This is a genomic window from Cupriavidus sp. 2KB_3, from assembly GCF_052115685.1.
In the GTDB taxonomy this organism is placed as follows: Bacteria; Pseudomonadota; Gammaproteobacteria; order Burkholderiales; family Burkholderiaceae; genus Cupriavidus; species Cupriavidus campinensis.
Genome location: NZ_JBFRHD010000005.1, coordinates 225,106 through 282,776, shown reverse-complemented (window position 1 = coordinate 282,776; position 57,671 = coordinate 225,106). Strand labels below are relative to the sequence as shown.

Genomic DNA, 57,671 nt, shown 5'->3' with positions numbered 1-57,671 from the left:
TGCATGATCACGGCGAGTTCGTACTGGAACGTCGGGTCATACGAGATGCAGTTCGGGATCACGGCATGGAACACGTGCGAATGGCCGTCCTCGTGCTGCAGGCCCTCGCCGTTCAGCGTGGTCCGGCCCGAGGTGCCGCCCAGCAGGAAGCCGCGCGAGCGCATGTCGGCAGCGGCCCAGCACAGGTCGCCGATACGCTGGATGCCGAACATCGAGTAGTAGATGTAGAACGGGATCATCTGCACGCCGTGCGTCGAGTACGACGTGGCGGCGGCAATCCAGTCGCACATGGCGCCGGCTTCGTTGATGCCTTCCTGCAGCACCTGGCCAGTCTGCGATTCCTTGTAGAACATCAGCTGGTCGTGATCCTGCGGCACGTACTTCTGGCCTTCCTGGTTCCAGATGCCGACCTGGCGGAACAGGCCTTCCATGCCGAACGTGCGCGACTCGTCGGGCACGATGGGCACCACGTGCTTGCCGATCTTCTTGTCCTTGAGCAGCGTGTTCAGGATCCGCACGAAGGCCATGGTCGTGGAGACCTCGCGGCCTTCGCCCGTGGCCTTGAGCAGCGCGTCGAACGCGGCCAGCTCGGGCACCGGCAGCGCTTCCGCCTTCAGGCGGCGGCTGGGCAGGTAGCCGCCCAGCTCCATGCGGCGCGCGCGCATGTATTCCAGTTCCTTCGAGCCATCCTCGAAGGTCAGGTACGGCACTTCCTCGATCTTGTCGTCCGACACCGGGATGTTGAACTGGTCGCGGAACTTGCGGATCGCGTCCACCGGCATCTTCTTCTGCTGGTGGGCCACGTTCATGGCCTGGCCGGCATCGCCCATGCCATAGCCCTTGATGGTCTTGGCCAGGATCAGCGTCGGCTGGCCCTTGTGCTCGCTGGCGGCCTTGTAGGCGGCGTAGATCTTGTGCGGGTCATGGCCGCCACGGTTCAGGCGCCAGATGTCGTCGTCGGACCAGTCGGCCACCATGGCCTTCAGCTCCGGCGTGTTGAAGAAGAACTCGCGCACGTAGGCGCCGTCCTTGGCCTTGAAGGTCTGGTACTCGCCGTCCACGCACTCCATCATGCGTTTCATCAGCAGGCCCTTGGTGTCGCGTGCCAGCAGCTGGTCCCAGCGGCTGCCCCAGACCACCTTGATCACGTTCCAGCCCGAACCGCGGAATTCCGATTCCAGTTCCTGGATGATCTTGCCGTTGCCGCGCACCGGGCCGTCCAGGCGCTGCAGGTTGCAGTTGATCACGAAAACGAGGTTGTCCAGCTTCTCGCGGCCGGCCATGCCGATCGCGCCGAGCGATTCCGGCTCGTCGGTCTCGCCGTCGCCCAGGAAGGCCCAGACCTTGCGGTCGCCGGCCTTGGCCAGGCCGCGGCTGTCCAGGTACTTCATGAAGCGCGCCTGGTAGATCGCCATGATCGGGCCCAGGCCCATCGACACGGTGGGGAACTGCCAGAAGTCCGGCATCAGCCACGGGTGGGGGTACGACGAAATGCCCTTGCCGTCCACTTCCTGGCGGAAGTTGTCGAGCTGCTCGGTGGTCAGGCGGCCCAGCAGGAACGCGCGCGAGTACACACCCGGCGCCGAGTGGCCCTGCACGAAGACGAGATCGCCGCCGCTCTGCTCGGACGGGGCGCGCCAGAAGTGGTTGTAGCCCACGTCATAGAGCGTGGCGGCCGACGCGAACGACGAGATATGGCCGCCCACGTTGGTGTGCTTGTTGGCGCGCAGCACCATGGCCATCGCGTTCCAGCGCGTGTACGAGCGGATGCGGTGCTCGATATCCTGGTCGCCTGGAATGCGGGCCTGCTGCTCCACCGGAATGGTGTTGATGTACTGCGTCTCGGCGTGGAACGGCTGGGTCACGCCATTCACGCGTGCGTATTCGATCTGCTTCTCGATCAGGAAAGCGGCGCGATCTGCACCTTCGGCCGCCAGCACGCCCTGCAGGGCATCCAGCCATTCATGCGTTTCCTGGGGATCGGCGTCGTTGGCGCTGCTCGCGCCGAGAATCTGCTCTGGTACGGCTGACATGAGACTGTCTCCTGGTGAATTCCTGGCGAGCGCACGAGACCCGCCCGCATTGTCTGGTCGAAGCGATTCTATGGAAGCACAGCAGAGGCTGACAAGCGAAATTTTCAGATTACGGATTCGTTTCTTATAATGTGAAATATTGCGGCGGTGCACCAGAGACTGCACGCCGCAGGCCTGCGGCGCCCGGGCGTCGAGCGGACGCCGCTTCCTCGCGAGCCCTGCCCGGGACACGATCCGCGCAAACTTGAGCAGGTGCCGCATAGGCGCTTTCCCCAAGCGACGCACCGCAATAATCGCTATACACTGGCCGGTCAGCCGTCAATCCCTTATGCAGTTCCTCCAACGACTCCTCTCCGGCCTGCGCACGGCCATGCTTCCCCCCAATCCCTCCGGGGCCGCGACCCCGGCCACGGTGGAAGCGTCTGCCGCCGCGCACCACGCCGCGCACCACGCCGCCCAGCACGCGGCCCACGCCGGACGCGACGGCGATCCCCATGACGACGTAGCGCACGACGGCGCCGACGCCCATGAGGCCGACGGCCCGTTCGCCGCCGCGCCGCGCCGGCTCTGGTGGCTGCGCTGGCGCAACCTTGTGGCGACGAGCTGGTTCATGTTCATCCCGCTCGTGGCCATTGTGCTCTTCACCGTGGCGATGGGCGTCATCCTGTGGTCGCTGCATGAGACGGAACGCCAGCAACAGCGCGACGCGCTGTACCGCGACGCCGCCTGGGCGCAGCAGCGCGTGCGGCTCTCGCTGCTGAGCAACCAGGACCAACTGGCCTCGCTGGCGCGCGACATCGCCGCAGCGCAGTTGGACCAGGGAGCCTATCGCACGGCCGCGCAGGAGATCTTGCGAGAGAACCCGGAAATCGTCTTTGTGAACTGGCTCGATGCCACGCGGCGCGGTCGCTGGTCGCTGCCGTCCACCTCGGAGTTCGCCGGCCGGTTGCGCGAGACCGTCGACCATCCGCTGGAGCCGGAAGTCCTCGATACCTTCGACGCCGCCCGCGAGACCCAGCGCGTGGTCTATTCCCGCCCGCTGATGAACGAGCGCGGCGACAGCTTCATGCTGATGGAAGTGCCGATCGTGCGGGACAACGAGTTCCTCGGCACCCTGGGCGCGCTCTATTCGATCAACGGCATCCTGACCCACCTGCTGCCGCCCGAACTGACGGAGCGCTACCGCTTCTCGCTGATCGACAAGAACAACCAGACGCGCGCGAGCACGTCGCTGCGGCCCGTGCCGGGCAATGCGCTGTCCTACGAAGTGCTGCTTGATCCACCTGGGCACTCGCTTTCGCTGCGCGCGGATGCCTACCCGCCGCCGTCGAACCTGCCTAACAACATGCTGCTGTGGCTGGTGGTGGGCCTGTCCTGCTTCCTGCTCTGGAGCCTGTGGAGCATGTGGCGGCACACCAGCCGCCGCTCCGAGGCGCAGCGCGCCCTGCTGGCCGAGACCTCGTTCCGCCGGGCGATGGAAAACTCGATGCTGATCGGCCTGCGCGCGCTCGACCTGAACGGCCGCATCACCTATGTAAACCCCGCCTTCTGCCGCATGACGGGCTGGACCGAGGGCGCCCTGGTCGGCCGCGTGCCGCCGTTCCCCTACTGGCCGCCCAACGACCAGCAGGAGATGCAGAAGCAGATCGACCTGACGCTGCAGGGCAAGTCCCCCGCCACCGGCTACGAGATGCGCGTGATGCGCCGCGACGGCAGCAGCTTCTTTGCACGGATGTACGTCTCGCCGCTGGTGGACAGCCGGGGCCGCCATACGGGCTGGATGAGTTCGATGACGGACATCACCGAGCCCAAGCGTGCCCGCGAGGAACTGGCCGCCGCGCACGACCGCTTCACGACCGTGCTGGAAAGCCTGGACGCCGCCGTGTCCGTACTGGCCACCGACAAGGCCGAGCTGCTGTTCGCCAACCGCTACTACCGGCAGCTGTTCGGCTGGGAGGCCGAGGGGCACCTGAAGCTGGCCGGCGATGACTTCGACCGCGAGCAGATGTCGAGCGACAACACCGACTATGTCGATGCCTACGCCGGCCTGCCGGCCTCGGAGTTGATGCCGTACGCGTCCGACGCGCGCGAGGTCTTCGTGCCGGACATGCAGAAGTGGTTCGAAGTGCGCCGCCGCTATATCCAGTGGGTGGACGGCCACCTGGCGCAGATGCAGATCGCCACCGACATCACGGTGCGCAAGGCCGCCGAGGAAATGGCGCGCCAGCACGAGGAACGGCTCCAGTTCACCAGCCGGCTGACCACGATGGGCGAGATGGCGTCGTCGCTGGCGCACGAGTTGAACCAGCCGCTGGCGGCCATCAACAATTACTGCATGGGTGCCGTGGCGCGGCTCCATTCGGGGCGCAGCACGCCGGAAGACCTGATTCCGGTGCTCGAGAAGACGTCGGCGCAGGCCGTGCGGGCGGGCACCATCATCAGCCGCATCCGCGGGTTCGTGAAGCGCAGCCAGCCGCAGCGGCGCGAGGCGTCCCTCCATGACATCGTGGCTGACGCCGTGGGCCTCGCCGACCTGGAAGCCACGCGCCGCCGCGTGACCATCCTCACCCGCCTGCCCGCCCCGCCGCTGCTGCTATATGTGGATCCGGTGCTGATCGAGCAGGTGCTGGTGAACCTGCTCAAGAATGCCGTGGAGGCCATGGCCGGGCTGCCCGCCATGCGCGCCGCCGGCGTGGTGCGCCTGCATGCGCGCATCGAGCCGGTGGAGTTCGGCCAGTGCGTCTGCATCGACGTGATCGACCAGGGCCCGGGCGTGGACGAAGCCACCAAGGAACGGCTGTTCGAGCCATTCTTCAGCACCAAGTCCGACGGCATGGGCATGGGCCTGAACATCTGCCGCTCGATCATTGAATCCCACCAGGGCCGGCTCTGGGTGGAAAACAATGTGGACGGGATCGGCTGTACGTTTAAAATCACGTTGCCGCTGCAGCCTGCGCTCCCCGAGCAATAGCCCGGGCACCCCGGTGAGACAGACGCGATGAGACCCTCCGCCGCGGGGCTTGGGTGGGTCGCCGCAGATCTGCCACTCGACCGGGTAGTGTTGCGCACGCCGCCAGGCGGTTACACTTAGTTGCAAACGACTTGGTCGTTAACGAATTTGCCCCAGGAGACTTCATGACCGTAACGCCCAGCCCCACTCCGCATCGTGGCGAGACCGTGTTCATCGTTGATGACGATGAAGCCATGCGCGACTCGCTGACCTGGCTGCTGGAGGGCAATGGCTACCAGGTGCGCAGCTTCAACAGCGCCGAGCAGTTCCTGTCCGCTTACGATGCCGGCCAGGTATCGTGCCTGATCCTGGACGTGCGCATGCCCGGCATGAGCGGCCCGGAACTGCAGGAACGCATGCTGGCCGAGCACATCGACATTCCCATCGTGTTCATCACCGGCCACGGCGACGTGCCGATGGCGGTATCCACGATGAAGCGCGGCGCGATCGACTTCATCGAGAAGCCGTTCGACGAATCCGCGCTGCGCGCGCTGGTGGAGCGCATGCTCCAGAAGGCCCGCACCGACCATTCCGCCGCCCGCGAGCAGCGCGCCGCCAAGGACCTGCTGGGCAAGCTGACCACGCGCGAGCAGCAGGTGCTGGAGCGCATCGTGGCCGGCCGGCTGAACAAGCAGATCGCCGACGACCTGGGCATTTCCATCAAGACGGTGGAGGCGCACCGCGCCAACATCATGGAAAAGCTCAACGTGAACACCGTGGCGGATCTGCTGCGACTGGCGTTGTCGCGCAACAGCTGATCGGCTGGGTGTGAAAATGGAAAGACGGCGCCCTGGCGCCGTTTTTTTATTGACCTTCGATCAGGAGGTCGCCGGGTAAAGTAATGCAAAAATCACAATTTCGGCACGTGATGCCCACCGCAAATCCTCCCGGACCCGCAGCCTGCATCCGGTCAACTGCCCGCCGATCGGCGCCAAACCCTTATAATCCGGCTTTGTCCGCGACGCCGCCACGCGCGCGCCGCCCGGCCCCGACTTCCCAGCCTTTCCCGCAGATTCCCATGCCCGCCCAACTGATCGACGGCAACGCCCTTGCCAAACAAATCCGTACCGAAGCCGCCCAGCGCGCCGCCCGCCTGACCGAAAAGGGTCATCAGCCCGGCCTCGCCGTGGTGCTCGTGGGCGAGGACCCCGCCAGCCAGGTCTATGTGCGCAACAAGGTCAAGGCTTGCGAAGACAACGGTTTCCACTCGTCGCTGGACCGCTATCCGGCCGATCTGTCCGAGGCCGACCTGCTGGCCCGCATTGACGCCCTGAACAACGACCCCAAGATCCACGGCATCCTGGTGCAGCTGCCGCTGCCGAAGCACATCGACAGCCACAAGGTGCTCGAAGCCATCGCCCCGGAAAAGGACGTGGATGGCTTCCACGTGGCCAACGCCGGCGCGCTGATGACCGGCGCCCCGCTGTTCCGCCCGTGCACGCCCTATGGGTGCATGAAGATGCTGGAATCGATCCAGTACCCGCTGCGCGGCGCGCGTGCCGTGGTGGTGGGCGCCTCGAACATCGTCGGCAAGCCAATGGCCATGCTGCTGCTCCAGGCCGGCGCAACCGTGACAATCTGCAACAGCAAGACGCGTGACCTGGCCGCCCATACGCGCGAGGCCGACGTGATCGTGGCTGCCGTAGGCCGCCGCAACATCATTACCGCCGATATGGTCAAGCCGGGCGCCGTGGTCATCGACGTCGGCATGAACCGTGACGATGCCGGCAAGCTGTGCGGCGACGTGGACTTCGCCGGCGTGCGCGAGGTGGCCGGCCACATCACACCGGTGCCGGGCGGCGTAGGGCCGATGACGATCACGATGCTGCTGATCAACACCCTCGAAGCCGCCGAGCGCGAAGCCGGCCTGTAGTCCGCCGGCCGCCGGGGCCTAATCGGCCCCCAATCGGCCCGATAGGAAAGTCGAACTGGAAATTTCCGCGCAGACGCCTCATCTTGCACGTGTGAACGTATAGAGACCGAGGCTCGCCAACCGAGAACCGCCATGACCGTGAACAACGACCGCGCTACCAATCCCCTGCTCGACTTTACCGACCTGCCCCGCTTTGCCGAGATTCGCCCCGAGCACATCAGCCCGGCGCTGGACGTGCTGCTGGCCGACGCACGGGCCGGCGTGGCCCGCGCCGAAGACCCGGCCACCCCGGCCACCTGGACCAGCGCAGTGGAAGCCCTCGAGGCCGCCACCGAGCCGCTCGGCCGCGCCTGGGGCGTGGTGGGCCACCTGAGCGCCGTGGCGGACACGCCCGAGCTGCGCAAGGTCCACACCGACAACCTGCCGCGCATGACCGAGTTCTGGTCGTCGCTGGGCCAGAACCTCGCACTGTTCGAAAAGTACAAGGCCGTGGCCACCGGCCCCGAGTTCGCGGGCCTGACGCCGGCGCGCAAGCAGCTGCTCGAAAACGAACTGCGCGGCTTCCGCCTCGGCGGCGCCGAGCTGCCCGAGGACCGCAAGCCCCGCTTCGCCGAGATCCAGGAGCAGCAGGCCCAGCTTTCCAAGGCCTTCTCGGACCACGTGCTCGACGCCACCAACGCCTACGCCCTCTATATAGAAGACGAGTCGCGCCTGGCCGGCATTCCCGCCGATGCGAAGGAAGCCGCCGCGATCGCCGCGCAGAAGGATGAAAAGGCCGGCTGGAAGTTCACCCTGCACTTCCCGTCCTACTACCCGGTGCTGCAATACGCCGATGACCGCGCGCTGCGCCAGACCATGTACGAAGCGAGCGTGACGCGCGCCTCCGAACTGGGTGCGCAGTACGGCAGCGGCCAGGCCGACTGGGACAACACCGCCAACATGCGCGAGCAGCTGACGCTGCGCCGCGAGGAAGCGCAGATGCTTGGCTACAACAACTACGGCGAGGTCTCGCTCGTGCCGAAGATGGCCGAGTCGCCGGCCGATGTGCTCAAGTTCCTCGACGAACTGGCCGTCAAGGCACGCCCCTACGCCGAGCGCGACTGGGCCGAGCTGCGCCAGTTCTCCGCAGCCGAGCTGGGGCTGGCCGAGCTGAAGCCGTGGGACGTGGCCTACGCCTCCGAGAAGCTGCGCCAGCAGCGCTATTCGTTCTCGGACGACGAAGTGAAGCAGTATTTCCAGGAGCCGAAGGTGCTCGAAGGGCTGTTCGGCGTGGTCGAGAAGCTGTTCTCGGTCAGCATCCGCCCCGACGAGGCCCAGACCTGGCACAAGGACGTGCGCTTCTTCCGCGTGGTGTCGCCGCAGGGCGCGCTGCTCGCCCAGTTCTACATCGACCTCTACGCACGCGAAGGCAAGCGTGGCGGCGCCTGGATGGACGACGCGCGCGGCCGCAAGGAGCGCGACAACGGCACCGTGCAAACCCCGGTGGCCTACCTGACCTGCAATTTCACGGCGCCCGTGGGCGGCAAGCCGGCGCTGTTCACGCACGACGAGGTCATCACGCTGTTCCACGAGTTCGGCCACGGCCTGCACCACATGCTGACGCAGGTGGGCGACCTCGGCGTGTCCGGCATCAACGGCGTGGAGTGGGATGCGGTGGAACTGCCGTCGCAGTTCATGGAGAACTTCTGCTGGGAATACGAGGTGCTGTCGAAGATGACCGCCCACGTTGAGACCGGCGCCCCGCTGCCGCGCGCGCTGTTCGACAAGATGCTGGCGGCCAAGAACTTCCAGAACGGCATGATGACGCTGCGCCAGATCGTCTACTCGTCGTTCGACATGCACCTGCACACCGACTATGACCCGCAGGGCCAGACCTCGGTACTGGAGCTGTCGCGCAAGATCAACGACAGCAAGCACGTGGTGCCGCAGTCGCTGCTGTCGCGCTGGCCGAACACGTTCAGCCACATCTTCGCGGGCGGCTACGCGGCCGGCTACTACAGCTACAAGTGGGCCGAGGTGCTGTCCGCCGACGTCTACGCCGCGTTCGAGGAAGCCGGGCAGCTGTCCGGCAGCGTGCTCGATTCGGCAACTGGTGAGCGGTATCGGCGCGAGATCCTGTCGGTGGGCGGCAGCCGCCCGGCGATGGAATCGTTCGTGGCCTTCCGTGGCCGCGCGCCGCAAATTGACGCGCTGCTGCGCCACGGAGGCATGGCGGCGTAATCGTCACATCTCCTTCCCGCTTCGCTGACCAGGCGCCCGGCCATGGACCTTCCTTTCCCGATTCGTCAGGAATGTCCGCCGGGCGCTTGCGTCTGCAACCGGGAGGTCTTGCTGGATGACCCCCTGGCCGACCACCGCATCCTGCGGTTGACGCAACAGGAAGAAAAGAAGCTCGTGGCACGGCTGGAGCAGGTGGCCACGCTAGAGGAACTGCGGCGCATGGAAGCCCGGATGGCCGAATTGCTGGGCATCGAGGTGACCATCACGCCGAGCACGAACGAAGTCCGCACGACGCGCGGCTTCCGCATCGAACTGGCCGACCGCCCGGGCCTGTGCCGCAAGACCCGCCAGAATATTCCCGCCGCCATCCGCCGCAGCATGGACGCCCATCCGGAAATCGCCTACGCCATCCTCGACCAGGGCGACCTGCTGGGTGGCTGAGTCCTCTCCCTCTAATAAGAACACTCCACACCGAACAACGATGAGAATCGCCAGCTGGAACGTCAATTCCCTCAAGGTGCGCCTGCCACAGGTGCTGCAATGGCTCGCCGCGCAGGACGCCGCCGGCACGCCCATCGACGCGCTCTGCCTCCAGGAACTCAAGCTGCCCGACGACAAGTACCCGCTGGCCGAACTCGAGGCGGCCGGCTTCCATAGCGTCTACACGGGCCAGAAGACCTACAACGGCGTGGCGATCGTCGCCCGCGACGGCACCATGCCGGTGGCCGCAGACGTGGTGCGCAACATCCCCGGCTACGAGGACGCCCAGCAGCGCGTGGTGGCCGCCACCTACGGCGATGTGCGCCTGATCAGCGCCTACTTCCCGAACGGCCAGGCGCTCGATTCGGACAAGTTCGTCTACAAGCTCGACTGGCTCCAGGCCATCACCCGCTGGCTGCGCGAGGAAATGACGCGCTACCCCAAGCTGGCGCTGCTCGGCGATTTCAACATCGCCCCGGAAGACCGCGACGTGCACGATCCTGCCAAGTGGGAGGGCCAGAACCTGGTCTCGCCCCAGGAACGCGACGCCTTCAAGGCGCTGATCGCGATGGGCCTCGTCGATTCGTTCCGCCTGTTCGAACAGCCGGAGAAGATGTTCTCCTGGTGGGACTACCGGATGATGGGCTTCCGCCGCAACGCGGGCCTGCGCATCGACCATATCCTGCTGTCTCCCGCGCTGGCAACGGCCTGCACGACGTGTGGCATCGACAAGGAGCCGCGCCGCTGGGAGCAGCCGTCGGACCACACACCGGTCGTGGCCACGCTGAAACTCGACTGAACGGCGCGGCTGCGGCATCATCGCCGGATGACCGCGCCCCCGCTTTCCCCACAATCCCCCCATTCCCCTAAACCGGCGGCGGATGCCGGGAACCGCCTGCTCCGACTGTTCCCGTGGCGCCGCCGCGTGACGCCGGCCACGCTGCGCGCCGATCTCATCGCCGGGCTGCTTGGCAGCGTGCTGGTGCTGCCGCAGGGCGTGGCGTTTGCCACGCTGGCCGGCCTGCCGCCGCAATACGGCATCTATACGGCTGTGGTGCCGTGCATCGTGGCGGCGCTGTTCGGGTCGAGCTGGCATGTGATGTCCGGGCCGACCAATGCCAACTCGCTGGCGCTGTTCGCCATGCTGAGTCCGGTGGCGTTCGTGGGCAGTCCCGCCTATATCGCGCTGGCGCTGGCCGTGACGATCCTCGTGGGCGTGTTGCAGCTGGCGGTGGGCGCGCTGCGGCTGGGGTCGCTGGCCAACTTCATCTCGCCATCGGTGCTGCTCGGCTTCACCTGCGGCGCAGCCACGCTGATCGGGCTCTATGCGCTCAAGGACCTGTTCGGGCTGGCGGTGCCCACCGGCACCAGCGCGTTCGGCGTGGTCCGCTTCCTGTTCGAGAATGCCGGCACGATCAACTGGAGCGCTGTCATCGTCGGCGCGGTCACGCTGGCGGTCACGCTGGTGGTGCGGCGCATCTCGCGCCGGCTGCCGTTCATGCTGATCGGCCTGGTGGGCGGCTTCGGCGTGGCGCTGGCGCTCAATCACTGGGAAGGCGCGCAGCATGTGAACGTGATCGGGCCGATTCCGTCGGCCCTGCCGCCTTTCCAGGTACCGGACATCAACTGGCGCACCGTGCCGGACCTGCTCGGCATTGCCGCCGCGCTGACCATCGTCGCGCTCGGGCAGTCGATCTCGATCGCCAAGGCCGTGGCGGCACGCTCGGGCCAGCATGTGGATGCCAACCGCGAGTTCATCGGCCAGGGGCTGTCCAATATCGCGGGCGGGCTGTTCTCGGGCTATATCTCATGCGGCTCGCTGAACCGCTCGATGCCGAACTTCGAGGCCGGCGCGCAGACGCCGCTGGCCAGCGTGTTCTCGGCGGTGCTGCTGGTGGTACTGGTCATGGTCAGCGCCCCGCTACTGGCGCAGATTCCGTTGGCGGCCATCGCGGCGATGCTGCTGCTCGTGGCCTGGGGCCTGCTCGACCTGGCACGGCTGCGGCGCATCGCCAGCCTCTCGCGCACGGAATTCGCCATCGCGGTGGGCACCTTCGCCGCCACGCTGGTGATCCGGCTGGAGATGGCTGTGCTGCTCGGCACCATCCTGTCGCTGGTGGCTTACCTGTATCGCACCTCGCGCCCCGCCGTGCGCAGCCTCGTGCCCGACGCCGACGACCCCGGCCGCCGCTTCACCCCGCTCGACGAACTCCGCCGCCCGCAGCCCGAATGCCCGCAGTTGAAGCTGCTGCGCATGGAGGGCGCGATCTACTTCGGCGCGGTGCAGTACGTGACGGACCGGCTGCATTGGCTGCGCACGGTCAGTCCCGGCCAGACGCGCCTGCTGGCAATGACCAAGAGCATGAACTTCATCGACCTGGCGGGCGCCGAGATGTGGGAGACGGAACTCGCCGAGCGGCGCGCGGCCGGCGGCGACCTCTACTTCCATCGCCCGCGCACGCAGGTGCTGGAGACCTGGGAGCAGACCGGCTTCACCGACCAGCTCGGGCGCGACCATATCTTCCAGACCAAGCGGCAGGCGCTGCACACGATCGTCCGGCAGCTGTCGCCGGAAATCTGCGCGCAATGCCGCGTGCGCATCTTCGAGGAATGCGCACAGCAGCCCGGTGGCGCGGAAGCGCCCGCCCCGGTACCAGCGGATGCCGAAGCGGCTGGCGCACCGGAGACCGGTATGCATGAAACCGCCAAGAGCGAGGCCCTGAACCGGTAGAAAAACCGCGGAAAACTAAGGGATCTAAGCCAGAATGTGCGCCGGCCGGCCGGTAGGGAAACCGTGCCGAAACCGGCGGCGGAGGGTTGCTGCCGTCGCCTTACACGGACGCCGTTGCCGGCGCCATCAGACTGGCGCCACGTGGGCGCGCTTCACCACGACCGGCTGGGGCACGCCCTGCTCGATCAGTACCACGGCGGCGCGCTCGATAGTCTCGCGACCCGCACGGAACGCCTCTTCCAGCGACAGCACCTGGTCGGCACTGAAGCCTTCCCACAGCGCCTCGCGTGTCACCACGCATGTCACTTGCTCACCATCGACAATCGCGTGGAACAGCAGGCCCTCATTATTGATGTCGTAGCGATCTTGCTCTTGGAATTTGATTTCCATCATCACAGCCCTCCATATGCAAGTGGAGAAGCATCCTAACATGGCTCGACGCCTATCGTCTGCGATCCCCTGCACTGTGCCATGTGAATGCGATTCGTCTCACTGACCAGCGCGACGGGATGCAAGTTCCGTCGGCATGGCGCCGAGCGCGACAGGGTCGCACGGCGACATGACAATGCCGTGAGCGCCACTGGCACGGGGCGATGCATGGAATATTTGACAACGCCGAAAACGGTGATAAAATCTCGGTCTTCGTTGGGGCGTTAGCTCAGTTGGTAGAGCAGCGGACTCTTAATCCGTAGGTCGAGTGTTCGAGTCACTCACGCCCCACCAGCGAATTCAAAAAGCCCGGAATCAGCAATGATTCCGGGCTTTTCTTATTCCTGGCGTGCCTGCATCAATCCGCTCCAGCCGCCCGTTCGAACAGCCTGCGCGCCAGCCGGCGGTGATCGCCAAGCACCACGGGCAGGTCGGCCGTCAGCAGTTCGCCGTCGCGTACCACCACGCGGCCATTGATGATGCTCGTGGCCACGTTGCCCGGCGTGCAGAAGACCAGCGCCGCCACCGGATCATGCCCAGCGCCCGCGTAGCCCACGCCCGACATGTCGAAGGCGACGATATCGGCCGACATGCCCGGCGCCAGCACGCCGATGTCGTCACGGTTCAGCACCCGCGCGCCGCCGAGCGTGGCAATCTCCAGCGCCTCGCGCGCACTCATCGCCGCCGGGCCGAAGCCCACGCGCTGGAGCAGCATGGCCTGGCGCGCCTCGCCCAGCATATGGGCGCCATCGTTCGATGCACTGCCGTCCACGCCCAGCCCAACCGGCACACCGACATCCCGCATCCGCCGGATCGGCGCGATACCGGACGCCAGCCGCATATTCGAGCACGGGCAATGGGCCACGCCCGTGCCGGTGCGCGCGAACAGCGCCACGCCCTCGTCGTCCAGCTTCACGCAGTGCGCGTGCCAGACATCGTGCCCGACCCAGCCCAGCTCCTCGGCGTACTGCGCCGGCGTGAGGCCGAACTTCTCGCGCGAATAGGCGATGTCGTTGTCGTTCTCGGCCAGGTGGGTGTGCAGGGAGACGCCGTAGTGGCGCGCCATGACCGCCGACTCGCGCATCAGGTCGCGCGAGACCGAAAACGGCGAGCACGGCGCCAGCACCATGCGCAGCATGGCGTGGCGGGAATCGTCGTGGTACTGCTCCACCAGCCGCTGGCTGTCGCGCAGGATGGCGGCCTCCGACTCCACCACCACGTCCGGCGGCAGGCCGCCCTGGCTGCGCCCGACGCTCATCGAGCCGCGCGCCGCGTGGAAGCGCATGCCCATCTGCTGCGCCGCCTCGATCGAATCATCCAGCCGCGCGCCGTTCGGATACAAGTAGAGGTGATCGCTCGTCGTGGTGCAGCCGGACAGCATCAGCTCGGCCATCGCCGTCTGTGTGGACACCCGGATCATCTCGGGCGTCAGGTGCGACCACAGCATGTAGAGGTTGGTCAGCCACGAGAACAGCTCGGCATCCTGCGCGGCCGGCACGGCGCGCGTCAGGCTCTGGTACATGTGATGGTGCGTATTCACCAGCCCCGGCATGACCACGTGGCCACGCATGTCGATGACCTCGGCACGGCCTTCGTCGGCCATGCGCCGCCAGGCTTCCGGCAGCTCGGCGGTGGGGCCGACCCATTCGATGGCGGCACCGTTGGCGACCAGCGCGCCGTCCGCGATTTCGCGGCGCTGCGCGTCCATGGTCACAAGGACATCGGCATGCTGGAGGATCAGGGTCATGGCGAAGGTGTATCGAAGTTGCGGACACCCCGGAGTCTACTGGCGCCATCCATCGCGCCAAAGCGTCAAATTTCGACGTAGCTGTCCACAATTTGTGGACACCACGCCGCAATCACCGGGCCAGTCAGCGGAACAGCCCGTCCAGCGCCGTGCCGATGGCCTGCGCCATCAACTCGCCCGCCGCGCTCATCGGCCCGCGCGCCCGCGCCACCAGCCGCAGGGTCTGGCGCTGCAGGCCGCCGTCGCGCAGCGGCACGAAGACCAGCGTGCCGCGCGCGCGGTCTTCCATCACATCGAGCGGATTGAGCAGCGCCACGCCGGCGCCGGCCGCCGCCAGGCGCTGGATCAGCACCACGGAGGTCGATTCCACCGCGGGCGCAACATCGATGGATTGGCGGGCAAAGGCGTCGTCCACGAGGGCGCGGATCGAAAGCGTCGGCGCGGGAAGGATCAGTGGGTAGCCGGCCACCTCGGCGAGCAGCGCCGACGGCTGCGCGGCCAGCGGATGCCCCGGCGCAACCACCGCGCCAATCGACCAGTCCCGGCTTGCGGCCACGCGGAAGGCAGCCACCTCGGGCAGGTCGTAGCCGAGCCCGAGGTCCGCATCGCCCTGCTCCACCGCGGCGACAATGCCGTCCACCGGCAGGTCAGCCACGCGTATGGCTATGCCCGGATGCTGCTGGCGGAAGTCGTGGACGAGCGAGGGCATCAGCGCGCCAGCCAGCCCGGAGGTGGTGGCCACGGCAACCATGCCGCGCCGCGCACCCTTGATCTCGGCAATGCGCGCCTGGAGGGCATCGTGCTCCCGTAGCGTCTGGCGCACATGGGCGAGCACCATCTCGCCCAGCGGGGTCAGGTGCAGCCGTTTGTGGATGCGCTCGAACAGCGGTGCGCCCAACTCGGCCTCCAGATCGAGGATCTGGCGATTGATGGCCGTCGGCGCCACGTGCAGATGCTCGGCCGCACGGCGGATGGAGCCACGCCGGACCACCTCGTCGAAATACCGCAGAACGCGCGCGTGCATGGAGATGCCCGGAAGCCGAAGTGCACGCATTGTAATCCGCTGGCATTGCGGTGCAAAAAAATGCGCCGAGGGGCTTGCGTCGTATTCGGTACCTTGCTACAATCTTTTTCTTCGTTGGGGCGTTAGCTCAGTTGGTAGAGCAGCGGACTCTTAATCCGTAGGTCGAGTGTTCGAGTCACTCACGCCCCACCAGCGAATTCAGAAAAGCCCGGAATCCACAAGGTTCCGGGCTTTTTACTTTGCAGCACCCGGATCGCTTTGCCTCAGCGGCATTGCGCCGCACTTTCCCGCCCGCCCACCGGGTTCTCACCGATTTCCCTACAGAACCCTTTCAGGGTTGAATGCCTGTCGACGCACATCACGGAACGAAGTTCCGTATTGCGGAACCAAGACAATATCGGAGGCATCTCTTGAAAGCAGTTCTGAAAGCGGGCGCGGCCGTCGCCCTGGCCATGCTGGGCCTGGCGCAAGCGGGCATCGCCCACGCGCAGGCGTATCCCAACAAGCCGATTCGCCTGATCGTACCGTTCGCGGCGGGCGGCACCACCGACATCGTCGGACGCGCCGTGTCCGACGCGCTGGGCCGCGAGCTGGGCCAGCCCGTGGTGGTGGAGAACCGTGGCGGTGGCGGCGGCGCGATCGGTGCCGACGCGCTGGCCAAGTCCGCGCCGGACGGCTACACGCTCGGCATCGCCACCGTGAGCACGATGGCGACCAACCCGGCCACCAACGCCAAGAATCCGTACGATCCGATCAAGGACTTCGCGCCGATCACCAACCTGGTGAACGTGCCGAACGTGCTGACGGTGAACCCCAAGGTGCCGGCGAAGAATCTCAAGGAATTCGTCGCGCTGCTGAAGGCGAACCCGGGCAAGTACAGCTACGCCTCGGCCGGCAAGGGCAGCATTTCGCACCTGGATGGCGAGTTGTTCAAGTACCTCACCAAGGCCGACATGGTCCACATTCCGTACCGTGGATCGGGCCCCGCCCTGAACGACACGCTGGCCGGCCAGGTCAACGCCCAGTTCGACAACCTGCCGTCGTCCATGCCGTTCATCCAGTCCGGCCGCCTGCGCGCGCTGGCCGTGGCCGCGCCCAAGCGCGTGGAGGGCCTGCCCGACGTGCCGACCTTCGCCGAAGAAGGCATGAAGGACATGAACAACATGGCCTGGTACGGGCTGGTGGCACCGGCCGGCACGCCGCCGGCCATCGTCGCCAAGATCCACGATGCAGCGATTAAGGCACTTCAGGATCCCGCCGTGAAGAAGCGCCTGCATGACAGCGGCGCCTACCCGGACGGCAACACCTCGCAACAGTACGCCGCCCAGATCAAGCGCGAACTGGACCTCCGCAAGAAGATCGCGGTAGACCAGAACATCACGCTGGAGTAATACCTGCCTGTTCTGCCGCCACCGTGGTGTGGCGGCAGCATCGCCCGAGCGCAGTTTCTACAAAATTGCTGGCTGCTGCACGCGCACCCCGGTACAGTAGTAACAAAGCTATTTTTCTCATCTGCCGTATCTGCACGGAATCTGACGAAATCGGATGAATTCCCGGATATGGCGCATTACCTGCGAGGATTGAAGATGCTGAAGAAGACCGTACCGACCCTGATCATTGCTGCGCTGGCTGGCCTGGGCACCATGCAACTGGCGCACGCGCAGAAGAACTACACGGACGGTGGCGACATCCACAGCGGCAGCCATACCAAGAAGGCCAGCCCGCACGCCAACGCGGCCAAGTCCGGCAAGTTCGACCCGTACACTGACGGCGCGAAGAAGTCCACCCAGACCGATCTCGCTCCGAAGAAGGCCGATCCGTACACCGACGGCGCCAAGGTCGGCAAGGCTGACCCCTACACCGATGGCGCGAAGTCTGGCAAGCCCGACGTCTTTACCGACGGCGCCAAGAAGCAGTAAGCGACCCAGGTCGCCGTTTGACGAAAACAGCCCGCGCATGTCGCGGGCTGTTTTGTTTTTGGCCCCACTTTTCCCCCGCCACGGGCTGCGCACGGCACCTCGTGCAAAAGGCTGATTAGGACTTACCCGATCTGTCACACCAATGTATAGACATTACTGGTAGTGTCTCGCCTACCGGATGACCCGCCCATGAACAGAGGCAGGCACCGGTGCCGCCCGGGCCGGCCAATGCACCGGCCCATGCACCGACGATGCAAGCAGGCGGCAAACCCAGTTTGGGAGACCTGAGCCAATGCAGCCGAAAGCACTCGAAATCAATGAGCCGATCGTGCTCGCGCTTGTCGACGCCGTTACCGCGTGGCAAGCCGCCCTCGAACAGACCTTGTCTGTCTCGGGGCTGACCTATCCGAAATGGCTGTTGCTGCGCGCCATCCACACCGGCACCTTCCGCCGCGGATTGCCGTTGTCGGCCGCCGTATTCATGGACGTGGCCCAGACCGAACGGTTGCTTGCCGAATTGCGCGAGGAAAGCTGGCTGGCGTTCGAGGCCAATGGCGCCCCGCGCATCGCAGCCAGCGCCGCCGCGCGGCTGGACCGTGCCGGCCAGGGCGTGAAGGCCCTGCACTCGGTCTCGGTGGGCCAGTTCAATGCCGAGGAGCGCGTGGCGCTGACCGGTTTGCTGCATCGCATGACCGGTACGCTGCAGGACCATGCCGAGCGGCATCGCCGCAATGCAGCGTGGGAGCGCTCCGAAAGCTCCGTGGTCGTGCCGCCCGAGGTGAGCCGCGCGGCGCGACGCGCCGTGGCCGCTTGAATCGCCTGAGCCCCAACTGATCCCCCGGGCGCCTCGCCCGCCTCACCTGCCCGCTGACGTGGTTTTGTCACCCGGGCAGGTCAAAACTTTCCTACAGTATGAGCATGCACCGGCACACGCCGAGGAGATGCCATGCCTCCGGAAAACGAAGAAAAAGTCGCGCAGTTGCTGGATGACCTCGTCGCGCTCGCGCGCGAGCGGCTCCCCGCCGCCACGTTCGAGGTGCTGGAGCCCCTGCTGCGCCACTACTACGACCTGGCCGATGCCGAGGACCTGCTCGCGCGCAACGTGGCGGACCTCTACGGCGCGATCATGGCCCACTGGCAGACCGCCCAGAAGTTCGTGCCCGGCACCGCGCGCGTACGGGTCTACAACCCGAAGCTCGAGGAACACGGCTGGCACTCGGACCATACGATCATCGAGATCGTCAATGACGACATGCCGTTCCTCGTCGATTCGATCACGATGGAGATCAACCGGCTCGGCCTGACGCTCCACTCCACCATCCACCCGGTCTTCAATATCTGCCGCGATGCCAAGGGGACGATCCTGCGGGTGGGCCTGGGCGGGCGGAACGACGCCGACCCGGCCGGCAACACCACCTGCAGGCTCGAATCGTTCATGCATTTCGAGGTGGATCGCACCGGCGAAGGTGCCCGGCTGGAGACGCTGCGCACCGGCATCGCCCGCATCCTCGGCGATGTGCGCGCCGCCGTGGAAGACTGGCCGCGCATGCAGCAGGTGGCCCAGGACACTGTCGCCAGTATGGGCCGCGCGCCGGACGCCGCGAGCCCGGAATCTGTGGAGGCGCGCGCCTTCCTCGAATGGATGCTGGACGATCATTTCACCTTCCTCGGCCAGCGCGACTACGAGCTGGTGCCGCGCGACGGCCACTACTTCCTGCGCGGCGTGCCGGGCTCGGGCGCGGGCATCCTGCGCGAGGCGCTGCGCGAGCCGGGCGAGGACGACCTTACCCCGCTGCCCGCCGCCGCCGCGAGCGTCATCGAAGGGGCCTCGCCGATCTTCCTGACCAAGGCCAACTCGCGCGCGACTGTGCATCGGCCCGGCTACCTCGACTATGTGGGCGTGAAGCTGCTCGACGCCAACGGCAAGCTGTTCGGCGAACGGCGCTTCGTGGGGCTGTATACGTCCTCGGCCTATATGGTCAGCACCAGCGAGATCCCACTGGCGCGGCGCAAGTGCGCCAATATCCTGGCGCGTGCCGGCTTCCTGACCAAGGGCCACCTGTACAAGTCGCTGGTCACCATCCTCGAGCAGTATCCGCGCGACGACCTGTTCCAGGCCGACGAGGACGAGTTGTTCGAGATCGCCATCGGCATCCTGCGGCTGCAGGAGCACCAGCGCATCCGGCTGTTCGTGCGGCGCGACCGCTTCGACCGCTTTATCTCGTGCCTGGTCTTCGTGCCGCGCGACAAGTACAACACCGACCTGCGCCAGCGCATCCAGAAGCTGCTGATGGAGGCGTTCCATGGCACCGGCTGCGAGTTCACGCCGCTGCTGTCGGAATCCCCGCTGGCGCGCATCCAGCTGACCGTGCGCGGCGAGCCGGGCGCCATGCCCGAGGTGGACACCCGCGAGCTGGAAGAACGCATCGTGCAGGCCACGCGCCGCTGGCAGGACGACCTGGCCACCGCGCTCCACGTCAGCCGGGGCGAGGAACAAGGCATCGTGCTGCTGCGCCGCTACTGCGACGCCTTCCCCGCCGGCTACCGCGAGGACTACGCCGCCCGCACCGCCGTGCGCGACATCGAGCTGATGGAGTACGCGCGCCAGCACCCGAGCGGCCTCGCCATGAACCTGTACCGGCCCATCGAGGCCGCGCCAGGCGCGTTCCGCTTCAAGGTCTTCCGCGCCGGCGAGCCCATCGCGCTGTCCCTGAGCCTGCCGATGCTCGAACACCTGGGTGTGCGCGTGGACGAGGAGCGCCCCTACCTGATCGAACCCGATGCCGGTGCGCCGGTGTGGATCCACGACTTCGGCCTGGAGATTGCCGCCGACGCCGATGGCCGGCCCCTGGACGTGGAGATCGAGCGCGTGAAGCCCCTGTTCGAGGACGCCTTCGCGCGGGCCTGGAACGGCGAGATCGAGAACGACGATTTCAACCGCCTCGTGCTGCGCGCCGGGCTGGCCGCGCGCGACGTGACCATCCTGCGCGCTTACGCCAAGTACCTGCGGCAGGTGGGCTCCACCTTCAGCAATGCCTATATCGAGCGCGCGCTGACCAGCAATCCGAATATCGCCGCGCTGCTGGTGGCGCTGTTCGTGGCGCGCTTCGACCCCGCCGTCGCCACGCCGGGTGACGAAACGCGCACCCAACGCCTGCTGGCCGAGATCGAAGCCGCGCTCGACAAGGTGCCCAATCTCGACGAGGACCGCATCCTGCGCCTGTTCCTGAACGTGATTGCGGCCACGGTACGGACCAACTACTTCCATCGCGACGCGGATGGCCAGCCGCGCCCCTACGTCTCGTTCAAGTTCAATCCGGCGCTGGTGCAGGGCCTGCCCGAGCCACGGCCGATGTTCGAGATCTGGGTCTACTCGCCGCGCGTGGAGGGCGTGCACCTGCGCGGCGGCCGCGTGGCCCGGGGCGGGCTGCGCTGGTCTGACCGGCGCGAGGACTTCCGCACCGAGGTGCTGGGCCTGATGAAGGCGCAGATGGTGAAGAACGTGGTGATCGTGCCGGTGGGCTCGAAAGGCGGCTTCGTGGTCAAACGCCCACCGCCCGCCACCGACCGCGACGCCTATCTGGCCGAAGGCGTGGCCTGCTACCAGACCTTCCTGCGCGGGCTGCTCGACCTGACTGACAACCTCGTCTCCGGCGAGATCGTGCCACCGCCCGAGGTGGTGCGCCACGACGAATCGGACCCCTACCTCGTGGTGGCCGCGGACAAAGGCACCGCCACGTTCTCGGACTACGCCAACGCCATCTCGGGCGAGTATCGGTTCTGGCTGGACGACGCCTTCGCATCGGGCGGCTCGGTCGGCTACGACCACAAGAAGATGGCGATCACCGCGCGCGGCGCGTGGGAGAGCGTGAAGCGCCATTTCCGCGAGATGGGCGTCAATATCCAGACCACGCCGTTCACGGTGGTCGGCATTGGCGACATGTCCGGTGACGTGTTCGGCAACGGCATGCTGCTTTCTCCGCACATCAAGCTGCTGGCCGCGTTCGACCATCGGCACATCTTCCTCGACCCCGACCCCGACTGCGCCAGGAGCCTGGCCGAGCGCGCGCGCCTGTTCGCCCTGCCCCGCTCAAGCTGGGCCGACTACGACACCGCGCTGATCTCGGCCGGCGGCGGCATCTATCCGCGCACCGCCAAGACCATCGCACTCACGCCGCAGGTGCAGGCGGCGCTGGGCATCACGGCCAGCACGCTGTCGCCGGCGGACCTGATCCACGCGCTGCTGATGGCGCCCGTGGACCTGCTCTACAACGGCGGCATCGGTACCTACGTCAAGGCCACGTCCGAGACCCATCAGCAGGCCGGCGACCGCACCAACGACGCGGTGCGCGTGAATGGCGCCGAACTGCGCTGCAAGGTGGTGGGGGAAGGCGGCAACCTCGGCTTCACCCAGCTTGGGCGCATTGAGTTCGCGCGCAACGGGGGCCGGATCAATACCGATGCCATCGACAATTCGGCCGGCGTCGATTGCTCCGATCACGAGGTCAATATCAAGATTCTGCTAGGCATCGTGATGGCCGACGGCGAGATGACCGTCAAGCAGCGCAACACGCTGCTGGCCGAGATGACCGACGAGGTGGGCCTGCTGGTGCTGCAGGACAACTACTACCAGACCCAGGCGCTCTCCGTAGCAGGCCGTCAGGCAACGGAATTGCTAGACGCCGAGGCGCGGCTGATCCGCTGGCTGGAGCGCGCGGGCCGGCTCAACCGTCCGCTCGAATTCCTGCCGCCCGAGGACGAGATCGCCGAGCGCAAGGCACTCGGCGCTGGGCTGACCTCGCCCGAACGCGCGGTGCTGCTGGCCTATAGCAAGATGTGGCTGTACGACGAGCTGCTGGTCTCAGACCTGCCCGAGGACGCCCTCGTCGCGACGCTGCTGGCCGACTACTTCCCCGAGCCGCTGCGCGTGCGCCATGCCGAGCCAATGCAGCGCCATCCGCTGCGGCGCGAAATCCTGGCCACGCACCTGACCAACATCCTCGTGAACCGCGTGGGGCCGACCTTCGTCCATCACCTGATGGAAGAGACCGACGGGCGTCCGGCCGACATCGTGCGCGCCTGCCTGCTGGCGCGCGACGTGTTCGGGCTGTCCGGGCTCTGGGCACGCATCGACGCCTTCGACAACCGTGTGGATGACGCCATCCAGGCACAGATGTTCGGCGCGCTGGCGCGGCTGCTCGAGCGCGCCACGCTCTGGTTCGTGCGCTACCTGCGTGGCGGCGGCACGGTGGAGCCGGGCGCGACGCGTTTCGTCGAAGCCGCGCGCTGGCTCACGCCGCAGCTGCCCAAGCTGCTGCCGCCCGAGGGCGCCGAGGCCATGGCCGAGCGGGCCATGACGCTGATCGAAGCCGGTGTGGATGACGACCTCGCCCTGCGTGTGGCGGCCAGCGATGCCGCCGCGGCCGCGCTCGACGTGGCCGAGGTGGCGGCCGCCTGCCAGCGCAGCCTGGATACCGTGGCGGCGGTCTACTTCGCCCTCGATTCGGAACTCAATTTCGGCTGGCTGCGCGAACGCGCGTTTTCGCTGCCGGCAGACACGCACTGGGACCTGCTCGCCCGCACGACCACGCTGGAAGACCTGGGCCGGCTCAAGCGCGCCCTGACCACCAGCGTGCTGGGCCAGTCGCGCGAGGTGGACGACGCACCGACGCTGATCGAGGACTGGCGCAAGAGCCGCCAGGTAGCGCTGGACCGCTTCGCGCAGATGCTGACCGACCAGCGCGCGTCAGGCGCCACGGGGGCCTCGGCGTTGTCGATGCTGTCCGTTGCGGTGAAGGAAATCGGCTTGCTGGAGCGCGCCTGAGGGGGCGGGCCGCGCTATGCGGGGCGGCTGGCGGCTGACGCAGCTGAAGGTCAGCGCTCGTCGGCGTCGATGACATCGTCATCGTCGTCCATGTCGCGCAGTGCGGGCAGGTCGTCGTCATCGGCGCCGTCAAGGTCGTCGCTGCCGTCGCCACGCGCACGGAATTCCAGGCCCAGGCGGAGGAAGAGGTCGAACGCATCGGCCAGCAGGTGCTTCTGACGTGGCAGCAGGCTTGCGTACGGCATGTCGTAGATCGACTGGTGCGTGCCGCGCGCACCCTTCAGGCCGCGGTCGCGCGCGATGTCGGACAGCAATGCGGCGAAGCCGGACAGGTCCTGCGCGGCCAGCGCGGCATTGAGCACGCGGGCAATCACTTGTGGGGATGCACCTGACCATCCAATGAGTTCGGCATTGGAGGCGGCGTCGTGGGATAAGTCGCTAATGTCCATCTCCGTCTTAACGGTCCCACAGTCGCCGGCTTGAGGCGTCTTGCTTTTCGCCATGCGCGTCGACCCCTTTGCGTCGATCAGCTCCGTCGGGCCTTCGGCGGCGCGGCGTCCGCGCCGGAGGCTTCGCGCCGGAGTTGCTTGTAGTCGATGCTCCCGTCCGCACGGTGCGAGGCCATCAGGCGGTTGCGCGCGCCGCAGAGCGGGCAGCGGAAGATGGGGCCCTGCCCCTCGTTCTTGATCACCACCTCGGTGGGCATCCATCGCGCACCACAGGGTTGGTTCTGACATACAAACATCACGGACTCCAAAAGACGCTGCAAATCGTAACACGTGTGTCTGTCGCGTCACACCTTGCAGGGCCGCCATTTGGCCCCTACCTTGGCGGGATAGCGGGCGCCACGGGCGGCGTTATGTTGAGAATAGGTTGGGATCGATCGGGCCACGTGGCGGGCCGTGACTTACCCGATCTGCTGCATCAGCCGTTGTTCTGGATCCAGTGCCGCGCCCACGCGCCAGCCGCCATGCGTGCCTCGGCAGCAGTCGGATACGTGGCCGGCGGGCCGCCCGCCTCCTGCACCACCGCGCCGGCTTCCCAGATATCGCACCATGCCTTGTACCGGGCCGGGGCGAGCGCCTGCCAGAACAGGTGCACCACGAAGCCGCGGTATTCGAACATGTCAGCGCCGCTCTCCGGCGCTGCGGACGGTGCCCGGGCGGCAACCTCGACGGGCGAGGCGGCCGGAGATACTTCCGGAGATACTTCCGGCGACAAATCTGCCGGCACATCGACCCGGGCGCGCGCCATGGCGCGCATTGCGCACAGGCTCGCGGCCATCGCGCCGACCAGCACGCCAGCGCCAAACCAGCAGGCCCTGATTTCACGTTGCCCCATCGCGCCCTCCCGCAGCGATGCTCTCCTTTGGCGAGACGCGCAGGAGGAGCGGGGGTTCCCTGATTTCAGGTTATACCAAAGCGACCTGCACGGTGCATTCAAACGCTGCGGCGGCAGACCATAATGAAAAACGCCGCGCCGAGAAAATCGGGCGGCGTTGTTTCGTCGAGGATTGCGCGCGGAGCGCGCCGTTCATTCGAGGAGCTTCACCACCGTGGTCAGCAGCCAGCCCACCGCCATGCAGGCACCGACCCAGCCGGTACCAATCAGGAAAATATCACGCCAACTCATGACTCACCCTGCGTTTCAAATCATCGTCCAAGGCTAGGCGACGATGCTGCGAGAGGGAACGCAGGAAATGTAAAGAAGTTTTGCGGCGCATCAAGCGCCGGGCGACCAGACCCGCGTATTGCAGAAAAAACCCGCCAAAGAAAAACCCGCTTGGCTTTGACACCAAGCGGGTTCCTTGTCTGGTCGGGGCGAGAGGATTTGAACCTCCGACCACCTGCACCCCATGCAGGTACGCTACCAGGCTGCGCTACGCCCCGAAGCAAAAGATTATATCAGCAACAATTCATCGGTGGCTAGTCATTGGCACGGCGCATTGCAAAATTATCCATGCCGCGCGATCTCCTTCAATTGCGCCAGCAGGTTTTGCACTGCCACCAGCTCGCCACGCAAGCTATTGAGATCGACCGACAGCACCGGCGCCGTGGCAACCGGCGCCATCGGCTCGGCCTCGCTCTCCTCCAGCGCCGCGCCGAGGCCATGATGGCGACCATCGTCGAGGCGGTTGCGCGCCCCGTTGATGGTGAATCCCTGCTCGTACAGCAACTCGCGAATACGCCGGATCAGCAGCACTTCGTGATGCTGGTAGTAACGCCGATTGCCGCGCCGCTTCACCGGCTTGAGTTGGGTGAACTCCTGCTCCCAGTACCGCAGCACGTGCGGCTTGACGGCGCAAAGCTCGCTCACTTCGCCAATCGTGAAGTAGCGTTTTGCGGGAATCGGCGGCAGCGCAACGCGCTCGCTGGATTTTTCCGACATGCGATGGGAAGTCAGGCGTCAGGCCGAAAGGCGCGACTCGGTTGGCGCGACATGCGCGCGAGCATTGCAGGATACAGACTGCAAGTGCCGTGGGCAATCCACCGTTCGAGGCAAGGGCGTGGCGTGTCGGACGGCAGCGACGAGCCGGGAGGCGCCAGCGGGGAAACCCGGGCGCGAGACCGTTAGCCCGGCACCGCCAGACCGGCGCGCTCCTCGACCAGGCCCTTGAGTTTCTGGCTGGCGTGGAACGTCACCACGCGGCGCGCAGTGATGGGGATGATTTCGCCCGTCTTGGGATTGCGGCCCGGACGCTGCGGCTTGTCGCGCAACTGGAAGTTACCGAAGCCGGACAGCTTGACGCTGTCACCGTGTTCCAAGGCTTCACGAATCACGTCGAAGAAGGCTTCGACCATATCCTTGGATTCACGCTTGTTCAGGCCAACCTGGTCGAACAGCATCTCTGCGAGTTCGGCCTTCGTGAGGGTGGGCACTTCGGTCGCGCGGGCTTCCGGCGATGCGTCGTCCAGTGAGTCGGCGTGCCGGTCGCTGACCTCGCCCAGGTCTGCAGCATTCATGGAATTCGCGTCTCGATCGTTCATTCTTGATCGCTCTTCTGAGGTCTATCTGGCGATCCGCCCGGGAGCTGTGCCCGGGCGCCCCAGGTTTCAGCGACCTATCCGCGCAGCCGGGCCGAGAAGCCTGCTGCCAGCGCATCGATCATACAGCGCACTGCGCTGTCGACCGTCTCGTCCTGGAGGGTCGCCCCAGTATCTTGCAACGTCACACGGAACGCAAGGCTTTTCTCGTCGGCCCCGATCGAGGCGGAAGCCGCCTTCGGACGGAACTCGTCGAACAGCGCCAGGCTCTGCACGTAGTGGCCAAAACCGCCCTGATCCAGCGCCGCACGCATCGCATCGAGCAGGTCCTGCACGCGCACCGACTGCTTGACCACCACGGCCAGGTCGCGCACGGCGGCCGGGAACTTCGAGATCTCTGTGTACGCCGGCAGACCGACGTCGCGCAGCGCATCCAGGTCCAGCTCGAACGCCACCGGCGCCTGGGTCAGTTCGTATTCCTGGAGCCAGCGCGGGTGCAGCTCGCCCACCACGCCAACCGGCTTGCCGTCCACGATCACGCGCGCCGCGCGGCCCGGATGCAGCGCGGGATGCGCCACCGGCTCGAAGCGCGCCGTACGCGGATGGAACAGCGACTCCACGTCGCCCTTCACGTCGAAGAAGTCCACCGGACGCGTGGCAATGCCCCACTGCTCGTCGAACGCCGGGCCGTAGGCGATGCCGGCGGCCACCATCGGCTGGTGATAACCGGCCACGGTCAGGCCGCCATCCGTCACGTTTCCGTCACGATGGAACACCCGGCCCACTTCGAACAGGCGCACGCGCGCGGCCTTGCGGTTGAGGTTGTAACGGACCTTGTCCACCAGCCCGCCGAGCAGCGTCGAACGCATCACGGCCAGCTGGCTCGCGATCGGGTTCAGCAGGCGGATCGGGTTGTCGTTGCTGGCGAAGTCGCGCTCCCATTTCTCTTCCACGAAGGCGAAGTTGATCACCTCCTGGTAGTCGCGGGCGGCCAGCGCGTGACGCACCACGTGGGTAGAGCGGCGTGCCTCGTTGGTCGGACGCATCTCGCTCTCGGCGATCGGCGGCAGCGCCGGAATCCGCTCGAAGCCATAGATACGCGCGACTTCCTCGATCAGGTCTTCCTCGATCTCGATATCGAAGCGGTAGCTCGGCGGCGTGACGGCAAACACCTCACCCTCGGCACCTTCCGAGCGCGTGAACGGCAGGTTCAGGCGCTGGAACACGTCGGCGATCTCTGCCGACGACAACTCGATGCCCAGCACGCGCTCGGCACGCGCCACGCGCAGGCTCACCGGCTTGCGCTCGGGCAGGTTCACCACCTGATCGTCCACCGGGCCGGCCTGGCCGCCGCAGATGTCGAGGATCAGCGCGGTAATGCGCTCGATGTGCTCCACCGTCGTGGCGTAGTCCACGCCGCGCTCGAAGCGGTGCGCGGCATCGGTCGAGAAGTTGTAACGACGCGCACGGCCCTGGATAGCGTTCGGCCACCAGAATGCGGCTTCCAGATAGATATTGGTCGTGTCCAGCGACACAGCGGTGCTGTCACCGCCCATGATGCCGGCCAGGCTCTCGATCTCCTTGTCGTCGGCGATCACGCCTACCTGCTCGTCCACGTCGACCGTGTTGCCGTTCAGCAGCTTGAGCTGCTCGCCCTTGCGGCCCCAGCGTACATCCAGGCCGCCGTGGATCTTGTCGAGGTCGAACACGTGGCTCGGACGGCCCAGCTCCAGCATCACATAGTTGGAGATGTCCACCAGTGCCGAGATACTGCGCTGGCCCGAGCGCTCCAGGCGCTGCACCATCCATGCCGGCGTGGCGGCACGCGCGCTCACGCCACGGATTACGCGGCCCGAGAAACGGCCGCAGAGGTCCGGCGCCGAGATCTTTACCGGCAGTTTGTCGGCGAGCGTGACGGCCACCGGCTTCATTTCCGGCAGCGTCAGCGTCGCGCCGGTCAGCGCGGAGACTTCGCGCGCCACACCGTGGATCGACAGGCAGTCCGCCTTGTTCGGCGTCAGCTTGATCGTGAAAATCTGATCATCCAGATTCAGATACTGACGAATGTCCTGGCCGACCGGGGCGTCGTCCGGCAGGACCATCAGGCCGCCGTGATCCTCGGACAGCTTCAGTTCGCGCGCCGAGCACAGCATGCCGTAGCTTTCCACGCCACGCAGCTTGCCAATCTTGATCTCGAACGGCGCACCGCCCGCTTCCGCCGGCGGCAGCACGGCGCCAACCATGGCGCACGGCACCAGGATGCCAGGCTTGACATTGGGCGCGCCGCAGACGATCTGGAGCGTCTCGCCGGTGCCGGCATCCACCTGGCAGACGTTGAGGCGATCGGCGTTGGGGTGGCGCTCGGTGGCCAGCACACGGGCCACGACGATCTTGCTGAACGGCGGCGCGACGGGGCCAACCTCTTCCACCTCGAGCCCGGCCATGGTCAGGCTGTGCGACAGCGCGTCGGTCGAGATCTTTTCAGGATTGGCGAAAGTACGAAGCCAGGATTCCGAGAATTGCATGGCGCTTCTGATCCGGTAGGTATTCTGTGATGTTCTGTGACAATGAGCGATGCGGCCTGGGGCTGGTCAGGCGAACTGGCGCAGGAAGCGCACGTCGCCCTCGAAGAACAGCCGCAGATCGTTGATGCCATAGCGCAGCATCGTCAGGCGCTCGAGGCCGGAGCCGAACGCGAAGCCGATATAGCGCTCGGGGTCGAGGCCCATGTTGCGCAGCACGTTCGGATGCACCTGGCCCGAGCCCGAGATCTCCAGCCAGCGGCCGCTGCCGAAGGCCATGTCGATTTCCGCCGACGGCTCGGTGAACGGGAAGTACGACGGGCGGAAGCGCACCTGAATGTCATCGCGCTCGAAAAACTTGCGCAGGAAATCGGTGTAGACGCCCTTCAGGTCGGCGAAACTCACATGCTCGCCAATCCACAGCCCTTCCACCTGGTTGAACATCGGCGAGTGCGTGGCGTCGCTATCCACACGGTAGGTGCGGCCCGGGCAGATCACCTTGATCGGCGGCATCGGCTTGCCGGCGTACTTCTGCACGTGCATGCGCGCGTAGCGCACCTGCATCGGGCTGGTGTGCGTGCGCAGGAGCAGCAGCTTGTCGTCGCTGTCGCGGCCGTCCACATAGAACGTGTCCTGCATCGAACGGGCCGGATGGTTGTCCGGGTTGTTCAGCGCGGTGAAGTTCATCCAGTCGGTCTCGATCTCGGGACCATCCGCCACGTCAAAGCCGATGGAACCGAAGATCTGCTCCACGCGCTCCCACGTACGCATGACCGGATGCAGGCTGCCGCGCGACACGGCGCGGCCGGGCAGCGTCACGTCGATGGCCTCGGCGGCCAGGCGCGCGTTCATCAGCGCATCGGCGAGCGCCTGGCGGCGCGCCTGCAGGGCACCTTCCACCTGCTGCTTGACCTGGTTGATGCGCGCGCCTTCGGTCTTGCGCGCCTCGGGGTCGAGCTTGCCCAGGCCCTTGAGCAGCTCGGTCAGCGCCCCAGTCTTGCCCAGGAAGCGGGCCTTTTCGTTTTCCAGCGTGGCGTTGTCGTTGGCGGCGGCGAAGGCGGCCTGTGCATCGGCGACGATTTGATCCAGATCCAGGGACATGACGGCAATCGTGGAAAGGGTTAGCACTGTGTGCGGTATCTCATTTCGGGTGCCGTTTCACTGTGCATGACACGGCATTCGAAATGAAAACGGGGCTCGGTGAGGAGCCCCGTTTCAGCAGACCTGGCGGTCGGCGCTTGCCCGGAAGCGCCCTGGGGCGCTCCCGCAGCCGGCATCAGGCAACGGAGGCTTTCACCTGGTTGACGATGGCGGCAAAGGCAGGCTTGTCGTGGATAGCCATGTCCGACAGCACCTTGCGGTCCAGTTCAATCGAAGCCTTCTTCAGGCCGTTCATGAACACGCTGTAGGTCAGGCCATGCTCACGCGTTGCCGCGTTGATACGTGCAATCCAGAGCGCACGGAACACGCGCTTCTTGTTGCGACGATCGCGGTATGCGTACTGGCCAGCACGCATGACCGCCTGCTTGGCGATGCGATAGACGTTATTGCGACGGCCGCGGTAACCCTTGGCGGCGTCGATGACTTTCTTGTGACGGGCCCGTGCAGTGACCCCACGTTTGACTCGAGGCATGTATTACTCCTTTCGTTGTCGTTGGGTTATGCGTAGGGCATCATCGCGCGAACCGACTTCAGGTTCGTCTCATGGACGTCCTGGGTGCCGCGCAGTTGACGCTTGTTCTTGGTGGTCTTCTTGGTCAGGATGTGACGCTTGAAGGCCTGGCCGCGCTTGAACGAACCGTTCGGGCGCGCCGTAAAGCGCTTGGAGGCGCTTTTCTTGGTCTTCATCTTAGGCATGAAAAACTCCAGCTCTATGACATGCATGCAGGTGGACGGCTCACGCCGACGCTTGCAAGACCCGCATCCACTTGTTGTTGTACGCAGCCACGGGGACCGCATACTATTTTCCGCGCAGCACGACGCCGGGATGTACGTGACATCCCGGCCGTCGCCCCGCGCGAGAATTACTTCTTCTTCTTGGGGGCCAGCACCATCACCATCTGGCGGCCTTCCATCTTCGGCATCTGCTCGACCTGACCCAGCTCCTCCAGGTCCGCCTTCAGACGCTCCAGCATGCGCGCACCGATTTCCTGGTGGGCCATCTCACGGCCGCGGAAACGCAGCGTGATCTTGGTCTTGTCACCATCTTCCAGGAAACGCCTCAGGTTGCGCAGCTTGACGTTGTAGTCGCCATCATCCGTGCCAGGACGGAACTTCACTTCCTTGACCTGGATGATCTTCTGCTTGAGCTTGGCGTCATGGGCGCGCTTGGCTTCCTCATACTTGAACTTGCCGTAGTCCATGATGCGGGCCACGGGTGGAGCCGCGTTGGGCGCGATTTCCACGAGATCCAAGTCCTTGTCCTCGGCCAGGCGCAATGCGTCCATGAACTTGACGATGCCGAGCTGCTCGTTATCAACCCCTACCAGGCGCAGTTCGGGCGCGCTGATCTCACGGTTGATACGGTGACCTTTGTCTGTAGCGATGTTCCGTTACCTCAAGAAGACAAAAAAACAAGCCGTGCTCATCACCCTCAGGCTTTGCTGGCAACGTCCTGTTGGAGACGTTCCACAAACGCGGAGACGGGCATCACACCCAGATCCACGTTGCCACGGGCACGCACGGCCACTTGATTGGCATCCTTCTCCTTTTCGCCCACTACCAGCAGGTAGGGAATCTTCTGGAGAGAATGCTCGCGGATTTTATACGTAATTTTCTCGTTACGCAAATCGGCCTTGGCCCTAAACCCTTGTTTTTGCAAGAGTTGCACGACGCTTTCGGCATATTCCGACTGCGAATCGGCAATATTCAGGACCACCACCTGCTCCGGAGCCAGCCAGGCGGGCAAGGCACCCGCGTGATTTTCGAGCAGGATGCCCAGGAAGCGCTCGAAGGAACCGAGGATGGCGCGGTGGAGCATGACCGGACGCTTGCGCGAGTTGTCCTCAGCGACGTATTCGGCACCCAGGCGCTCCGGCAGCACCAGATCCAGCTGCAGCGTGCCGCACTGCCACGAACGGCCGATGGCGTCCTTGATGTGGTACTCGACCTTCGGGCCATAAAAGGCGCCCTCGCCCGGCAGCTCTTCCCACTCCACGCCGCAGGCGCGCAGGGCCAGGCGCAGGCCTTCCTCGGCGTGGTCCCAGACCTCGTCCGAACCGGCGCGCTGGGCCGGGCGCAGCGAGAGCTTGACCGCCACGTCCTTGAAGCCGAAATCGTCGTAGATCGAGAACGCGAGTTCGTTGAACGCCTTCGCCTCTTCCACGATCTGCGCTTCCGTACAGAAGATGTGCGCATCATCCTGCACAAAGCCGCGCACGCGCATCAGCCCATGCAGCGCGCCGGACGGCTCGTTGCGATGGCAGGCGCCGAACTCGGCCAGGCGCAGCGGCAGGTCACGGTACGAACGCAGCCCGTGATTGAAGATCTGCACATGTCCGGGGCAGTTCATCGGCTTGATCGCGTAGTCGCGCTTCTCCGATTCCGTGACGAACATGTTCTCCTTGTAGTTCTGCCAGTGGCCGGACTTTTCCCAGAGCGAACGGTCCATCACCTGCGGCGTGCGGACTTCTTCATAGCCGCCTGCGCCCAGGCGGCCGCGCATGTACTGCTCCACGGCCTGCCAGACCTGCCAGCCCTTCGGGTGCCAGAACACCATGCCCGGCGCCTCCTCCTGCAGGTGGAACAGGTCGAGCAGCTTGCCGAGCTTGCGGTGGTCGCGCTTCTCGGCCTCTTCCAGCATCGTCAGGTAAGCGTCCTGGTCTTCCTTCTTCGCCCAGGCCGTGCCATAGACGCGCTGGAGCATCTCGTTGTTCGAGTCGCCGCGCCAGTACGCGCCAGCCACCTTCATCAGCTTGAACACCTTGAGCTTGCCCGTGGACGGCACGTGCGGGCCGCGGCACAGATCGACGAAATTGCCTTCGCGATAGAGACCGATTTCCTGGTCCGCCGGAATCGACGCGATGATCTCGGCCTTGTACTTCTCGCCCATCGACTCGAACAGCGCCACCGCCTCGTCGCGGTTCCACACTTCGCGCGTGACTTTCTCGTCCTTGCGGGCGAGCTCCGTCATCTTCTTCTCGATGGCGACGAGGTCTTCGGGCGTGAAGGGGCGCTTGTAGGCGAAGTCGTAGTAGAAACCGTTGTCGATGACCGGGCCGATCGTCACCTGCGCCTCGGGATACAGCTCCTTGACGGCGTAGGCCAGCAAGTGGGCCGTCGAGTGGCGGATCACGTCGACGCCATCGGCGTCCTTGTCCGTGACGATCGCGAGCGCGGCGTCACGGTCGATCCGGTAGCTCGTATCCACGAGCTGGCCATCGACCTTGCCGGCAAGTGCCGCCTTGGCCAGGCCCGAGCCGATGCTCTGAGCCACGTCGGCCACCGTGACGGGGCCGGGAAATTCGCGACGGGAACCGTCCGGCAGCGTGATTGCGATCATCTTGCACCTTTTGAGGGGTCCGCTCGCCGGCATTCTGCGCCTTGGCGGGCGGATCAAAGTCAATGTCTGCGGTAGCGGCGAGGCCAGCCACCGTTTGTTTCTTGCCGCGCATCGCGGACGATGCGGCAGCTTATCAGGCCGCTGGCGAACGACAGACGAAAAAAAACGCGGCCAAGGCCGCGTTTTTCTCAATCTACCCGGATCACCCCGGGGCGAAGGCGCACCTCGACTACTGTCGCTGACCAGCGGTAGTAGTTCGAGTTGTCTTGTTCATGATGCGTTTCCGTGCCTGTAGAAGTCGATCGGATCTGCCGTCACGCCAGCCTTCGATGCCGACGGGGTAATACGTATTTTTACTGCTTTACTGCAATTCGTTGGTAGGCTCGATTGGACTCGAACCAACGACCCCCACCATGTCAAGGTGGTGCTCTAACCAGCTGAGCTACGAGCCTAGCGAAGCCGCAAGTATAGCATCACTTTCTTTTCGCCTGCAACACCCCTTGTACATCTTCGATGATGGAAAGCGCGCGTTGCAGTTGCGTGGCCTCCGAGACCTCGGCCGTGAACTGCATCCGCGCCACGCCCTTGCTCGAAAGCGTCTTCACGCCGGTGACGTTGATCTTCTCGCGCGACAGGACTTCGGAGATGTCACGCAGCAGGCCCTGGCGGTCCACTGCTTCCACGTGGATGTCCACCGGGTACACGGCGTCGCTGCGCTTGCCCCACGCCGTCTGGATCACGCGCTCGGGCGCGCGCGACGACAGTTGCTGGAACGTATGGCAATTGCGGCGATGGATCGACACGCCGCGCCCCCGCGTGACGAACCCGACAATCTCGTCCGGCGGCGCCGGCTTGCAGCAGCGGGACATCTGCGTCATCAGCGAGTCCACGCCCACCACCAGCACGCCGCTCTTGGCGCCGCGCGCCACGCTGGTCGCGCGGCTCTTCTTGGTGACGGCCTCTTCTTCGCTGAACTGCGGCTGCGCCTCGCCCTCCGGGTGCCGCAGCGCATGCTCCACATGGCGCAGGCTGAACTCCTCCTTCGCCACCGCCGCAAACAGCTCCTCCGGGGTCTTGAAGTGGAGCCGGCTGGCCAGGTCGTCGAGGTTGACCGCGGTCTTGCCCTCGCGCTGCAAGGTTTTTTCGATCAGCGCCCGGCCCTGCGCGATGGTCTCCTGCGAGTCCAGCGCGTTGAACCACGCGCGCACCTTGGCCCGCGCACGGCTGCTGGCGAGGTAGCCCAGCTCCATGTTGAGCCAGTCGCGCGACGGCCCGCCCTGCTTGACCGCGACGATCTCCACGGTCTGCCCGTTCCGCAGCGGCGTGTTCAGCGGCACCATCGCCCCGTCCACGCGCGCGCCACGGCAGCGGTGGCCGAGGTCGCTATGCAGGTAATAGGCGAAGTCCACCGGCGTGGCGCCCTGCGGCATCGCCACCACGCGCGCCTGCGGGGTCAGCACATAGATATGGTCGTCGATGGCCGCATGCTTGAGCTGCTCCCACGGCGAATCCTCGTGCGCGACCGAGTGGTCGGCATCGTCCTTCCACGCCAGCAGTTGGCGCAACCAGGCGATTTTCTCGTCATAGCGCTCGCTGGCCGAGAACTGCCCGCTGTAGCCCTTGCTGCCGGCTTCCTTGTAGCGCCAGTGCGCCGCCACGCCGTATTCGGCGAAGTGGTGCATCTCCTGCGTGCGAATCTGCACCTCGAACGCGCGGCCATCGTCACCGATGACCACCGTGTGCAGGGACTTGTAGCCGTTGGACTTCGGCCGCGAGATGTAGTCGTCGAACTCGCGCGGAATCGGCTGCCAGATATGGTGGACGATGCCGAGGACCGTGTAGCAATCCTTGATGTCGTCCACGATCACGCGGAACGCGCGCACATCGTACAAATCGGCAAAATCGAGTTCCTTGCCGCGCATCTTCTTCCAGATGCTGTAGATGTGCTTGGGCCGGCCGGTCACTTCGGCGCGGATGCCGGCCGAGGCCAGCTCCGACTGCAGCCGCGCGATCGCCTGCGAGATATAGCTCTCCCGCTCGATCCGCTTCTCGTCTAGCAGTTTTGCGATGCGCTTGTAGGTATCCGGCTGCTCGAAGCGGAAGGCGAGATCCTCCAGCTCCCACTTCATCTGCCAGATCCCGAGCCGGTTGGCCAGCGGCGCGTAGATATCCAGCGTCTCGCGCGCCACGCCCGGCAGCGGCATGTTCTTGGTCTGCGCGAGCCAGCGCAGCGTCTGGAGCCGTGACGCCAGGCGCACCAGCACCACGCGGATGTCCTGGGCGAAGGCCAGCAGCATCTTGCGCAGCGCCTCCACCTGTTCCTGGCGGGCAGCGACCTCGGATTTCGACGATTCCGAGACATCGGTCTGCGACACCGCGATGGCGCCGATGCGCAGCAGCTGCCGCACGCCCTTCACCAGCTTCGCGACTTCCTCGCCAAAGCGCGGCTCGATCTGCGGCTCGGTGTCCGGCACGAACGCCGCCACCGCGAACAGGCAGGCCGCGGCGCGCGCGGCGTCGTCCACGCGCAGGCCGTCGAGGATGCGCAGCATCCCCTCGGCGTGAGACAGCACGGTCTCGCCGGTGGGCAGCATCGCGGGCTGCGCCCCGTCGGCGGTCTCGCGCACGAACGCCAGCGCGCGCTCGACCAACCCGGCATCGGGCACGCCTGCGACCTGGCTCGTGAGATCGGTGGACGTCACCATGTCAAACCATCCACCATCAGTGCAGCGCGGCCGTCACCACCACTTCGATCAGGTAGTCGGGATTGGCCAGCTTCGCCTCGACGGTGGCGCGCGGCGGCGTGTTGCCCTGCGGCACCCAGGCATCCCAGACCTCGTTCATCTCGCCGATACGGGTCACGTCGGTCAGGAAGATCTGGCACGACAGGATGCGCGTCTTGTCGCTGCCAGCCTCGGCCAGCAGGCGGTCGATATGGCCCAGCACCTCGCGCGTCTGGCCGCGCAGGTCTGCCTTGGGGTCCACTTCCGGCACCTGGCCGGCCAGATAGACCACGCCGTTGTAGACCGCGTACTCGGAGAGGCGCGCGCCCACGTGGGCGCGCTTCAGGGCATTGGTACTCATCGCAATTCCATTGATTTCGGGATGGGATCCGGCGCGGCCTCACGTGCCCAGGAAGAAGTCCCGGGCGATGGCCACTTGGGCCGGATCGATGAATGTCGGCGCATGCCCCACATCGGGGACTTCCACCGTGGAAACCTGTTTGCCACGCGCCTGCATCTCGGCCACGGTCTCGCGCAGCAGCAGATCGGACTGCGCCCCGCGCACCACCAGCGTCGGGCCCTGGATGGCATCGAACATCGCCCAGAGCGCGGCCTCGCCGGCCAGCACCATCTCGGGTGTGGTCTCCTTGAACGGCACGGCCAGCGCGGGATCGTAATGCAACCCCCATTCCATGCCCTCGGCGGCCTGCACCGGCTTCAGGATCGCGCCGTTCAACTCGCGCCACTGCTCGGGCGTGTGCCGGCCGAACGAAGCACTGATGGTCTGGAGGTACGCCAGCCCTTCCTCGAAGGTCTTGAAGCGCACCGGCAGCCCGAGGTAGGCGCCGATGCGCTCCACCGCCTGCGGGGCCAGCCGGGGGCCCACGTCATTGAGCAGCAGCTTGCGGATCGGCGACTTGGGCAGGCTCGCCAGCCCCATGCCGATCAACCCGCCCATCGACGTGCCGAACCAGTCCACCTGCTCCACGTTGAGCCGGGCGATCAGCGTGACCATGTCCGAGACATATTGCGGCACGATGTAGCGGCGCGGATCGGCCAGCCACTCCGAGCGCCCGCGCCCCGCCACGTCAGGGCAGATCACGCGATAGTCGCCGGACAGGGCACGCGCCACGGTATCGAAGTCGCGCCCGGTGCGGGTCAGGCCATGCACACACATCAGCACGCGCGGATTGGCCGGGTCGCCCCACTCGTGATAGGCCATGCGATGCAGGCCGGCGGGACTGATGCACTGAACGAAGCCGAGGCGCGGGCTGGAAGACATCTGAACTCCCTGCGAGGATGGGGACTGCGTTTCTGGGGCGCATGCTGGCCGCAATTCTCAGCAAATTACGACCACACTCCGGAAGATTCCGGGCGTTTGGGCAAAGCAGGATTGTACGCCCTGCGAGTACAATGCCACAGCACATCACCCCCCTACTCCCGACGGAGGCTTACATGCTCAAAGGCAAGACGGCACTGGTGACTGGCTCGACCAGTGGGATCGGACTCGGCATCGCGCAGGCACTGGCCGCGCAGGGCGCCAACATCATCGCCAACGGTTTTGGTGACGCCGACGGCGCAAAGGCCGAGATCGCGCGCGCCGGCAGTGGCATCCAGGTGGGCTACCACGGCGCGGACATGAGCCGCGCGGCCGAGATCGAGGACATGATGCGCTACGCCGAGCGCGACTTCGGCGGCGTGGACATCCTCGTCAACAACGCCGGCATCCAGTTTGTCGCGAAAATTGAAGAATTTCCGACGGACAAGTGGGACGCGATCATCGCCATCAACCTGACCTCGGCCTTCCACACGACGCGGCTCGCGCTGCCGTCGATGAAGGCCAAGAACTGGGGCCGGATCATCAACGTGGCTTCCACGCACGGGCTGGTGGCGTCGGCGGAAAAGTCCGCCTACGTGGCCGCCAAGCACGGCATCGTCGGCTTCACCAAGGTCACCGCGCTGGAAACCGCGCAGACTGGCGTGACGGCCAACGCGATCTGCCCGGGCTGGGTGCTGACGCCCCTGGTCCAGAAGCAGGTGGAAGCGCGCGCGCAGCGCGACGGCATTCCGGTCGAGCAGGCCAAGCGCGAGTTGGTAATCGAAAAGCAGCCGTCCGGCGAGTTCGTGACGCCCGAAGAACTGGGCGCGCTGGCCGTGTTCCTCTCCAGCGAAGCCGCCCGCCAGGTGCGCGGCGCGATCTGGAACATGGACGGCGGCTGGGTGGCCCAGTAAGGCCAAAGCCCCGCCCCAAGACAAAAACCCCCGCCAGCGCGAGCCGGCGGGGGTTTTGTCTTTCAGGCTTTCAACCTCGTAACCGGCGATCCGCTTACAGCAGCGTCGCGCCCGTCTTTGCCTGGATTTCCTCGCGGCTGACGCCGGGCGCCGTTTCCACGAGTCTCAGGCCATCGGAGGTCACGTCGATCACCCCGAGGTCGGTGATGATGCGATTGACCACGCCCACGCCAGTCAGCGGCAGGTTGCAGTCGGCCATGATCTTGATGTCCTCGGTGCCGTCCTTCTTCTTGGCGGTGTGTTCCATCAGCACCACCACGCGGCCGACGCCGGCCACGAGGTCCATCGCGCCGCCCATGCCCTTGACCATCTTGCCCGGGATCATCCAGTTGGCCAGGTCGCCGCGCTGGCTGACCTGCATCGCGCCGAGGATGGCCAGGTTGATGTGGCCGCCGCGGATCATCGCGAACGAGTCCGCCGACGAGAAGATCGACGAACCCGCCAGCGTGGTCACGGTCTGCTTGCCGGCGTTGATCATGTCGGCGTCCACCTCTTCCTCGGTCGGGAAGGGGCCGATGCCGAGCAGGCCGTTCTCGGACTGGAGCCAGACCTCCATGCCTTCCGGCACGTGGTTGGCCACCAGCGTCGGCAGGCCGATGCCGAGGTTCACGTAGAACCCGTCCTGGAGTTCGCGGGCCGCGCGCGCGGCCATTTCGTCACGTGTCCATGCCATGATGTCTCTCCTTACTTGGCACGCACGGTGCGCTGTTCGATGCGTTTTTCGGGGGTGGCGTTCAGCACCAGGCGCTGCACGAAGATGCCGGCGAGGTGCACGTCGTCCGGGTCGATCTCGCCCACTTCGACGATTTCCTCGACCTCGGCCACGGTGATCTTGCCGGCCATCGCGCACATCGGGTTGAAGTTGCGTGCGGTGCGGCGGAAGACCAGGTTGCCGGCCTTGTCGGCCTTGTAGGCCTTGACCAGTGCCACGTCGGCGGTCAGCGAACGCTCCATCACGTACTGCTGGCCGTCGAATTCGCGGATTTCCTTGCCGTCGGCCACGATGGTGCCCACGCCGGTCTTGGTGAAGAAGGCGGGAATGCCGGCGCCGCCGGCGCGCAGCTTCTCGGCCAGGGTGCCCTGCGGCGTGAATTCCAGCTCGAGTTCACCGGCCAGGTACTGGCGCTCGAATTCCTTGTTCTCGCCCACGTACGACGAGATCATCTTGCTGATCTGGCGCGTGGCCAGCAACAGGCCCAGGCCGAAGCCGTCCACCCCGGCGTTGTTCGAGATGCAGGTGAGTTGCTTGGCGCCGCTGTCGCGCAGGGCGGCGATCAGCGCCTCGGGGATGCCGCACAGGCCGAAACCGCCCACGGCGATCGTCTGGCCGTCGCGCACGACGCCCGCGAGCGCCTCCGCGGCGCTGGCGTAGACCTTGTTCATGTTTGCTCCTTCCTCGGTAGTCCGGCGGGGATTCTCCCCGGGTGGGGGCGGTCCCTCGGCATTTTGGTCCCACGGGCGCCAGGCGCCACGCCGGGAAATTGTAACGGTACAATCGGCTGTCAGCCGGGTGACTGGCTGGCATCCGCTGCCGACCGCAAGCATACGTCAACGGGTGCCGCCAGCGCCATTACGTAAAAGTACATAAGGGACAATGCCCCCCATCGACTACCAGACCGCCTTCCAGCTCGCCCCGGTGGGGCTGGTGCTGTCACGCGCACGCGTGATCGAGGACTGCAACGACGAGGTCTGCCGGATCTTCCACACCACGCGCGACGCGCTGGTGGGCGAGTCCTTCCAGGTGCTCTACCCCACCGCCGACGAATTCGAGCGCACCGGCGCCCGCATCGTGCCGATCATGAACACCAAGGGCATGTATTCGGACGAACGGATCATGAAGCGGGCCGATGGGGAACTGTTCTGGTGCCACGTCACCGGCCGCGCGCTGGACCGGCGCGAGCCGCTGGGGGCGGGCATCTGGACCTTCGAGGATTTGTCGCAGAAGCGGCCGGTCACGGCCGACCTGACGGCGCGCGAGCGGGACATCGCCGCGCAGCTGGTGGACGGCAAGACCAGCAAGGAAATCGGCAAGCTGCTGTCGATCAGCCCGCGCACGGTGGACATCTACCGCGCGCGGCTGATGAAGAAGTACGGCGCCCACACGGCGGTGGACCTGGTGCAGCGGCTGGTGAATCACTAGGGGGGCGTTGCCCCCGCCGTCAGGCGATCAGCGCCCGGATGGCCTCGGGCACCGGCACGGATTTCTCCGCCGCGTAGTCGCTCCACACCACCTTGGCCCCGCCCTCGGCCCAGATCACGTCGGGCAGGTCGGTGCGGCGGATCTCGATGCGCGTCTCGAAGCTCGTGCGGCCAACCTGGCCCGCATAGACGCGCAGCTCGATGTCGCCCGGGAATCGCAATTGCTTTAGAAACGTCATGTGAGCGTTGATGATGACCGGCCCGTGGCCGTTCTCATCCTTGCCGTTCCGGCCGATCGACCGGAACCACTCGATCCGCGCCTGCTCCAGGTACTGGAAGTAGACCGTGTTGTTGACATGGCCCATGGCGTCCATGTCGCCCCAGCGGATGGGCATGACGCAGGTGAAGACGTGTTTCATCGCAAATCCCGGACGCTATCGTTTATCGCTTGGAAATCGCCGTTTCCGCCTTGGCGACGAGGTCCGAGCCAATCTGCTTCTTCCACTTGTCGTAGACCTTGACCGTGGCCTTGCGGAACGCGTCGTGCTCGGCCGGGCTCAGCTGCGTCACCTTCACGCCGTGCTGCTCCATCTCCTTCCACGCCGGCGCGCCGGGTTCCACCAGGCCCTTGCGGGCCAGTGCGATTTCCTGCTTGCCAGCGTCGATGGCGGCCTGCTTCACGATCTCGCGGTCAGCCGGCGTCCACGACTCCCAGATCTGCTTGTTGACCACGAAGATCAGCGGATCGGCCACGTAGCCCCAGGTGGTCACGAACTTCTGGCCCACCGTGTACAGCTTGGCGGCGGCGAACACGCTCTGCGGATTCTCCTGGCCGTCCACGGCGCCCGAGGCCATCGCCGGCTGCGCATCGGCCCAGCTCATCTGCGTGGGGTTGGCGCCCAGCGCGTTGAAGGTCTCGATGTACAGCGGCGAGCCCACCACGCGCAGCTTCAGGCCCTTGAGGTCTTCCGGCTTGCGGATTTCGCGCTTGGAGTTGGACACTTCGCGGAAGCCGTTCTCGCCCCAGGCCAGCGGCACCACGCCGGCCTTTTCCAGCGTGGCGAACATCGACTTGCCGACTTCGCCCTGCGTCAGCGCGTCCAGCGCCTTGTAGTCAGGCATCAGGAACGGCAGCGAGAACAGGTTCAGTTCCTTCACCTGCGGCGACCAGTTGATCGTGGAGCCCACGGCCATGTCGATCACACCCTGGCGGATGGCCGAGAACTCGCGCGTCTGGTCGCCGGCCACCAGCGAGGTGCCCGGATACAGCTTGATATTGATGCGGCCGCTGGTGCGCTGGCGCACCAGGTCGGCCCAGATCTCGCCGCCCTTGCCCCACGGGAACGCGGGGCCCAGCACCAGCGACATCTTGTACTCGGACTTGTAGCTCTGGGCCATCGCACCGGCCGGCGCCAGGGCGGCGGCGGCAATCGTGGCGGCTACGGACAACATCAGGGCACGGCGTTTCATGCGGGAATCTCCTCGTCGGTTTCTAGTTTGATTTCGATCAATAGCCCAGGTAGTCGGGCAGCCACGTGGCCAGCGGCGGATAGGCCAGCACCATCAGCATCGCGATGAACATGGCGAGCAGCATCCAGATCACCCAGGGCACGGTTTCTTCCATGCGCACGCGGGCAATCCGGCACGACACCATCAGGTTCACGGCCAGCGGCGGGGTGAACTGGCCCAGCGCCACCTTGAGCGTCAGCACCACCCCGAACCACACCGGGTTCCAGTGGAAGGCATTCGAGATGGGCAGCAGCAGCGGCACGAAGATCAGGAAGATCGAGATGCCATCCAGGAACATGCCTACCGTCATCAGCAGCAGCACGATCAGCGCCAGCACGCCGTATTCGCCCAGACCGGAATTGGCGATGGCATGGGCCAGCGGGTCGATCACGCCGAGCGTGGACAGCGCGTAGGCGAAGATGCCGGCCAGCGCCACCACGAGCAGGATCACCGCCGAGGTCTCGGCCGCTTCCTGGAAGATCACGAACAGGTCGCGCAGGCCGATGCTGCGGTAGATCACCATGCCGACGAACAGCCCGTAGACCACGGCCACCACGGCGGCCTCGGTCGGGGTGAACCAGCCGGCACGCATGCCGCCGAGGATCAGGAACGGCGCCACCAGCCCCCAGGCTGCCTCGCGCAGGCTCTTCCAGAACGGCGGGCGCGGCAGCGCGGCCTCGATATGCCCCATATTGTGCTTGCGCGCCAGCCACACGGCCGGCACGATCAGCGCCACGCCGGCCAGCACGCCCGGGATCATGCCCGCCGCGAACAGCGCCGGCACCGAGGCACCCGGCACCAGCACGCTATAGATAATGAAGGCGACCGATGGCGGGATCAGGATGTCGGTAGCTGCGGCCGCACCGACCACGGACGCGCTGTACGCCGGCGGATAGCCCGCGCGCGACATCGCCGCGATCATCACGCCACCCACGGCCGCCGCGTTGGCCGGGCCGGAGCCCGAGATGCCGCCGAGGAACATCGCCACGAGAATCGCCACCAGCGGCAGCATGCCCGGGCCACGCCCCACCACGGCAATCGCGAAGGTCACCAGCCGCGCCGCCACGCCGGAGCGGTCGAAAATCGACCCCACCAGCACGAACATCGGAATCGCCAGCAGCGGATATTTGGCCAGGCCGGCGTAGAAGTTCTGCGGCACGGCCAGCAGGCCGAACATCTGGGTGTCGAGGTTGGACAGGCCGATGGCAACCAGCCCGCCCAGCCCCAGCGACACGCCAATCGGCACGCCCAGCAGCATCAGGCCGATAAAGACCACGAACAGGATAATGGCGACGAGCGTCATTGCACGCCCTCCCCGCCCTGCTCGCCCTGCTCGCTAAGGGCCCGCAGCGCGCGGACATTGCGCCAGGCCAGCGCCAGCGCGCGCAGCACGATTGCCGCGGACAGCACGGGCAGCCAGATCGAGTACCACCAGCTCGGCACGCCAATGCCGGGCGAGGTCTCGCCGAACGCGTATTCATCCCAGGTAATCCGCACGCCGAGCACCGCCAGCGCCAGGAACATCACCGCCACGCCCAGTGCCGATACGATGGCCAGCCGCTTCTGCCGCGCGGCGCTGCCCCGTTCGAAGAAGAACTCGATGCGGATATTGCGGTCGCGCGCCACGGCGGCGCTGCCGGCGACCAGCGCCAGCACGATCATCAGGAAGACCGAGAACTCCTCGGTCCAGGCGAACGATTCGTCGGTGAAGTAGCGGACCACCACGTTGGCGAACGTGATGGCCACCAGCAGCACCATGACGATCACGCCAATCCAGTCCTCGATACGCGGCGAAATGCGGAATTCACTGTCGCGGGCTTCGTCGGCGGCTTCGGGAATGACCACCGAATCCACGACGTGTTGCGGCACGGCGTCGCGCCGTGCCTCATTGTCTTGCACCATCTCCCCCGGCCTCCGGTCCGGGCCGTCGGGCCATTGCGGCCGCTGCGGCATATTTCTGATTATTTATGTAAGGACTTCATGCGAAGCCAGCGGCGATTATGCCAACTCTGGCCTCTCGCGGCACAACTTTGGACGCGCAGGGGACCGGATAAGCCCTGCTCGCCCACGCGCCCGCCTCGCCGCGCTTGTGGCGCGTTGCGGGGCGGGCATCAGGATTGTGCGGTATTCGGCAATTCTTGTCGCTGGAGCGCGGCCTCGGACCACGCCCAGACCACGCTCAAACGATGCTCAGACCATGCCGTCGTCCGCCGTGACCACCGCGCCATTGATGAAACGCGAGGCATCGGACGCCAGCAGCAGCAGCAGGCCGTCGAGGTCTTCCGGCTGGCCGAGCCGCTTGCGCGGCAGCATCTGGATCAGCTTCTGGCCCGCCTCGCTTTCCCAGTGATGATGGTTGATGTCGGTGTCGATATAGCCGGGGCAGATCGCATTGGTATTGATGCCATGGCGCGCCCACTCCAGCGCCATCGCCTTGGTCATATGGACCACGGCGGCCTTGCTCATGCAGTACACGCCGATCTGCGACAGCACCTTCAGCCCAGCCACCGACGCGATATTGATGATGCGCGCCTGCGGCAGCGGATTGCCCTGCTTCTCGGCGCCCTTGGCCCGCGCAATCATGCGCTTGGCCACTTCCTGGGCCACGAAGAACGCGCCGCGTGTGTTGGTATCGAAGACGAAATCGAAGTCCTCGGCCGTCACGTCGGTCAGCTTCTGCGTGGTGGAGACGCCCGAATTGTTGACGAGGATATCGATGGCGCCGGCCTCGGTCTCGGCATGCGCCACGGCGGAGCGGATGCTGTCCGGGTCGGTCACGTCGAGCCGCACCACGTGGGCGCTACCGCCATCGGCCTCGATCGAGGCACGCAATTCCTTGAGGCGCTCGGTGCGGCGCGAGGCCAGAACCACCTTGGCGCCAGCGGCGGCCAGAACGTGAGCGAAGCGCGTGCCCAGCCCGCTCGAGGCACCGGTCACCAGCGCGACCTTGCCTTCCAGATTGATCGACAAACCCATAATTACCTCGGTGTGGAGGCATCCGGCCGGGGCCCGATGCGTGCCGCCAGCCCCCATCAGCTGGGCGAAAGGCAGCATACCAAAAAAAAGAACGGTCGTTCCAAAAAATATCTTGCCTGAGGGTGTCGAGTCCCGGACAATGCCGGAGATTCTAAGAACTTGGCCCCTAAAGGGAAAGAGGAAAAACGCCTAGATCCCGGCCGGGGCCCTCACAGATCTCCATAACCGCAGCTCCCCCACCGCATCGCCGGATCATGGGCTGCAAGCCTGCGGCAGTACTGCCGCCCAGAAGAAACAGAGGGTTAGAGACAATGGATCAGCAACAGCTCCTGGAGCAATTCGGCCCACGCGAAGCCATGGAGTACGACGTCGTCATCGTCGGCGGCGGTCCTGCCGGACTGGCCACGGCCATCCGCCTGAAGCAGCTGGCGGCGGAAAAAGGCGGCGACGTCAACGTATGCGTGCTGGAGAAAGGCTCCGAGCCGGGCGCGCACATTCTCTCGGGCGCCATCATGGACCCGCGCGCGCTCAACGAGCTGTTCCCGAACTGGAAAGAGCTGGGCGCACCGCTGAACCAGCCCGTCACCGAGGACAAGTTCCTGTTCCTCAACGACACCGGCTCCAAGGGCGCCCCGCTGCTGCCCGAATGCTTCCACAACGAAGGCAACTACATCGTCAGCCTGTCGAACTTCGTGCGCTGGCTCGGCCAGCAGGCCGAGTCGCTGGGCGTGGAGATCTTCCCGGGCTTCCCGGCCGCCGAAGTCATCTACAACGATGACGGCTCGGTCAAGGGCGTGGCCACCGGCAACCTCGGCATCAACAAGGAAGGCGAGCCGACCGAGAACTTCCAGCTCGGCATGGAGCTGCACGCCAAGTACACGATCTTCGCCGAAGGCGCGCGCGGCCACCTCGGCAAGCAGCTGATCGCCAAGTACCAGCTCGATGCCGGCAAGGACCCGCAGAGCTACGGTATCGGCCTGAAGGAACTCTGGGAAATCGATCCGGCCAAGCACCAGCCGGGCCTGGTGGTCCACACGGCCGGCTGGCCGCTCGACCCCGCCACCTACGGCGGCTCCTTCCTCTATCACATGGAGGACAACAAGGTGGCCGTGGGCTTCGTGGTCGGTCTGGACTACACCAACCCGTGGCTGTCGCCGTTCGAGGAATTCCAGCGCTTCAAGACGCACCCGGAGATCCGCAAGTATTTCGAAGGTGGCAAGCGCATCGGCTACGGCGCGCGCGCCATCACGGCCGGCGGCCTGCTGTCGCTGCCGAAGACGGTGTTCCCGGGCGGCGCACTGGTGGGCTGCGACGCGGGCTACCTGAACGCCTCGCGCATCAAGGGCAGCCACGCCGCGATCAAGACCGGCATGATGGCCGCCGAAGCCGCCTACGACGCCCTCCAGGCCGGCCGCCAGCACGACGAGCTGACCGCCTACCCGGCCGCATTCGAAGCCAGCTGGCTCCACAAGGAACTGCTGCAGGCCAAGAACTTCAAGCAATGGTTCAAGAAGGGCCGCACTACGGCCACGCTGATGACCGGCATCGAGCAATGGCTGCTGCCGAAGCTCGGCATCCGCAACCCGCCGTGGACCATCCACCGCGAGAAGCCGGACCACGTCTACCTGAAGCCGGCCGCGGACTGCCCGAAGATCGAGTACCCGAAGCCGGACGGCAAGCTCACGTTCGACCGCCTTTCCTCGGTGTTCATCAGCAACACGAACCACGAGGAAAACCAGCCGGCCCACCTGACACTCAAGGACCCGAGCGTGCCGGTGGACATCAACTGGGAAAAGTACGCGGGCCCCGAAAGCCGCTACTGCCCGGCTGGCGTGTACGAGTTCGTGCAGAATGACGAAGGCAAGGAGCGCCTGCAGATCAATGCGCAGAACTGCGTGCACTGCAAGACCTGCGACATCAAGGACCCGACGCAGAACATCGTATGGGTCACGCCGGAAGGCCCGGGCGGTCCGAACTACGTGGGGATGTAAGCCAGGCCGCGCAGCGATGCGCGCCTGAGCGGAGGAAAGCCGGCCAGTGGCCGGCTTTTTTCATGGCGATTGCCGATCGATCACCAATCGGCCGTCAGACCTGCAGGCGCGTGCTGGTCAGCAACTGCTCGTAGATAAAGCACTGGAGCAAGGTCAGCTCGCGTTCGCCCAGCGCGTCGAAGGCGACGCCAAAGGCCGGAAACTCGTCGTCTTCCGACGCAGACGGCGCGCTGCGCACCCAGCCATCGACAATGACCTCGGCGTCGAGCGACGCCGTGCGCAACTGGAAGCTCAACCGCACCTTGCGGCCCACCGGTGGCGCCGGATGCGAGGTCTGCACCAGCGCCCCGCCCGTGCTCAGGTCGGACAGCAGGCCAAGCCGCGCCAGACCGCTGGCCACGTGAGTGCCTACGTCGGGCGTGCTATTCGAGGCGCTGTCGGCGGCCATCTCCGGTGCGCTGTCCATCGACGGCGCACCCGCCTCCCCCACGCCGTTTTCCACCAGATACGCAGCCAGCCGCGTCGGCACGCGGGCAGCGCTGCGCACAGGCATCTGATCGGTCTGCGCCGGCGCGGACAACACCAGGTAGCGGAACGGGCTGCGGCACACGGCCGTGATCGTCGAGGTGAAACTGTGGATCGCCTGCCCCGAGAAGCCGCGCAGCAGCACGGTCTCGCCGGCCTGCACGGCCAGATCCCGACCGCCAAGCGTGGGCCAGGTCACGAACAGGCCCTGGTCGATAAAGCCGATCAGGCGGCTGGCGGCGGCGCGCGAGGCGTCGCCGGGCGTCTTCACATGCAGCAGCGTGCCCACCTGCAAGCCGAGCGGGCCGGCGGCGAGCCGCGCCAGGCCGGTGCCATCGGCTTCGTTGCCGGCTTCTGGCATGTCGTCGGGGCGGCAGACCGTGCCGTGGCGAAAGACCAGCGCAAGGTCGCGCGCGTCCGGGATGACACTGCCGCTGCCGAGCACGAGGTTGCCTTCACCGTCATGTAGCGACCACGGCAATGGCTGGCCGACGGGCAGGTCTTGCGGAGAAAGTTGGATCATGGCCTGAGTCTCCACGATGTAATCAGTCACTATCGACCGCCAGCCGCCAAGCTTGACCCCTCCTCCGGGGCAGACATTGCAAAAACTCGCGCAAACCTGGCTTGACGCTGGGCGGCGGACCCGTCAGAATCGGCCAAGTCGATAAAAGCTGTCAGACAGCCTGACATCTTCTGCGCTCTTTCTCCCTTTTTCGCCCCTTTCTCCCTATTCCGCCCTTTCCGCCCATTCCGCCCTCATGGACCCGCTGTCCCGCCCCGCCTCGCTTGCCAGCCGCCTCGCCCAGACGCTGCGCGATGACATCGCCGCCGGCCGTTTCGCCGCCGGCGCGCGCCTGCCCGCCGAATCGGCGCTGGCCGAAAACTTCGAGGTAAGCCGGCCCATCGTCCGCGAGGCTATCGCGCTGCTGAAGGCGGATGGCGTAATCGTCACCCGCAAGGGCTCTGGCGCCTATGTATCCGAGACGCCGGGCGGCCAGGTCTGGCGCGTGGCAAGCCAGCCCGATGGGGGCCCGACGCTGGCGCAGTTGTTCGAGCTGCGCCGCGTGGTGGAGACCGCCTGCGCCGAGATGGCCGCCATGCGCCGCACCGCCGCCGACCTCGCCGCCATCCGGGCCGCACTGGCCGCGATGGCCGCCCATGCCACCGACTTCCCGAGTGCGGCGGCAGCCGACATCGCCTTCCATCACGCCATCGCCCACGCCACGCACAACCCGTGCTTCACCGGCCTGACCGACTTCGTCAGCCAGCAACTGCTCGTGGCGCGCCAGCATGCCTGGGAGAACAGCGCGCGGCTTGCCGCCACGCAGGGCACGCCGCGCGCCGCCGATGCCGAGCACGCCGCGCTGGTGGAGGCCATCGCCGCCGGCGACCCGGCCGCCGCGCGCGCCGCAGCCCGCGCGCACCTGGCCGCCGCCGCAGCCCGCATGGGCCTGGCCTGAATTTCAAGACATTCCGAGACGAGACACCAAGGAGACCCTCACATGGAACAAGTGGATTGCGTCGTGATCGGCGCTGGCGTGGTCGGGCTGGCCGTGGCGCGCGCGCTGGCGCTGCAGGGCCGCGAAGTCATCATCCTCGAGGCCGAGAACGCGTTCGGCACCATCACCAGCGCGCGCAACAGCGAGGTGATCCATGCCGGCATCTATTATCCGAAGGGCTCGCTCAAGGCGGAACTGTGCGTGCGCGGCAAGGCGATGCTGTACGACTTCTGCGCCTCCCACCATGTGCCGCACCAGCGCTGCGGCAAGCTGATCGTGGCGACGAGCGCCGCGCAGGTGGCCACGCTAGAAGGTATCCGCGCCAAGGCCGAGGCCAACGGCGTGCACGACATGGAGCTGCTGAGCCGCGACGCGGCGCGCGCGCTGGAGCCGCAGCTCGAATGCCATGCCGCGCTGCTCTCGCCCTCCACCGGCATCATCGACAGCCATGGCCTGATGACCGCGCTGCTGGGCGATGCCGAGAACGCCGGCGCGATGCTGGCCGTGCAGTCGCCGGTCCGCACGGGCGCGGTGACCGCCGATGGCATCCGGCTGGAAGTGGATGCGGCGGACGGTGCGACTACCCTGCTGGCACGCACCGTGGTCAATTCGGCTGGCCTGACCGCGCCGGACCTGGCGCGGCGCATCGACGGCATCCCGGCCGAGCACATCCCGCAACAGTACTTCGCCAAGGGCTGCTATTTCACGCTGTCCGGGCGCGCGCCGTTCTCGCGGCTGATCTATCCCGTGCCGGAGGCGGCCGGGTTGGGCGTGCACCTGACGCTGGATCTCGGCGGGCAGGCGCGCTTTGGCCCCAATGTGCGCTGGATCGACGAGATCGAATACAGCGTGCCGCCGAACGATGCCGACAGCTTCTATGACGAGGTGCGCCGCTACTGGCCCGGACTGGCCGATGGCGCGCTGCAACCCGGCTACGCCGGCATCCGCCCCAAGATCAGCGGCCCGACCGAGGTGGCGGCCGATTTCCGCATCGACGGCCCGGCCACGCATGGCGTGCCGGGGCTGGTGAACCTGTTTGGGATCGAATCGCCAGGGCTGACCTCGTCGCTGGCGATTGCCGAGCGGGTCACACAATTGCTGGCCTGATCCAGCCGGGCGCGGGCCGGCTCAGGTCGGCGCCCGCTCGCCGCGAAAACTCAGCGCGGCGCAGCAGGCCCCGACCAGCGCCGCCACAGCCGCCAGCCCGAAGGTATGCGAAGGCGTCAGCGTCTTCCAGGTCCAGCCCATCGCGAGACCACCCAATGTGCCGCCTACGCCATACGAAATGCCGGTGTAGAGCGCCTGCCCCCGCCCTTGCAGCGGGCCGGCAAACCAGTGCTGGAGCCGCTTGAGGCTGGCGCTGTGGTGCGCGGCGAAGGTCGCCGCGTGCAGCACCTGCACGGCGGCCATCAGCCACACGTACTGGCCGAAGTAGCCGGTCACGCCGAAGCGGATGGCCGCCAGCACGAAGGTGCCGGCCAGTATCGTACGCAGCGCCAGCCGCCCGAACAGCCGGCCCTGGTAGAAGAAGAACACGATCTCCGCCACCACGCCGATGGTCCACATCGCGCCGATGGCGAGCTTGCTGTAGCCCAGCCGCTCCAGATAGAGCGAATAGAAGACGTACAGCGCCGCGTGCGCGAACATCATCAGGAAGGCCGAGCCGAGGAACCACGCCACATCCGGCCGCCGCAGCAGCGGCAGCGCGGGCGGCGGGCGCACGCGCGGGCCCTCGTCGGGCGCATCGCGCATGCCCATGACCACGATGGCGAACAGCGCCAGCGTGGCACTGGCCAGCCACGGGAAGGCGACCATGCCGAAATGCTCGAACAGCGCGCCACCGGCCAGCACGGCGCCGATAAACCCGACCGAGCCGAACATCCGCACGCGGCCGTAGCGGTGGTCGAAGGCGCCGTGGCGGCGCAGCGTGGAAATGGTCAGCGCATCGCCCAGCGGCGACATCGCACTGGTGATCAGGTTGAGCCCGATCATCATCGCCATCATGCCGCCGTAGCTGTGCACGCCGGGCACCATCAGGAAGGCCAGCAACGCCGAGACAGCGGCCAGCCGCAGCAGCCGCACGCGCGTATGGAGGACATCGGACAGCCAGCCCCAGAGGTAGGGGCCGACGATGCGGCTCAACTGGAAGCACGCCATCAGCACGCCGATCTGCACCGGCGAGAAGCCACGGTCCGAGAAGAACAGGCTGACGTACGGCGAGATGACGCCTACATAGGCGTAGTAGCCGAGATAGAACAGCCCGAAGCGGAGATAGGTGGCCGGGTCGATCGACCCCGGCACGAAGGCGCGCTCCGGGGCGGCGTCAGCCGGGGCGCGGCCCAAGTCAGGACTGGTCGGGGGTCTGGGTCGGCAGGTGCGCCGCAATGCGCGGCGTCTCCACGCGCACATCGCCGCACTGGGCGCGGTGGCGCAGCGCGTGATCCATCAGCACCAGCGCAAGCATCGCCTCGGCAATCGGCGTGGCGCGGATGCCCACGCACGGGTCATGGCGGCCAAACGTCTCCACCGTGGCCTGCTGGCCGGCCTTGTCGATCGACTCGCGCGGCGTGCGGATGCTCGACGTCGGCTTGATGGCCAGGGACACGGTGATGTCCTGCCCGGTGGAGATGCCGCCGAGCATGCCGCCCGAATTATTCGACCGGAAGCCGTCAGCGGTCAGTTCGTCGCCATGGTCGCTGCCGCGCTGGGCCACACTGGCGAAACCGGCGCCGATCTCGACGCCCTTCACCGCGTTGATGCCCATCATGGCGTGGGCGATGTCCGCGTCGAGCTTGTCGAACAGCGGCTCACCCAGGCCCACCGGCACGCCGCTGGCCACCACCTCGATACGCGCACCGACCGAGTCACCATCGCGGCGCAGGGCATCCATATAGGTTTCGAGTTCCGGCACGATGTCCACATTGGGCGCGAAGAACGGGTTCTCGGGCACGTGCTTCCAGTCCTGGAACGGCACTTCCACCTCACCGAGCTGCGACATGTAGCCGCGGATCTCGGTGCCGTACTGCTCGCGCAGCCATTTCTTGGCCACGGCCGCCGCCGCCACCACGGGGGCGGTCAGCCGCGCCGACGAACGGCCACCGCCGCGATAGTCGCGGATGCCGTACTTGTGCCAATAGGTGTAGTCGGCGTGGCCGGGCCGGAAGGTCTCGACGATATTGCCGTAGTCCTTGCTGCGCTGGTCGGTATTGCGGATCAGCAGGCAGATCGGGGTGCCCGTGGTCTTGCCCTCGAACACGCCAGAGAGGATTTCCACCTGGTCGGCCTCCTGGCGCTGCGTCACGTGGCGCGAGGTGCCGGGCTTGCGGCGGTCCAGGTCGCCCTGGATATCGGCTTCCGTCAGGGCAAGGCCCGGCGGGCAGCCGTCGACCACCGCGCCAATCGCGGGCCCGTGCGATTCGCCAAACGTGGTGACTGTGAAGAGCAGGCCGAGGGTATTGCCGGACATGATGGAAACCGCGCTGGAATTGGGGACGGCCTACATTGTAAGGCCATTGGCGGCGACCGTCGGCACCGCCTGGGATTCGGACACCGGCGCGAACACCCCGCTGCCCACGAAATCGGGATAGAAACGCGCGCGCATCCGCGCCAGATAGGCGGCCAGATTGGCGTGCGCCGCCGCCGCGGTACGGATCGGCGTCTCGAACACGGGGCTAAGCAGGCTGGCGCTGAACGCGAACAAGGTGGCGTCGGCGCCGCATGGCGCGTCGCCCATGAGGTAGGGCTTTTCACCCAGGATGTTGGCGATGGCCGTCACGCCGTGGATCGCCATCGCCGCAGCCTCCTCGTCCGAATGCCGGCCCAGGCCCTGCGCCCAGAGCATCTGGCGTACGCGCCGCTTGACCAGCGTGGTCACGATCCCGCGCACCGGCGCCGGCACGCGCTGGAAGAACTGGGCCGGGCCGCGCTCGAAATTGGCATCGTCCAGCCAGCGCACCCGCGCCACGGCCCAGTAGAGGTTGTCCTCCATCAGCTTTTCCACCGCCCAGGCCACGCCGCGCTCGGCCTCGGACAGCCCCGCGTCGAAGTCCACGTGATAGGTCTTCTCGATATGCCAGCGGATCATCGTCGAATCCGCGACGATGCGCCCCATGTCGTCGAGGTAAGGCAGCTTGCCCTTGGGCGCGCGGCGCAGGTTGCCCGGCAACGTACGGTACGGCAGCCCTGCCAGCTTCAGCAGTAGTTCGGCCTTCATGACGAACGGGCTGGCATCAGGCAGGCCAAAGGCGGGGCCGAAGGTATAGAGCGTGATCATTTGTCGTTGGCTCGTCGTATCGTCGTCGTAGTTCGCCTATTTCCAGTCACCCCGCAAGGCCAGCACCATCTGCTGGAGCCCTTCCGCCGACGCGGCGTCCGGCGCCACGGGTTCCCCCACCACAAGTTCGAGCCGGCTCAGGATGCCCCGCCGGAACGGGCGCGACATGGCCACCCCGCCCTTGCGCGAGAAAAAGCTGCCCCACAGGCCGCGCAACGCCATCGGCACCACGGGCACCGGCGTACGGCGGATAATCTGCTGCACGCCGCCCTTGAACGGGTTGATCTCGCCGGTGGCCGTGATCTTGCCTTCGGGAAAGATGCAGACGAGATCGCCGTCCTCGAGCGCGGCGGCCACGGCATCGTAGGCGCGCTGGAGCATCTTCGGGTCCTCATGCGCCGGCGCGATCGGAATCGCCTTGGCCTGCCGGAAGAACCACGACAGCAGCGGCACCTTGAAGATCCGGTGATCCATCACAAAGCGCACCGGGCGCGGGCTGGCCGCCATCAGCACCACGGCGTCGGCAAAGCTCACGTGGTTGCAGACCAGCACGGCGGGGCCCTGCTCGGGAATACGGTCGGAGTTGATGCGGCGCAGCCGGTAGATCGTATGGACCAGAATCCAGGCGATGAAGCGCAGCAGGAACTCAGGCACCAGCGTGTAGATATAGAGGGCCACCACGGCATTGAGCAGCCCCACCACCAGGAACAGCTGTGGGATGCTGTAGCCGGCCAGCGCCATGGCCACACCGAGCAGCGACGCCGCGATCATGAAGAAGCTGTTCAGGATGTTGTTCGCCGCAATGATCCGCGCCCGGTGCGTCGGCACGCAGCGGCTCTGGATCAGCGCATACAGCGGCACGCTGTAGAAGCCACCGAACATGGCCAGCAGGAACAGGTCCGCCAGCACGCGCCAGTGGCGCGGATCGTCCAGGAAGCCGCCGATGCCGCTCAGCGTGGCGCCGGCCGACTGGCCGTGGGTGGCCAGGTACAGGTCCACGGCGAACACGGTCATGCCGATGGAGCCAAACGGCACGAGGCCGATCTCCACGGTGCGCCCCGACAGCCGCTCGCACAGCAGGGAGCCCACGCCGATGCCTATCGAGAACATCGCCAGCAGCAGCGTGACCACGTTCTGGTCCCCGCCGAGCACGTCCCGGGCAAAGCTGAAGAAGGCCGTCAGGAACGTGGCGCCGAGGAACCAGAGCCAGGAAATGCCGAGCAGGCTCAGGAACACCACCCGCCGCTCGCGCGCGAGCATCAGGTTGCGCCACGTCTCGGTCAGCGGATTCCAGTTGATGCGCAGGTCCGGCTGGGGCGGTGGCGATACCGGCACGCGCTGCGACACCACCCGCCCCGCCACGGCGATCACCACGCAGGCGATGCCCACGTAGAGCGGCCCCACCACGGCGCCGCCGCGCATCACCCCGGCCAATTCCCCGCCGATCAGCGTGCCGATCAGGATGGCGACGAAGGTGCCCATTTCCACCAGCCCGTTTCCGCCCACCAGTTCCTGCTGGTCCAGGTGCTGCGGCAGGTACGCGAACTTCACCGGGCCGAACAGCGTGGAGTGCAGGCCCATCAGGAATGTACCAAAGTACAACAGCGGCGCACTGTGCCAGGCAAACCCGGCCAGCCCCAGCACCATGATGGCGATCTCGAGCGACTTCACGAGCCGGATCAGCCGCGATTTCTCGATCTTGTCGGCAATCTGGCCGCTGGTGGCGGAAAACAGGACGAAGGGTGCGATGAAGATGGCCGAGATCAGGAACGCCGCGCTGCGCGCATCGACGCCGTCGAACAGGGCCGTGTGATAGGTCACCAGCGAGGTGAAGGCGACCTTGAAGACGTTGTCGTTCATGGCCCCGAGGAACTGGGTCCAGAAGAACGGCGCGAAACGGCGTTCGCGCAACAGGCGAAACTGACTGTGCTGGCTTTGCGGGCTGTGTTGGCTCATGCAGACGGAAGCGGGCGGAGGTCGCTCGGCGGACTTCGTGGACCCCGGAACCCGCCGGGGCATCAGTTCGCCGCCATCATGCCAACAGTCTGGAGTGCAGGCAATAAAACTTCTGTTAAATCGCCCCCGGCCCCACCCGCCCGGGCCCGGCTGCCTTCAGTCGGTCTTCAGTCGGTCTTTTCCTCGGGCCAGTCGCGGATATAGGCCTTGAGCATGCGGTTCTCGAACCCCTGCTCTTCCACCACCGCCTTGGCCACGTCGTAGAACGAGATCACGCCCATCAGCGTGCGGTTGTCGAGCACCGGCAGGTAGCGGGTGTGGCGCTCCAGCATCATGCGGCGCACCTCGTTGACGTCCGTTTCCGGCGTGCAGGTCAGCGGCGCGTCGTCCATGACCTTGCGGATGCTGTGCGTGCCGAGCGTGCCGTGGTTGGCCGCCAGCGTCTCGATCAGCTCCCGGAAGGTCAGCATGCCGACCAGATCGCCGTATTCCATGACCACCAGCGAGCCGATGTCGTGCTCGGCCATGGTGTTGATGGCCACCAGCAGGGACGCATCCGGCGTGACGGTGTAGAGCGTGTTGCCCTTGATCTGCAGGATGTCGCTGACTTTCATGGTGGTGTCTCCGCTGCCCGGGTGTCTAGGCTGGTTCTGGTCTGTGGCCAGAGTTGGCCGATGCGGCGATCCTACCCAAACCGCCGTCTCTCGTAAAGGCGGCAAGTCTCAGCCGGTCTCATTGCGTTTTCAGAATCCTCCCCATTGCCAGAGCGGCGCACGGTGCTACGATGCCGGACGGAGACAACCTGCCGCCCACAACAGCCACTACAAGCGAACTCACCATGTCCGGTACCCGATTCGACACGCTGGCCCTGCACGCCGGCGCCGCCCCGGACCCCACCACCGGGGCCCGCGCCACACCGATCCACCTGACCACCTCCTTCGTGTTCCGGGACAGCGAGCACGCCGCGTCGCTATTCAATATGGAACGCGCCGGGCACGTGTATTCCCGCATCAGCAACCCCACGGTGGCGGTGTTCGAGGAGCGCGTGGCGGCCCTGGAGAATGGCGCCGGGGCCATCGCCACGGCGTCTGGCCAGGCCGCGCTGCACCTGGCCGTGGCCACGCTGATGGGCGCCGGCTCCCATGTCGTGGCGTCCACGGCGCTCTATGGCGGCTCGCACAATCTGTTGCACTACACGCTGCGGCGCTTCGGCATCGAGACCACCTTCGTCAATCCGCGCGATATCGACGCCTGGCGCGCCGCCATCCGCCCCGAGACGCGGCTGCTGTTCGGCGAGACACTGGGCAACCCGGGCCTCGACGTGCTCGACATCGAAACCGTGGCGCAGATCGGCCAGGACCACAAGATCCCGCTGCTGGTCGACTCCACCTTCACCACGCCCTACCTGCTGCGCCCGTTCGACCATGGCGCCGGCCTGCTGTACCACTCGGCCACCAAGTTCCTGGGCGGACATGGCACGACGATCGGCGGCGTGCTGTGCGAGGGTGGCACGTTCGATTTCGAGGCTTCGGGGCGCTTTCCGGAGCTGTCGGAGCCCTATCCGGGCTTCCACAACATGGTGTTTACCGAGGAAAGCACCGTGGCGCCGTTCCTGCTGCGCGCCCGGCGCGAGGGCCTGCGCGACTTCGGCGCCTGCATGAACCCGATGGCGGCGTGGCAACTGCTCCAGGGCATCGAGACCCTGCCGCTGCGCATGAGCCGGCATGTGGACAACACCCGCCGCGTGGTGCAGTTCCTGGCCGGGCACGCGATGGTCGAGTCGGTGGCCTACCCGGAGCTGGAGTCCCACCCCGACCACGCGCTGGCCAAGCGGCTGCTGCCACGCGGCTGCGGGGCGGTATTCAGCTTCAACCTCAAGGCGAACCGCGCGGCCGGCCAGCGCTTCATCGAAAATCTGACGCTGTTCTCGCACCTCGCCAATGTTGGCGATGCGCGCTCGCTGGTGATCCATCCCGCCTCCACGACACACTTCCGCATGGATGCCGACGCCCTGCGCGCGGCCGGCATCGGCGAGGGCACGATCCGGCTGTCGATCGGGATCGAGGACCCGGATGACCTGATCGACGACCTGAAGCGCGGCCTCAAGGCTGCCGAGAAAGCCATGGGAGGAAAAGCCTGATGGAACTGACCGTCTCGGGCCACCCGGCCTATGCCTATACCGGCGGCAAGCCGTTCGATCCCGCCCTGCCCTGCGCCGTGTTCGTGCACGGCGCGCAGAACGACCACAGCGTCTGGGCGCTCCAGACACGCTGGTTCGCCAGCCATGGCTTTGGCGTGCTGGCGGTGGACCTGCCCGGCCACAACCGCAGCCAGGGCGCCCCGCTGACCCGCGTGGAAGACATGGCCGACTGGGTCATGGCGCTGGTGGCCGCCGCCGGCGTCAAGGCGCCGGCGCTGGTCTTCGGCCACAGCATGGGATCGTTGATCACCCTGGAGTGCGCTGCGCGTCACCCCGAGGCCGTGCGCGCCA

49 protein-coding genes and 4 tRNA genes (2 of these 53 only partly in view) are annotated in these 57,671 nt (G+C 66.2%); 20 read left to right on the top strand and 33 right to left on the bottom strand.

Annotated features, from left to right (window positions below; all coding sequences use genetic code 11):
• On the bottom strand, positions 1–2,033 hold the 5' portion of the coding sequence (aceE, locus tag AB4120_RS07440; RefSeq protein WP_149136202.1) for a pyruvate dehydrogenase (acetyl-transferring), homodimeric type. It extends 655 nt beyond the left edge of the window; only the first 2,033 of its 2,688 coding nucleotides appear in the window; its start codon is at positions 2,031–2,033; its stop codon lies off the left edge, out of view.
• 370 nt (positions 2,034–2,403) lie between these two features.
• On the opposite strand from aceE, the gene AB4120_RS07435 reads away from it, so the two are divergent.
• From AB4120_RS07435 to AB4120_RS07405, 7 genes are all read left to right on the top strand, one after another.
• Complete coding sequence (locus AB4120_RS07435; RefSeq protein ID WP_392388499.1) at positions 2,404–5,004, top strand: PAS domain S-box protein; 2,601 nt, start codon at positions 2,404–2,406, stop codon at positions 5,002–5,004.
• A 164-nt stretch (positions 5,005–5,168) separates the two neighbouring features.
• The gene (locus tag AB4120_RS07430; protein WP_441642102.1) at positions 5,169–5,801 is read left to right on the top strand and encodes a response regulator transcription factor; all 633 of its coding nucleotides are present in this window, start codon (positions 5,169–5,171) and stop codon (positions 5,799–5,801) included.
• Between the two features lie 260 nt (positions 5,802–6,061).
• On the top strand, positions 6,062–6,916 hold the full coding sequence (folD, locus tag AB4120_RS07425) for a bifunctional methylenetetrahydrofolate dehydrogenase/methenyltetrahydrofolate cyclohydrolase FolD (protein ID WP_149136205.1): 855 nt from the start codon (positions 6,062–6,064) through the stop codon (positions 6,914–6,916).
• Between the two features lie 132 nt (positions 6,917–7,048).
• Positions 7,049–9,136, top strand: coding sequence for a M3 family metallopeptidase (locus tag AB4120_RS07420; RefSeq protein ID WP_441642101.1), 2,088 nt, complete (start codon positions 7,049–7,051; stop codon positions 9,134–9,136).
• Between the two features lie 42 nt (positions 9,137–9,178).
• Positions 9,179–9,577: a hypothetical protein gene (locus tag AB4120_RS07415; protein WP_149136207.1), complete on the top strand. Its 399-nt coding sequence runs from the start codon at positions 9,179–9,181 to the stop codon at positions 9,575–9,577.
• Between the two features lie 40 nt (positions 9,578–9,617).
• Entirely contained in the window at positions 9,618–10,415 is a 798-nt protein-coding gene (xth, locus tag AB4120_RS07410) for an exodeoxyribonuclease III (protein ID WP_149136208.1), read from the top strand.
• A 27-nt stretch (positions 10,416–10,442) separates the two neighbouring features.
• Positions 10,443–12,347, top strand: a complete 1,905-nt coding sequence (locus AB4120_RS07405; RefSeq protein ID WP_149136209.1) for a SulP family inorganic anion transporter — start codon at positions 10,443–10,445, stop codon at positions 12,345–12,347.
• A gap of 126 nt (positions 12,348–12,473) precedes the next feature.
• On the opposite strand, the gene AB4120_RS07400 is transcribed toward AB4120_RS07405, so the two are convergent.
• On the bottom strand, positions 12,474–12,737 hold the full coding sequence (locus AB4120_RS07400; protein WP_092293309.1) for a DUF1488 domain-containing protein: 264 nt from the start codon (positions 12,735–12,737) through the stop codon (positions 12,474–12,476).
• A gap of 257 nt (positions 12,738–12,994) precedes the next feature.
• On the opposite strand from AB4120_RS07400, the gene AB4120_RS07395 reads away from it, so the two are divergent.
• Positions 12,995–13,070: transfer RNA gene (locus AB4120_RS07395), tRNA-Lys, on the top strand.
• Positions 13,071–13,134: 64 nt separating this feature from the next.
• Here the strand turns inward: AB4120_RS07395 and AB4120_RS07390 are convergent.
• Complete coding sequence (locus AB4120_RS07390; RefSeq protein WP_441642100.1) at positions 13,135–14,523, bottom strand: 8-oxoguanine deaminase; 1,389 nt, start codon at positions 14,521–14,523, stop codon at positions 13,135–13,137.
• A gap of 124 nt (positions 14,524–14,647) precedes the next feature.
• Positions 14,648–15,547, bottom strand: a complete 900-nt coding sequence (locus AB4120_RS07385) for a LysR family transcriptional regulator (protein ID WP_149136211.1) — start codon at positions 15,545–15,547, stop codon at positions 14,648–14,650.
• A 116-nt stretch (positions 15,548–15,663) separates the two neighbouring features.
• On the opposite strand from AB4120_RS07385, the gene AB4120_RS07380 reads away from it, so the two are divergent.
• From AB4120_RS07380 to AB4120_RS07360, 5 genes are all read left to right on the top strand, one after another.
• A tRNA-Lys gene (locus tag AB4120_RS07380) sits at positions 15,664–15,739 on the top strand.
• A gap of 218 nt (positions 15,740–15,957) precedes the next feature.
• The gene (locus tag AB4120_RS07375; RefSeq protein ID WP_149136212.1) at positions 15,958–16,938 is read left to right on the top strand and encodes a Bug family tripartite tricarboxylate transporter substrate binding protein; all 981 of its coding nucleotides are present in this window, start codon (positions 15,958–15,960) and stop codon (positions 16,936–16,938) included.
• A 195-nt stretch (positions 16,939–17,133) separates the two neighbouring features.
• On the top strand, positions 17,134–17,466 hold the full coding sequence (locus tag AB4120_RS07370) for a hypothetical protein (RefSeq protein WP_149136213.1): 333 nt from the start codon (positions 17,134–17,136) through the stop codon (positions 17,464–17,466).
• A gap of 292 nt (positions 17,467–17,758) precedes the next feature.
• Entirely contained in the window at positions 17,759–18,280 is a 522-nt protein-coding gene (locus AB4120_RS07365) for a MarR family transcriptional regulator (protein WP_149136214.1), read from the top strand.
• A gap of 132 nt (positions 18,281–18,412) precedes the next feature.
• Positions 18,413–23,290: an NAD-glutamate dehydrogenase gene (locus AB4120_RS07360; protein ID WP_441642099.1), complete on the top strand. Its 4,878-nt coding sequence runs from the start codon at positions 18,413–18,415 to the stop codon at positions 23,288–23,290.
• 50 nt (positions 23,291–23,340) lie between these two features.
• Here AB4120_RS07360 and AB4120_RS07355 read toward each other — a convergent pair whose 3' ends face one another.
• The 16 genes from AB4120_RS07355 to AB4120_RS07280 all read right to left on the bottom strand — a co-directional run bounded on the left by AB4120_RS07355 (position 23,341) and on the right by AB4120_RS07280 (position 37,302).
• Positions 23,341–23,739, bottom strand: a complete 399-nt coding sequence (locus AB4120_RS07355) for a hypothetical protein (RefSeq protein WP_144195850.1) — start codon at positions 23,737–23,739, stop codon at positions 23,341–23,343.
• Between the two features lie 77 nt (positions 23,740–23,816).
• Complete coding sequence (locus AB4120_RS07350) at positions 23,817–23,996, bottom strand: hypothetical protein (RefSeq protein WP_262389620.1); 180 nt, start codon at positions 23,994–23,996, stop codon at positions 23,817–23,819.
• Positions 23,997–24,214: 218 nt separating this feature from the next.
• Positions 24,215–24,631: a hypothetical protein gene (locus AB4120_RS07345; protein WP_149136216.1), complete on the bottom strand. Its 417-nt coding sequence runs from the start codon at positions 24,629–24,631 to the stop codon at positions 24,215–24,217.
• 471 nt (positions 24,632–25,102) lie between these two features.
• Positions 25,103–25,179 (bottom strand) — tRNA-Pro (locus tag AB4120_RS07340).
• A 64-nt stretch (positions 25,180–25,243) separates the two neighbouring features.
• On the bottom strand, positions 25,244–25,678 hold the full coding sequence (locus tag AB4120_RS07335; RefSeq protein ID WP_144195857.1) for a MerR family transcriptional regulator: 435 nt from the start codon (positions 25,676–25,678) through the stop codon (positions 25,244–25,246).
• Between the two features lie 182 nt (positions 25,679–25,860).
• Positions 25,861–26,277, bottom strand: coding sequence for an integration host factor subunit alpha (locus AB4120_RS07330; protein ID WP_144195859.1), 417 nt, complete (start codon positions 26,275–26,277; stop codon positions 25,861–25,863).
• A gap of 74 nt (positions 26,278–26,351) precedes the next feature.
• Complete coding sequence (pheT, locus tag AB4120_RS07325; protein ID WP_441642098.1) at positions 26,352–28,799, bottom strand: phenylalanine--tRNA ligase subunit beta; 2,448 nt, start codon at positions 28,797–28,799, stop codon at positions 26,352–26,354.
• A gap of 66 nt (positions 28,800–28,865) precedes the next feature.
• On the bottom strand, positions 28,866–29,891 hold the full coding sequence (gene pheS, locus AB4120_RS07320) for a phenylalanine--tRNA ligase subunit alpha (RefSeq protein WP_187645178.1): 1,026 nt from the start codon (positions 29,889–29,891) through the stop codon (positions 28,866–28,868).
• Positions 29,892–30,072: 181 nt separating this feature from the next.
• Positions 30,073–30,429 carry a 50S ribosomal protein L20 gene (gene rplT / locus AB4120_RS07315; RefSeq protein ID WP_092292801.1) on the bottom strand — a complete coding sequence of 119 codons (357 nt, stop codon included), beginning with the start codon at positions 30,427–30,429 and terminating at the stop codon, positions 30,073–30,075.
• 26 nt (positions 30,430–30,455) lie between these two features.
• On the bottom strand, positions 30,456–30,653 hold the full coding sequence (gene rpmI, locus AB4120_RS07310) for a 50S ribosomal protein L35 (protein WP_006575466.1): 198 nt from the start codon (positions 30,651–30,653) through the stop codon (positions 30,456–30,458).
• Between the two features lie 167 nt (positions 30,654–30,820).
• Complete coding sequence (infC, locus tag AB4120_RS07305; protein WP_149136219.1) at positions 30,821–31,342, bottom strand: translation initiation factor IF-3; 522 nt, start codon at positions 31,340–31,342, stop codon at positions 30,821–30,823.
• Between the two features lie 47 nt (positions 31,343–31,389).
• Entirely contained in the window at positions 31,390–33,297 is a 1,908-nt protein-coding gene (gene thrS, locus AB4120_RS07300) for a threonine--tRNA ligase (protein ID WP_149136220.1), read from the bottom strand.
• Positions 33,298–33,672: 375 nt separating this feature from the next.
• Positions 33,673–33,749: transfer RNA gene (locus AB4120_RS07295), tRNA-Val, on the bottom strand.
• A gap of 21 nt (positions 33,750–33,770) precedes the next feature.
• Entirely contained in the window at positions 33,771–36,002 is a 2,232-nt protein-coding gene (locus AB4120_RS07290; protein WP_149136221.1) for a RelA/SpoT family protein, read from the bottom strand.
• A 16-nt stretch (positions 36,003–36,018) separates the two neighbouring features.
• Complete coding sequence (locus AB4120_RS07285) at positions 36,019–36,381, bottom strand: RidA family protein (RefSeq protein ID WP_144195871.1); 363 nt, start codon at positions 36,379–36,381, stop codon at positions 36,019–36,021.
• Between the two features lie 39 nt (positions 36,382–36,420).
• Entirely contained in the window at positions 36,421–37,302 is an 882-nt protein-coding gene (locus AB4120_RS07280) for an alpha/beta fold hydrolase (protein WP_149136222.1), read from the bottom strand.
• A gap of 173 nt (positions 37,303–37,475) precedes the next feature.
• Here AB4120_RS07280 and AB4120_RS07275 point away from each other — a divergent pair, with 173 nt between their 5' ends.
• On the top strand, positions 37,476–38,252 hold the full coding sequence (locus AB4120_RS07275; protein WP_441642097.1) for a 3-hydroxybutyrate dehydrogenase: 777 nt from the start codon (positions 37,476–37,478) through the stop codon (positions 38,250–38,252).
• 94 nt (positions 38,253–38,346) lie between these two features.
• On the opposite strand, the gene AB4120_RS07270 is transcribed toward AB4120_RS07275, so the two are convergent.
• Positions 38,347–38,985: a CoA transferase subunit B gene (locus tag AB4120_RS07270; RefSeq protein WP_149136224.1), complete on the bottom strand. Its 639-nt coding sequence runs from the start codon at positions 38,983–38,985 to the stop codon at positions 38,347–38,349.
• Between the two features lie 11 nt (positions 38,986–38,996).
• The gene (locus tag AB4120_RS07265) at positions 38,997–39,695 is read right to left on the bottom strand and encodes a CoA transferase subunit A (protein ID WP_144195878.1); all 699 of its coding nucleotides are present in this window, start codon (positions 39,693–39,695) and stop codon (positions 38,997–38,999) included.
• Positions 39,696–39,906: 211 nt separating this feature from the next.
• On the opposite strand from AB4120_RS07265, the gene AB4120_RS07260 reads away from it, so the two are divergent.
• The gene (locus AB4120_RS07260) at positions 39,907–40,452 is read left to right on the top strand and encodes a PAS and helix-turn-helix domain-containing protein (RefSeq protein WP_144195880.1); all 546 of its coding nucleotides are present in this window, start codon (positions 39,907–39,909) and stop codon (positions 40,450–40,452) included.
• 19 nt (positions 40,453–40,471) lie between these two features.
• Here AB4120_RS07260 and AB4120_RS07255 read toward each other — a convergent pair whose 3' ends face one another.
• The 5 genes from AB4120_RS07255 to AB4120_RS07235 all read right to left on the bottom strand — a co-directional run bounded on the left by AB4120_RS07255 (position 40,472) and on the right by AB4120_RS07235 (position 44,936).
• Positions 40,472–40,870 carry an acyl-CoA thioesterase gene (locus AB4120_RS07255; RefSeq protein ID WP_441642096.1) on the bottom strand — a complete coding sequence of 133 codons (399 nt, stop codon included), beginning with the start codon at positions 40,868–40,870 and terminating at the stop codon, positions 40,472–40,474.
• A 22-nt stretch (positions 40,871–40,892) separates the two neighbouring features.
• Positions 40,893–41,921, bottom strand: a complete 1,029-nt coding sequence (locus AB4120_RS07250; protein WP_149136225.1) for a DctP family TRAP transporter solute-binding subunit — start codon at positions 41,919–41,921, stop codon at positions 40,893–40,895.
• Positions 41,922–41,958: 37 nt separating this feature from the next.
• Positions 41,959–43,263 (bottom strand): TRAP transporter large permease, encoded by a 1,305-nt coding sequence (locus AB4120_RS07245; RefSeq protein WP_149136226.1) that lies wholly within the window; start codon positions 43,261–43,263, stop codon positions 41,959–41,961.
• The gene (locus AB4120_RS07240) at positions 43,260–43,862 is read right to left on the bottom strand and encodes a TRAP transporter small permease (RefSeq protein WP_441642095.1); all 603 of its coding nucleotides are present in this window, start codon (positions 43,860–43,862) and stop codon (positions 43,260–43,262) included. The genes AB4120_RS07245 and AB4120_RS07240 overlap by 4 nt, the downstream gene beginning before the upstream one ends.
• A 288-nt stretch (positions 43,863–44,150) precedes the next feature.
• A complete protein-coding gene (locus AB4120_RS07235) occupies positions 44,151–44,936 on the bottom strand; it encodes an SDR family oxidoreductase (RefSeq protein WP_144195890.1) in 786 nt (261 codons plus the stop codon).
• A gap of 311 nt (positions 44,937–45,247) precedes the next feature.
• Here AB4120_RS07235 and AB4120_RS07230 point away from each other — a divergent pair, with 311 nt between their 5' ends.
• Entirely contained in the window at positions 45,248–46,927 is a 1,680-nt protein-coding gene (locus AB4120_RS07230; RefSeq protein ID WP_149136228.1) for an electron transfer flavoprotein-ubiquinone oxidoreductase, read from the top strand.
• A gap of 94 nt (positions 46,928–47,021) precedes the next feature.
• On the opposite strand, the gene AB4120_RS07225 is transcribed toward AB4120_RS07230, so the two are convergent.
• Complete coding sequence (locus tag AB4120_RS07225; protein ID WP_441642094.1) at positions 47,022–47,975, bottom strand: flagellar brake protein; 954 nt, start codon at positions 47,973–47,975, stop codon at positions 47,022–47,024.
• A 235-nt stretch (positions 47,976–48,210) separates the two neighbouring features.
• Between AB4120_RS07225 and AB4120_RS07220 the strand changes: the two genes are divergently transcribed.
• Both AB4120_RS07220 and AB4120_RS07215 read left to right on the top strand, forming a co-directional pair.
• On the top strand, positions 48,211–48,912 hold the full coding sequence (locus AB4120_RS07220; RefSeq protein ID WP_441642093.1) for a FadR/GntR family transcriptional regulator: 702 nt from the start codon (positions 48,211–48,213) through the stop codon (positions 48,910–48,912).
• A gap of 42 nt (positions 48,913–48,954) precedes the next feature.
• The gene (locus AB4120_RS07215) at positions 48,955–50,058 is read left to right on the top strand and encodes an NAD(P)/FAD-dependent oxidoreductase (RefSeq protein ID WP_441642092.1); all 1,104 of its coding nucleotides are present in this window, start codon (positions 48,955–48,957) and stop codon (positions 50,056–50,058) included.
• 21 nt (positions 50,059–50,079) lie between these two features.
• On the opposite strand, the gene AB4120_RS07210 is transcribed toward AB4120_RS07215, so the two are convergent.
• From AB4120_RS07210 to AB4120_RS07190, 5 genes are all read right to left on the bottom strand, one after another.
• Positions 50,080–51,294 (bottom strand): MFS transporter, encoded by a 1,215-nt coding sequence (locus AB4120_RS07210; RefSeq protein WP_441642091.1) that lies wholly within the window; start codon positions 51,292–51,294, stop codon positions 50,080–50,082.
• Between the two features lies 1 nt (position 51,295).
• Entirely contained in the window at positions 51,296–52,417 is a 1,122-nt protein-coding gene (gene aroC / locus AB4120_RS07205; RefSeq protein ID WP_149136232.1) for a chorismate synthase, read from the bottom strand.
• Between the two features lie 30 nt (positions 52,418–52,447).
• Positions 52,448–53,224: a glutathione S-transferase family protein gene (locus tag AB4120_RS07200; RefSeq protein ID WP_441642090.1), complete on the bottom strand. Its 777-nt coding sequence runs from the start codon at positions 53,222–53,224 to the stop codon at positions 52,448–52,450.
• A 36-nt stretch (positions 53,225–53,260) separates the two neighbouring features.
• Positions 53,261–55,180, bottom strand: a complete 1,920-nt coding sequence (locus AB4120_RS07195; RefSeq protein ID WP_441642089.1) for an MFS transporter — start codon at positions 55,178–55,180, stop codon at positions 53,261–53,263.
• Between the two features lie 167 nt (positions 55,181–55,347).
• On the bottom strand, positions 55,348–55,794 hold the full coding sequence (locus tag AB4120_RS07190; protein ID WP_092292758.1) for a CBS domain-containing protein: 447 nt from the start codon (positions 55,792–55,794) through the stop codon (positions 55,348–55,350).
• A gap of 224 nt (positions 55,795–56,018) precedes the next feature.
• On the opposite strand from AB4120_RS07190, the gene AB4120_RS07185 reads away from it, so the two are divergent.
• On the top strand, positions 56,019–57,320 hold the full coding sequence (locus tag AB4120_RS07185) for an O-acetylhomoserine aminocarboxypropyltransferase (protein WP_441642088.1): 1,302 nt from the start codon (positions 56,019–56,021) through the stop codon (positions 57,318–57,320).
• A protein-coding gene (locus AB4120_RS07180; protein WP_441642087.1) for an alpha/beta fold hydrolase crosses the window boundary here: on the top strand, positions 57,320–57,671 show its beginning. It continues 473 nt past the right edge of the window; only the first 352 of its 825 coding nucleotides appear in the window; the start codon lies at positions 57,320–57,322; its stop codon lies off the right edge, out of view. Before AB4120_RS07185 ends, AB4120_RS07180 begins: the two co-directional genes overlap by 1 nt.

Bases quoted from the DNA above. Each gene is read 5' to 3' on its own strand.
- AB4120_RS07240 (WP_441642095.1), bottom strand. From the start codon at position 43,862: ATGGTGCAAGACAATGAGGCACGGCGCGACGCCGTGCCGCAACACGTC.
- xth (WP_149136208.1), top strand. From the start codon at position 9,618: ATGAGAATCGCCAGCTGGAACGTCAATTCCCTCAAGGTGCGCCTGCCA.
- AB4120_RS07200 (WP_441642090.1), bottom strand. From the start codon at position 53,224: ATGATCACGCTCTATACCTTCGGCCCCGCCTTTGGCCTGCCTGATGCC.
- AB4120_RS07365 (WP_149136214.1), top strand. From the start codon at position 17,759: ATGCAGCCGAAAGCACTCGAAATCAATGAGCCGATCGTGCTCGCGCTT.
- aroC (WP_149136232.1), bottom strand. From the start codon at position 52,417: ATGTCCGGCAATACCCTCGGCCTGCTCTTCACAGTCACCACGTTTGGC.
- rplT (WP_092292801.1), bottom strand. From the start codon at position 30,429: ATGCCTCGAGTCAAACGTGGGGTCACTGCACGGGCCCGTCACAAGAAA.
- AB4120_RS07390 (WP_441642100.1), bottom strand. From the start codon at position 14,523: ATGACCCTGATCCTCCAGCATGCCGATGTCCTTGTGACCATGGACGCG.
- AB4120_RS07400 (WP_092293309.1), bottom strand. From the start codon at position 12,737: ATGGAAATCAAATTCCAAGAGCAAGATCGCTACGACATCAATAATGAG.
- AB4120_RS07260 (WP_144195880.1), top strand. From the start codon at position 39,907: ATGCCCCCCATCGACTACCAGACCGCCTTCCAGCTCGCCCCGGTGGGG.
- AB4120_RS07335 (WP_144195857.1), bottom strand. From the start codon at position 25,678: ATGTCGGAAAAATCCAGCGAGCGCGTTGCGCTGCCGCCGATTCCCGCA.
- AB4120_RS07220 (WP_441642093.1), top strand. From the start codon at position 48,211: ATGGACCCGCTGTCCCGCCCCGCCTCGCTTGCCAGCCGCCTCGCCCAG.
- AB4120_RS07250 (WP_149136225.1), bottom strand. From the start codon at position 41,921: ATGAAACGCCGTGCCCTGATGTTGTCCGTAGCCGCCACGATTGCCGCC.
- AB4120_RS07255 (WP_441642096.1), bottom strand. From the start codon at position 40,870: ATGAAACACGTCTTCACCTGCGTCATGCCCATCCGCTGGGGCGACATG.
- AB4120_RS07290 (WP_149136221.1), bottom strand. From the start codon at position 36,002: ATGGTGACGTCCACCGATCTCACGAGCCAGGTCGCAGGCGTGCCCGAT.
- folD (WP_149136205.1), top strand. From the start codon at position 6,062: ATGCCCGCCCAACTGATCGACGGCAACGCCCTTGCCAAACAAATCCGT.
- AB4120_RS07280 (WP_149136222.1), bottom strand. From the start codon at position 37,302: ATGTCTTCCAGCCCGCGCCTCGGCTTCGTTCAGTGCATCAGTCCCGCC.
- AB4120_RS07355 (WP_144195850.1), bottom strand. From the start codon at position 23,739: ATGGACATTAGCGACTTATCCCACGACGCCGCCTCCAATGCCGAACTC.
- AB4120_RS07385 (WP_149136211.1), bottom strand. From the start codon at position 15,547: ATGCACGCGCGCGTTCTGCGGTATTTCGACGAGGTGGTCCGGCGTGGC.
- AB4120_RS07345 (WP_149136216.1), bottom strand. From the start codon at position 24,631: ATGGGGCAACGTGAAATCAGGGCCTGCTGGTTTGGCGCTGGCGTGCTG.
- AB4120_RS07275 (WP_441642097.1), top strand. From the start codon at position 37,476: ATGCTCAAAGGCAAGACGGCACTGGTGACTGGCTCGACCAGTGGGATC.
- AB4120_RS07190 (WP_092292758.1), bottom strand. From the start codon at position 55,794: ATGAAAGTCAGCGACATCCTGCAGATCAAGGGCAACACGCTCTACACC.
- AB4120_RS07215 (WP_441642092.1), top strand. From the start codon at position 48,955: ATGGAACAAGTGGATTGCGTCGTGATCGGCGCTGGCGTGGTCGGGCTG.
- AB4120_RS07225 (WP_441642094.1), bottom strand. From the start codon at position 47,975: ATGATCCAACTTTCTCCGCAAGACCTGCCCGTCGGCCAGCCATTGCCG.
- AB4120_RS07405 (WP_149136209.1), top strand. From the start codon at position 10,443: ATGACCGCGCCCCCGCTTTCCCCACAATCCCCCCATTCCCCTAAACCG.
- AB4120_RS07265 (WP_144195878.1), bottom strand. From the start codon at position 39,695: ATGAACAAGGTCTACGCCAGCGCCGCGGAGGCGCTCGCGGGCGTCGTG.
- AB4120_RS07195 (WP_441642089.1), bottom strand. From the start codon at position 55,180: ATGAGCCAACACAGCCCGCAAAGCCAGCACAGTCAGTTTCGCCTGTTG.
- AB4120_RS07350 (WP_262389620.1), bottom strand. From the start codon at position 23,996: ATGCCCACCGAGGTGGTGATCAAGAACGAGGGGCAGGGCCCCATCTTC.
- AB4120_RS07270 (WP_149136224.1), bottom strand. From the start codon at position 38,985: ATGGCATGGACACGTGACGAAATGGCCGCGCGCGCGGCCCGCGAACTC.
- AB4120_RS07370 (WP_149136213.1), top strand. From the start codon at position 17,134: ATGCTGAAGAAGACCGTACCGACCCTGATCATTGCTGCGCTGGCTGGC.
- AB4120_RS07415 (WP_149136207.1), top strand. From the start codon at position 9,179: ATGGACCTTCCTTTCCCGATTCGTCAGGAATGTCCGCCGGGCGCTTGC.
- thrS (WP_149136220.1), bottom strand. From the start codon at position 33,297: ATGATCGCAATCACGCTGCCGGACGGTTCCCGTCGCGAATTTCCCGGC.
- AB4120_RS07185 (WP_441642088.1), top strand. From the start codon at position 56,019: ATGTCCGGTACCCGATTCGACACGCTGGCCCTGCACGCCGGCGCCGCC.
- AB4120_RS07360 (WP_441642099.1), top strand. From the start codon at position 18,413: ATGCCTCCGGAAAACGAAGAAAAAGTCGCGCAGTTGCTGGATGACCTC.
- rpmI (WP_006575466.1), bottom strand. From the start codon at position 30,653: ATGCCTAAGATGAAGACCAAGAAAAGCGCCTCCAAGCGCTTTACGGCG.
- AB4120_RS07230 (WP_149136228.1), top strand. From the start codon at position 45,248: ATGGATCAGCAACAGCTCCTGGAGCAATTCGGCCCACGCGAAGCCATG.
- AB4120_RS07245 (WP_149136226.1), bottom strand. From the start codon at position 43,263: ATGACGCTCGTCGCCATTATCCTGTTCGTGGTCTTTATCGGCCTGATG.
- AB4120_RS07330 (WP_144195859.1), bottom strand. From the start codon at position 26,277: ATGAACGATCGAGACGCGAATTCCATGAATGCTGCAGACCTGGGCGAG.
- AB4120_RS07435 (WP_392388499.1), top strand. From the start codon at position 2,404: ATGCTTCCCCCCAATCCCTCCGGGGCCGCGACCCCGGCCACGGTGGAA.
- AB4120_RS07430 (WP_441642102.1), top strand. From the start codon at position 5,169: ATGACCGTAACGCCCAGCCCCACTCCGCATCGTGGCGAGACCGTGTTC.
- AB4120_RS07285 (WP_144195871.1), bottom strand. From the start codon at position 36,381: ATGAGTACCAATGCCCTGAAGCGCGCCCACGTGGGCGCGCGCCTCTCC.
- AB4120_RS07420 (WP_441642101.1), top strand. From the start codon at position 7,049: ATGACCGTGAACAACGACCGCGCTACCAATCCCCTGCTCGACTTTACC.
- pheT (WP_441642098.1), bottom strand. From the start codon at position 28,799: ATGCAATTCTCGGAATCCTGGCTTCGTACTTTCGCCAATCCTGAAAAG.
- AB4120_RS07235 (WP_144195890.1), bottom strand. From the start codon at position 44,936: ATGGGTTTGTCGATCAATCTGGAAGGCAAGGTCGCGCTGGTGACCGGT.